We start from the raw sequence: 57671 nt of genomic DNA, 5'->3' as shown, positions 1-57671 counted from the left end.
TATAAGCAATTGATTGGCGATAGCGAGTAATTGGATGTCCATGTCCAATATAAATGCGTTGCAGTGTGCGTTCATTTTGTAATTTGCGTAGGAAAAACACGTTACACCACTCCTTAGAGATTATCCGACAATTTTTTATGAACAAAAAGATATTGTCTGTAAGCACTGTAACGAAATATTCGTCAAGATGCAACGAATTTGTTGGAGGAATTATGTCGGTCTATTCGCAATGTTGGGTATAATAAAAGCACACGCAATGAATAAGGGGGAACGAGTCATGGAAATAAATAAAGTTGCCAAAGGGTTTCGAGCAATTAATGGGAATGATTTACGTGCATTGTATGTCGTTGTGAGTAAATTACATACAGGTCACTTATTAGCTTCAAAGGCAAGTGGTTTTGTGAAGACTGAACAACGCTTATATAAAAAAATCCAAAAGGAAGTAGAAGCATATACAGCTGTAACAGATGCACAAGTACAACTTGGTCTGTTTTTAGAGATATCTAAAAAACTCCAATTGCCAAAAGTCGCATTAACCGATGAAACAATCATTGTACTAGGTGCACAAGCGATGGTTGAAGCGGTATATCAAAAATTTACAGCGCATGATAAATTAGCGGCGCAGCTAGACATTACACATACACCACTAGATGCTATTTTGGAAGTACATGTACAACAAATGATTCGTTTTTACAAAAAGGAATTTGCCCAATTATCACCTAGCCAGCAGCGGGAGCAATATGAAAAGTTTGCAGCAGCTTATGAACAAGAAGGCATGCTGACATTAAATGAAGATACAGTAGCACAAGTACTTTATGCAGCAGCTCCAGGTCAATTTACGAAACAAATTGAGCTGATGGCACTGTTTATTCAGCAATTACCAACTGTGCAGCTAGATACATCACTCGACCCTGTACTCGCTGTATTTATGCATCCACACTTTTTAAAATTTGATGTGTTTGGGATTTCTTATTTGTCTGTAACGAAGCAATTATCGAATACACAAACGTTATTTTTAGGGATCGCTTTAACGACATTAGCTGTATTTGCGGAGCGCTCTACAAAAAAACAAGATATGCATATTTTAATTGCCCATTGGCAGCACATTGTCAATCAGCGCGCTAAAATGCAAACAGATATTGATACATTACATTTGCATATTGACCAACATCGCGTGTTGGATGCGACATTTAAAGATGAAATCATTGCAATAGAACGAGAGATAAAGGCAGCGCAATATGATGTGAAACAATTGAAAGAAGCGTTGTATGCGGAGTTTAATATAACGCGTGCTGATATGGAAGTGACAGACACTGCATATCATGCGCAGTATAATCGTTATAAGGAAGCCGAACGTGAAGTGAATGCTTTACGACAAAAATATGCGAATGCGGAGCCACGTACTAATTTATTGTCGAAGCTGACATCGAAGGTAAAAACAACAGCTGCCAATTTATCAATTAAAGCGAAAGAGCGTGAGAAGCAGCGCTTATTTGAGGGCATGGTGGATATTTTTATTGAACTCGATACACGTTATTTAGCAGCGGAAAAGCACGTAATTCGTCAAGCGCAACAACAAGTAAATGCACTCGTTGAAAAGAAGGTATTAATAGAAGAAGAACGCGCACCGATAATTGCCGCAATCAAAACATTCGAAGAAAACATCGCTGAAAAAGAGCGAGGTGTTCAGCGCATTGACCAGAAATTTTATAGTGTGGAACTCGGGATTCCGTCTAGTCCAACAGCGCCATTACCATTGCCAGAAGTAGATGTGTCGAGCGTAGATTTAGATGATATTTTAGTGGAAACAGATGAGCATGTGAAAGAAGAATAGGTTCAGAAGCGCTACGTGAGCAAAGGTGCTTTATATACAGAATATTCTGTGAGGGTGGTTAAGATTGCTTAAAAAAATTTGAGAATCATGAGCAAAGCTTTTGAAAGTTTTGTTACTTTGTAATATGATGACGGTGTTGGTTAGAAAGATAGAAAGTTTTCTTATTGCGAATAGCATAAGGGTTTCTCTGGTCCGCCATGAGCGGGCCTTTTCTCTTGCGATGGCAAAAAGCGAAATAGATGATATACATACATAGTAGTAGTTATGGGGGATAGGGAGACATAATATAAAAAGAAGCAGCTTCCTTGTAAAGAAGGAGCTGCTTCTTTTGGCATGTCATGTTAATGCAGGACATCGCCATTCGTGTTCATAATATAAATATTTTTTTCATTCATATCTGTATTTTCAATTGTTGAAAGTTCCGTCATTAATAAAGTGACGATACGTTCGATAATCGGCGTCTCTATAGTAGCGGTCGCTGGGACACGAAGCGTTGTGAGAATAGCAGGTATGGTCCCTTCTGTATTTGCATCTATTGTAAATAAAATATCCGCTTCAGGTAGCTGTAAAAGCGATGCAATTTGTGGTAGCAATTGTTGTTCAGCCGTTTCGAGTACAGCGGCAGTGTTTGTATCAAGAGGAGGTGCTTCTGCTACATCTACTTTTACAGTATTTTGTTGTACTTCATTGTTGACATCCTCATCGCTGCAAGCGCTAAGAAGAGCGGTTAAAGCAATTGTTGTTACAAAAAATCTTTTCATTTACATCACCTATCTATCGTGTAGTCCTATTGATTATACGTTATTTTCATCGATGCTCCTACTTATTGGATATACACAAGTGAACTACCCCTCCTTATCGACCTTACAGTCTGATTGAAGAAGGGGCTTCCTGAGAAGTAGATACTTTTACTAGCTATCTATATTTATCAGGCTACGAGGGTCGTTCCAACCCCTAAATAAGGTCCAGCTTAGTTGGCTAGTTTGACAAGATTACGTGCAGCGTTCATATCTCTGTCCCACGTTGCATGACAAGAAGGGCATGTCCATTCACGTAACGATACGTTTTTTACTTCGCTATTTTTGTAGCCACACGTAGAACATAATTGACTACTTGCATAGTTAGATGGTGCGATGATGACATCACGACCTTTCCATGCGGCTTTATATTCAATATATGTGCGGAATTGCGCCCAACTCATTTCGCTAATCGCTTTTGCAAGTTTGCGGTTTTTGAGCATATTTTTTACACGTAAGTCCTCCATTACGATCACTTGGTTTTCGTTCGTAATGTTGTGACTTAATTTGTGCAAGAAATCATTGCGCATATTGGCAATACGCTCATGTAATTTTGCGACCTTCAAGCGTGCTTTTTGATAGTTAGCAGAACCTCGGATTTTGCGAGAAAGGGCTTTTTGTAAAAAACGTAAACGCTTTTCGGCACGTCGAAACCATTTCGGATTGTCGTAACGTTTCCCATTTGATAAAATCGCAAATTCTTTTAAGCCAACGTCAATACCTACACGTGTTTCGAGTTTCGGGAAAAGTTGTTCGTTTTCTTCCACTAAAATTGAAGCATAATATTTATTGGTTGGTGTTTTGGAAATGGTCACAGACTTAATCAATCCACTAAATTGACGGTGCAATTTAATGCGCACAAGCGATTTTAATTTCGGCAATTTCAAGTAACCATTTTCAATGGAAACTGGCCCTTTTTGATTATTCGTTTTGTAACTACAACGATTCATGTGCCTGCTTTTGAACTTTGGAAAACCGATAGATGGCTCTCTGAAAAAGTTGCGATAAGCCGCTTGTAAGTCTTGTTGTGCGTTCGCAAGTGCAAGTGAATCCACTTCACGTAGCCATTCAAATTCACTTTTATATTGTGCAGGTGTTGGTCGAATCAGTTTAACATTCGGATTTTCTTGATGCTCTTTGTAGTTTTGAATGCGGTCAGCTAACATTCTGTTATAGATAAAGCGTACACAGCCAAATGTTTTCGCAAAAAATACTTTCTGTTCGTTGTTTGGATACATTCGATATTTATATGCTTTTAACATGCTTATCTGACCTCCTTTTGTCCTTGTGATTCAATATACTTTTTTACTACTTCTAGTGGCGCCCCGCCAACAGTTAATAGACAATAACTTTGTGACCAAAAATATTGTTTCCATAACTGTTGTCTCATGTTCGGAAACTCATTTTTAATCCTGCGAGAACTCGCGCTTTTATACGCATTAATAAATTTAGAGAGTTCTGTATTCGGCTTAGCAGTAAGCAGCACATGTACATGGTCTATATCATGATTCCATTCTTTTAGCGTAATATGATAGTTTAAGCAAATATCTTCAAAAATTTGTTTTAAGCGGTTCGAAATCGCATCGTCAATCACTTTTTTTCGGTATTTTACAACTAAAATAAGGTGGTAGTTCAATTTGAACACCGAATGATTATTTGTATCTAAATCCATTTATATCAACCCTATATTCGATATACGACTGAATGAAAAAGTGGGCAAATAAAAAGACTTTTGGCTAACGCCAACCGCCATTCATCCCATCCCTACTCATTGGGCTACCCCCGTATCACTCCTTGAAGAAGGGGAATTCTGGCGGAAATCGTTAAAAAAAAGCGTTATAATGAAGGTTCATTATGATAATTGAATAAAAAAAGGGCGCGAATAATGATGAAAGCAGACAAACAGTTTATAACGGTCGCCTGCGTAGTAATGGCAGGTATCGGCATGTTTATTGGCATTGGCTTTTTTGTCTGTATGGCACTGATGTATATATTTAGAGGCCATTATACATCTTTATGGAGTGTGTTGTTTTTTTTATCGGGAGTTTTTTAGTAGGCTTAGTCTGCGATTTTTTATTCCATTTATGTATGGATGTCGCTGCAACCGTACAACCACCAGGCTTTTTAGCGATGCTTATCATTGTTGATTTATTTGTTAGTTGGTTGCCACTTTATGCTGTAGATGAGTGGATGACCTCTGTTACTGTACCGTTAACAGCGGAATTATGTGGCGCGTTGATTCTATGTTTATTGTCATTGCCTGATTTACAGCAACGAGCACAAGTAGCAAATGAATAAATAAAACTGACGATACTAATTACAAATTTAGAAACATATGTAATGTCGCCAATGCGTCTAGTACAAAATGCTTCTCGATATTGAACAAAGAGCGTGCGACAAAAAGAAATATCCTTCAGCAACGACAACGGCTGAAGGATATTTTTGTGCTGTTAAAAGCTCATGTTCCTGTGGTACGTCGGCGCAGAAAAACATTGCTAGTCCAACTGAAGTCAAAGCTTATATTCGCATTGTTCTAAATGTAATTTACCTAAAAGAAGCGCTATTTCGAAAATTTAAGAAACATTGTCGTGTGTTTGGTATAATAAAATAAGTTTTTTTGCCAAGAAGGAGATGAGTTCATGTTAATTATACGTCGAGCACAACAACAAGACGCCGCTTCATTAGTAGAAGCGATGGTCGATGCTGAACGCTCAGGTTTTATGCTAGCGAATCCTGATGAACGCCGTTTAACGGTTCCTCAAGCGACAGCATGGATTGCGCGATTAGAGCAAGCGGAACATCAAGTCATGTTTGTCGCAACCCAACAAAGTACCATTATTGGGTATTTACTTGTACAACAAGAAACAATGGAAAGAACAAAGCACCGAGCATCTATCGTCATCGGTGTGCATAGTGAGCACCGAGGGAAAGGCGTAGGAACGGCGTTATTTGAATCGGCGTTTACGTGGGCGTATGCGAAACAAATTCGACGTTTAGAACTAACGGTTATTGTCCACAACGATGGCGCCAAGCATTTATATAAAAAAATGGGCTTCACCGAAGAAGGTGTCAAACGTGATTCGTTATTGATTGACGGACAGTTTGTAAATGAATATTATATGTCACGTCTGTTGTAAAGGACGTTGGTCACGCATGTAATAGCGCTCACTCATTTTGGCGATTGTGGGAATGAGTGTATCATCTGTTAATTGCCAATGGGATGTAGCAGCGATAAGTTCGTTTTGTCCAATATACCCGCTTTCGATAGCAAGTGTTTGTAACGAATGCTGACGGTCATGTAGTAATACGAAATTTGTTAAAATGCCGATATGGCGAAGTGCTTCCCAGTAGTCAAAGGCAAACGGGATCATATAGGCTGTACATTGGCGTTTATGTAAATGCAAGATAATATGTCCATGTGCAGTATAGCCAAGTGGATAGTGGACACGCCATTCATCAATTAGGTGATGGCGTTTAACGTCTTGCGGTAAAAAGATATCGAGTAAAGGGTCTGGAATAAAAATTTCGTGATGTTGGTCAAGCAATGGTGCTAAAACAGTGTTAAATTGCGCCTGTAAAAATGGCGTTTCTGACTGAAAATCAAGTACAAATTGCATAAATTCACCTCATCATTATTCTTCCTTCATACTTTAACATGAAATTTATATTATCTATGAATTACAAGTTTGAATTTACAAAACATTTACAAAAATTACAATTCAGTGATGTTCAGCATAACTTTCAAAAATATGGTACGATTCTAAGGCGGTTTTCACGTATTTTCGAAAAAAACGCGATTATTTCAGCTTTTTTTCAAGTTAGTAAATGTCATTTTGCAAAATGTATAGTAGAATTAAAAAGATATAGGTTGTTAGGAGGTTCTATGGAATGCATGAAGAAAATAATAGCTTAACAGTAGTTGAGCAGTTGCAACAAATGGAAGAGAAGGTAGCAGAACAATTTCAAGGCGTTGCAATTATTAGCGAAGTAACGATGGACGAAGGTGACTACGACAGCGTTCTGGAACTGGTTAAACACGAGATTGATCATAATGCTCACCAAACAGCAGTAGATGCGGTATGGCAAGCAGCACCAAAAACGATGTTACTATTTACAGTAACGACAGCAGTAAATGAATATGACGCAAACTTCTGGGCAACTGTAAGTGACAAATTGGCGTTAGCCGAAGATACAATGTGGCGTGACGCGTATATGAACGCATTAACGGCTGAAGGTTTTGCGACATTTAAAGTACAAGGTGTCCAACAATATGTAACGGCTATTTTAGGACATACGACAGTACCACGCGCACAAGTGAAAACATTTATTACGCGCATTTTACAGCCAGCGATTGACAATGGCTATAGCGCTGAAGATATTCAAACAATGATGCAACACGATGCGAAAAATATGCCAGTGAAGAGCCACGGCTTAATTCGTGCATTAAAAGACTACGTGAAACAATCAGACATGATTGTGACAGATGTACTTGCGCGTGCATTAGCGGTATGGAAAACACAAAACCGTCCATTCGCTGAAAACTTTGCAGGTGTGTTACCACAGCATATGCTAGAAGGCTTTGACGAAGTTGTTATTAAAGTGCCACGTAAAGTACAAGAAATTATCAAAATGGCAGTAGAACGCCCAACATTACGCTACAGTGTAACGGATGGCGCGGTATATTTACAATTACCGACACAAACATTCCGTCGCCAAGTGGAAGAAGTAATTTGGACGATTGAAAGCACATATGGTGAGCAACATGTGAGTGCGACACGCTTTGCCTTTGAAAACGGTGAAACAGACTTTGCTGTTGAAAAAAATGCAGGTCGTATTGCCGTAGCACCAAAGAGCACATACAATGTTACGATTACAGTAGATGGCGTTGTACAAGGGCAATGGTTCTTAGCAACAGAAGAATTTATGGTATTTGATGCAACGACAGCTGCTCAAATTCAAGCGCAAGAGTTTAGCGCCAAACAATTTATCGCTGTATTTGCAAAAAAACATCAAAAATTCACAGCAATTGACGGTATTGATGTTATGACAACAGCATTATCGGGTGAATTTGCTGGTTATACAGCAGCGGATGTACATGTAAATAAAGCTTTCGCATACAACACAGGCGACAAACGCATCGTTGTATACGCAACAGCGCGTCAATTCCTATTAAAAGGTCAAAAGCAACAAGCAGTTGTTGCGTCAGTACCAGTCTATAATGGTGAATTCTCAATCGTTGTTGGCAAGAAAACAATGGCGACATTATCACAAGCGAAACAATGGACATTAACATTAACGCATTTACAGAGTGAAGAAGCAGTCGTTGTAAATTTACATGAAGCGACATTTGTTGAAAATGAGCTAGGTCATAATGAATTAACGTTCCCAGAAAGCTTTACGACGTTTATGACGGAAAAACCTGGGCACTACACATTAAAAATGGCAAGCACATTCGGCAAAGATGCAGCGGTAACATTTGTATACGTACCAAGTACTGTTGTTTCAATCGAACAACAAGACAATGTTGTAACGTTTGAAACAGAGCTTGGCTATAAATTAGTGCCAACAAATGTACGCACATATGTACAATCAGCGGTGAAAAACACGGTAACATTAACAGAAGCGTTCCAAAAACTAAACGTAACGTTAACAATGCCACGTACAAAAGAAAAGTTACATTTCACATACTATCCACAGCAAGCAGCAGTAACAGTTGTAGAAGGCGTAACGGCATCACCAATTGGTCTTGTGACAAACGCAAATGACTTTAACTTAGAAAAAGCTGCAGTTGTGATTGATATTGACCATGTACATGGCTTAACACAAGTGGATACAGTTGAAGTGGTTGTCTATGAAACATTACAAGACGGTGCTGTAAATGAAGTAGCTGTCACTGTACACGCGACGCATCCAGAAGTGTTACCATTAGTGCAATTTGCAGATGCGACAAATACGCAAAATGTACGTGCATTACACATTCGTATTGATGCTTTACAGTTAAATGCACCACTTGTAACTGTGCACCCTGCTTATACAATTGAAGACGTAACAGCAGCTGCAAATACAGTAACGGTTGCACTTTCTGAAAATGTACACGGTGAATTCGCGCACTTATTTAACGCGGTAACAGCGACACATGTGGCGACACAAGCAGTGGCTGGTCAAACAGTAACATTTGCAGATGTAGCAGAAGGTCATTATATTGTGGCGTTACAAGCAACAACGGAATTCCCGACAGCGTTAACAGCACAAACTGGTTTTGTGGCAGTGGATACAGATGATACGTTTGCACAAGCATTATTACTGAACAACCCGTTAAGCGATGAGGGTGAGTGGGAAGAGGATGCATTACGCAGCTTAATCGCCCAAATTCACAATGCAAAAGACGTGTATGTACCATTATTAGTAGAAGATAGCTTAACATGCAGCGACTTCGGTATGATTAACATTGAAACATTACAAGAGATTATTGCAGAACAATCTGCTGAAGCACGTAAAGTGAGCTTAATCATTGCTGGCTTCCAAGATTGGGATAATGTATCTGTAGAGCGTGCATTAGGTGCAGATTATATTTTAGTATCAAATAAAACAGTATATGCACCAAAAAAATTAGCGACATATGCAAATTATAAAGGTCGTCAATTCGTATGGAGCTATAACTACTCGCCACAGCAAGAGCAAGTATTTAAAGGCTTTAGCTTAACGCATGAAGTATTAAATACATTAGCAGCACAACAAAGCCCACAAGCGGTGAAGCAAGTTGCTGCATTCGTACAACGTTTCATGCAGCCATTAGAACAAATGGTGACAACATATGGAAACTTACCAATGGTTGAAGCATTTGTTGAAACAGTACTATCTCGTAAAGGTGAGCCATTCACATTTACAACTGGTTTAGTAGCGTTCTGGAACAGTGTATTATTCTTCCACGAGCATGACTTATCAGCGGAAGATGTTGAATTTGTACGTGAAGCAACACCAACGCTTTATGCATTAGCAACAGAGTTATTTATGCATGACATCGTATTCTGGCATGCGAAGCTAGATGCATTCGATGAAGCACAAAAAGAGCATGAAGTACGCCGTAAGCAATTTGAAAATCCATCATTTGGTTGGAAAAAATAAGCGAAATAGTGCACCCTGTGAGGAATTTCCTCACAGGGTGTTTTTTGGTCGAAATGAACAATAAGCGCATCCGCACATGATCGCTGAGGATGCGCTTATTGTTGTTTATGGAATATCAATGAATATATCCATAGTAATCGGTCTATCGATGGTTTCTAAAGATTCTACCGGTAACCAAAAATCAGCAATTACTTCTAGTGTATAGCGCCCTTTTTTAAGTTCTAAATTGGATAGTTGTGTAAAATCAACGCGAAGTGCTTTATTTTGTTCGAGCGTTGTTGTTACTAATTGTTCGGTCATCGCGTCTACATATTCACGTTTGCCGTGTTCATCGTAAAGATTGAACAAAAAAATGCTTCCACCATGCTCGATGTTTTGTGTCTCGTCCTCACCTGTATACGTAATGGTCGCGTAGGCAGTCGGGCTCTCCTCCACGATAACATCAATGTCAAAATCGTCTACTTGCCGCGTCATATGCGTCGTTTCCTTGTTCGATGCTGCATCTCCGCAACCAGCAAGGACAATAAGCATAACAGCTACTACATAAAGATAGTTTTTCATCATACCGATACCTCCTTTCTAGATAAACGTTGTCAACGTGTATATTGTTACAAAAAACCCCTATAGGATATGAACTGTTAAATGAACAGGAAATAAATGATGTTTTTATACAATGAGTAGGACTAAAGTTTTTTTAAATAAATTACTAAAAAGATGAAAAAACGTTTATGTAGAGTGAGTTAATCGATACTTTTGTTAAGTGTATAGTTCAAACATTTTACCTTATTAGGAAGCGGGTAACAATATACATGTAATATAATAGACAGCAAGTAAAAGGAGGGTCTTACATGAGAAGAATTTATATATGTATATGCTTCATTAGTATCTTCTTCTTCGGTGTGACACCTACTAATGCGACGACAATTAATGATACGCCAACAAATACAACATTACACCACTGGAACTTTTACAACGATGCGTTTGTAGTTGAGGATCGCGACACCATCGCGCATGAACAGGTAACGATACCACATCGTTGGGGAAATTTTTTTTGGTGACAAAAATGGCTATGGTACGTATGTAACGAGATTGCAATTTGATGAAGCGTTAATTGGTGAACTGTATACGCTCTATATACCATATGCTGCGACGGCGTATACGCTTTATTTCAACGGTGTTGAGCAAGTACGTATGGGCGAGATTAGCAAGACAGAAAAAGGCTTTTCACCACAGCAACAAGTGAAATTACATCAATTTACCGTGCTAGCAACAGAAATCGTCGTGGCGTTACAAGTGGCGAATTTCTCCAATATGGTTGGAGGGGCAGAACGCGCAATTCTTGTTGGTCCGAGTGATAGCATGATTAAATATTATCAAAGCGAAAAAAAACGAGAACATTTTATTTTAGGCTGCTTTTTATTTATGGTCATTAATATGTTCAGCCTTTATTATTTTAGACGGCAAGAAACATCCTATTTATGGGTTGGTCTTATCGGATTATTTTTAATTTTATGGTATGTGTTCTCAAAGGACCATTTAATTATGGATATTTTCCCGAATTTAAGCTGGGAATGGATGACGAAATTAGAATTATTAATCGTCTTTTTAGCCTTTGCTTTTTACAATAAATACATTTCAGTTGCGTATAAAAATTATTATAACCAGCAAATTCCATTCTATTCATTTGTATCATTGGGCATTTTGCTTGTGTTATGCATCTTCTTACCTGTATCGAGCATTGTTATTTTATTTAATATTGCAAGTGTGTTGATTATTTTTTTCGCCTTACATGTGGCGTATATGAGCTATCGTTTACTGCGAGACAAGCAGCCGTATGCACGAGCAATTGTGCTAACGAATTTGGCATTCTTTATACCATTTATTCAAGATATGTTTTATATTCAAGGGTTTATTAATACAAATTATTATTCAATTTATGGTTTTATGTTCTTTTCATTTGGCTCTTTAGTGATGTTGAATTTTGAGCATACGAAAAAATACCGAGAGTCGGAAACCTATAATTTAGCATTAACAGCAATTAATCAAGGGCTTGAAGAAACGGTAGAGGAGCGGACGCGAGAGTTACGCGAAAAAAACCATCAGCTCGAATTGTTAACGGTGCGAGACGGCTTGACGAATATTGCAAATCGTCGTTATTTTGACTAACAGTTAGCCACACATTTACGCAAAGTGAAGATTCATCACGAATTATGTTCATTAATTTTATTCGATATTGATTTTTTTAAGCAGTATAACGATTATTATGGACATGCAGATGGGGATGAAGTGTTGAAAAAAATTGCTCATATTGCGACCATTTGTGTTGGGGAGGACGGCATGGTCGCACGGTATGGCGGTGAAGAGTTTGCAGTCATTGTGCCAAATAAAACACTCAAAGAAGCCTATGTTTTAGCGCATTTTTTACGCGAGTCCATTGAAAATGAGCGGATGCCGCATCGAAAAAGCGAAGTGTACGGTGTTGTCACTGTAAGTGTTGGTGTAGCACAGGCGATTGAAATCTGTGATGCAAAAGGGATTATTGTGGCAGCAGATGCAGCTTTATATAGTGCGAAGCATAATGGACGAAACAAAGTATGTACAGCAACAGAGCTAAATGTTTCGGAGAACTTAGGCTGAACATATAAGACGATATAAAAAGAGCATACAAAAACCTTCAGTATAGATAGCTGAAGGTTTTTTCGTACGTATGAAATATCTGTAACAAGGACTTTATGCATGTCATGTCGAACTGAATAAGCAAGACGATTTTAGAAAGTAGGGATGTTGATGATTCCGCTTGTATATGACCAAATTAATCTCTACGAACGAGATAAAAACTTTTTTCGCCAATTATTGCAGCAGCTTGAAGTGAAAACACTTGCCGATGTTGGCTGTGGTACAGGGCGTCTAACATTGGCATTTGCCGAAGACGGCTATCACATTACCGCAATTGACCCACATGAAGGCGCAATTGCATATGCCAAAAAGAAAGTAGCGGCACAGCCAATTACATGGATTGTTGGTGATAGCCGTCAGCTCCGAACGAATACATATGATGCAGTTGTGATGACAGCGAATGTCGCCCAAGTATTTGTAACCGAAGAAAGTTGGCATGACGTCGTTGCGGATGTTTTTCGCGCGTTAAAGCCAGGTGGACATTTTATTTTTGATACGCGTAACCCACTTGCGAAAGTGTGGGAGCAATGGATGCAAGATACAACGCCAGATTCCGCAGTTGATGAAGTTAGTGGGGAGCCACTTGATATTTGGACACATTATGAAGGGACGAACGGGGATGTGTTGACCTATATTGAAACTGTGAAAAGGCAGCGTACGGGTGAAGTGATTGCGCAAGAAAAAAGCCGATTAAAATTTCGAACAAAACAAGTGATTGAACAGGCGTTACAGCAAGCTGGGTTTGTAAACATAACCGTGTATGGTGATTGGACATTCACTGTAGCAACACCACAAACACAATCATTCATTTTCCATAGTGTAAAAGGCGATTGAGAAACATCGTTTTGTTCTAAGCCGTATCTGCTATATGGCGTAGCGCCAAAAGTAAAAAAATATCCTTCAGCCGTTGTCGTTGCTGAAGGATATTTTTTTGTCTCAATCTCTTATTGCCATTTAAAGAATGAGTTGGTACAACTAACTTTTAGCCACGTCAGTATGATTTAATGCCCCATACCGCCACCCATAAAGCCAGGTGGACGAATGACCGATGTCGTCATTAATAAAAAGTAAATGCATAACACTACGATGCACCCAATGATAAATGATACAGCAGGCGGTAATTTTTTTAAGAAAAATGAACCAACTAATGCAATGATAGATAGCAATGAGCCGAATAAAAATAGCACGGATTGGATGTTCACCACAAAGCCAATCGAGCTTCCTGCTTCTACAACGACATCAGGATGGAACCATTTAAAAATAGGTGATAATGCTTCAGTTGTTACATTATGACCTGGTGGTGGCTGTTGTGTAAAAGCCCCTGTTACAATTAATAATACCCCAAGTAATAAGCCTTCTAGACGCATCCATGGGAGCGGATTAAAATCGGTATTGCGCGATAGTTTAAAGCGCGCAATCAAACTGCTGGCACCAGCAAACAGTAAAATCGGAACTACTAATAAATGTTTGAGCAGCATACCTTGTCCATAATCAACCATCCAGGCATTAATATAGCCGTCTACAAGAATATCCATCAGTAAAAAGCCACTAATTGCTAATGTTGCGACACAGCCGATTGCTGTATACGTAAACCAGTTTAAAAATGCAATCCAGTTTTGAGTATTGGTTGCGAAATAGCCAACGACAAGTAAAATCCCAACCCACACGCTCATCGCGATTAAGTGAATCATATCACTTGTTACACCTAAAACTTTATCCATCGCAGCTGCATGACTTGACCAAGCGAGTGCTAGCATTAGCAGTATCGTCAGCATCATGCCAACAAATGATAATAGCTTTGTTTGCTGTGTACGTGTGATGACAAATAGTAAAATAAGCGAAATGAAAAGGGTTGCGTCCCAAGCTGTTCCAATCGTATACGTTAAAAGTACAATTTGAAGCGCTTCGAAGAAACCGAGACGCGGCGCAATGTAAAGCGTAATTTCAAGTACCGGGAAAAACGCCAAAATCGGTACAGATAAGACGCTTATCAGTAATACTTTTTGAGGTACATAAATGGCTGGGCGGTGCTGTTCAGGCACAAGACGCAATATAAAGTTGCCCATTAATATGGCAAAGCTAATATAGAGCAGTGCCTGACTTAGCATTACGAGTACAGCCATCGTTAGTTTTTACGCAAGAAGAAGAACACACCGCCAACTAACGCGATAATACCAACAACAACGGCAATTAACATTGTCGCTGATGGACCTGTCACTTCTTCTTCCTCATTTGCTGTTTCGCTTGGCGCTTCTGTTGCTTCATTTTCATCGGTTGTTACATCTTCTATTTCTTCTGTTACTGGTTCTTCAGCTACGGGCTCTTCAATCGGCGCATTTACCGTAAATGTATAGGCACCTTCTAGTGGATGACCATCTTCACTAATGATGCTCCAATCAACAGTATACGATTCATTTGGTAATGGCTCTGCGAATGTACCAATTAATTGACCTTCACCAATTGTCGTTGTGACATCGACTGCTGTACCTGTTGCAGACGTTACATCAATATAACTTCCTTGCTCAATATTACCGTCAAAGTTTAATGTAATTTCTTGTAATGCTTCGGTAACGGTTTCACCATCTGCAGGGCTCGTTTCGCCAATATATGAATGGGCGAACGCTGTAGCCGACATACTTGTTGCAATAGCAGTTGCTGCTACCGCTGAGAAAAATCGTTTCATAAAAAGCCTCCTAACACGAATAAAAAATCTTTTCCGTCCTTATTGTATATGAAAGCGTCAGTAAAACAGAAGGAAATGCCTACATTTTCAATTCATTTTCAGCAGTTTTGTCAAAATTTCGACGTATGCGTGAAGTTCTTATGGGAAATAAGCGTAGCGTATGTGAAAATAGGGAACGAAAAAAGAGATAAAGTAACAGAATAGTTTTTAAAAAGAGAATTTTTGAAAGAAATGGACATTTCATCGTACATTGAAACAATGAATAAATGTCATGTAAAATAGAAAAGAATGCATAGTATGAAATCAAAAGGAGGGAAACAATGGAGATATTTTCAGCAATTATTGGTGATATTAATCACTTTCTCTACACATACTTATTAATTTATGTGCTTGTGGGAATTGGATTATTTTTCACGATTAAAACAAAATTTATTCAGTTCCGCTTATTCCCGGACATGCTTAAGACGATTACGGAAAAAGCAGAGGTAGACGCGGACGGACGAAAAGGAATTTCACCGTTCCAAGCATTTACAATTTCAGCAGCTTCTCGTATTGGTACAGGGAATATTGCTGGGGTTGCAACAGCAATTGCATTAGGAGGACCTGGTGCAGTATTTTGGATGTGGATGATTGCCTTGATTGGTGCAGGTTCATCATTAATTGAAAGTACGTTAGCGCAAGTGTATAAAACACGCGATGCAAAAACAGGTGCTTTCCGTGGTGGTCCAGCGTATTATATGGAACGTGGACTTAAAAAGCGTTGGTTAGGCGTTGTGTTTGCGATTGTTATTACGATTACATATGGCTTTGTTTTCAACGCTGTACAAGCAAATACAATTACGATTGCGTTTGAGGAAAGTTTCGGCTTTGACCGAACTGTTGTCGGTATTATACTTGCTGTGATGACAGCGACTATTATTTTCGGTGGACTAAAGCGTATTGTGACAATTACGCAAACTGTTGTACCAGTAATGGCAATTGCCTACATCATTGTGGCGATTATCGTGATGATTGTGAATTTTAAAGAATTGCCAGGTGTGTTTTTACTTATTTTCAAATCAGCATTCGGGTTTGAAGAAGCATTTGCCGGAATGATTGGTGCAGCTGTGTTACAAGGGATTAAGCGAGGGCTATTCTCGAATGAAGCTGGTATTGGTTCAGCGCCAAACGCTGCAGCAACAGCAGCTGTTTCTCACCCTGTAAAACAAGGGTTAAGCCAATCTTTAGGTGTATTTATTGATACATTATTAGTATGTACAGCGACAGCGGCAATTGTGTTATTAAGCGACGCATATCGTGCGTCTGATGCAGCATCTGTCAACTTAACCCAACTATCATTAGTCGATAGTTTAGGCGAATGGGCAAGCATCTTTTTAGCGATCGCGGTATTCTTATTTGCATACACAACGATTATTGGTAACTACTACTACGGCGAAACAAATATGGAGTTTTTAAAAGAAAACAAAGTAATCTTAAATGTTTTCCGTCTATTTGTTGTCGGGTTCGTGTTATTTGGCTCGGTGGCGAAAGTACAAATTGTGTGGGACTTAGCAGACGTATCGATGGCTGTTATGGCATTTATTAACTTAATCGCAATTTTACTGTTATGGAAAGTTGCAAAACCAGTCATTGATGATTATATGGTGCAACGTAAAGCAGGGAAAAATCCTGTGTTCTATAAAAAGAATGTTGAAGGATTAGAAGATTTAGAGTGCTGGGGCGATGATTTCCATCACACAGACGATAACGTAAAAAAATAAAACTTTCGTAATCGAAAGAAATATTGAACATAAAGAGTGGTAGGAGAAAAGCTAAAATTTCTCCTATCACTTTCTTTTTATGTCAATCTTATTTTGTAACGTAATAAGGATTTTTAAGGGAAAAGTATAAATATAATGTGGGAATTGCGATTTTAAAAGAAATAGAGGACTATATATATATAGGGTGGCGAAATTAATCATACAAAAGTATGTGTGAAAAAATAATGGGAAGGGTAAAAGAATATATTACAATACAACGTGCTTTTGTCATACATGCAATGGCATTGGAAAAGAAGTATACTAAAAAATGTTATTTATTAATGAGCGGAACACATTGTATTGCTAGCAAAATTTTTATGAGGATGTTGTATATGAATAATCAATTGTTAAAGCAATTTAAAGAAATATTGGCGCTCGATGTAACGAGCCGATTATTTAATTTATTAAAAGCGAATATCGCTCGAACAAAGTCGAGCATTTCAGTATTACTGATTGAAACATTGACCGCCAATGAAACATTGCCACACTTCTTATCGCAAGAAATTCGTCAAAATGATACGTTGTTTATGGTGGAGCATGAAGGGTTTATTGGTGTGCTTTTAACACAAAGTGGTGAGCAGGAAGCAACCGCATTTTTACGCCGCATTTTTGAGCGCTATAAGGAATATGATGAAGGTGCAATGATACATGCACACATTACCGATATTCGTACATCTGATGTATCATTAGACGCGGTGATTGACGCGGCTGTTGCTAAATTAAAGAAGCAACGAGAACCGTGGTTTATTTATTCGAATAATGCGTATCAACAACCGACACAGGAAACGGTGAAAGTGAGTGTCATTGAAGAGAATCCGATTTTTCGCCAAGTATTATATGCGGAGCTAGAACGTTTACAACTGAAACATTTCTCGTTAGAAATTGCGGTGTTTGCGGATGGCTATGAATTTTTACAGTCTGATTTTTATGTGTCGTCACATTTACATTTAGTCATTGTAAATGATATTTTACCGCGAAAAAATGGTATGGCGGTCGTGCATCATTTACGACATATGCCCAATCAGCGAAAGTTTATCATTTATATGATGACGAGCCGCATGTCAGAGATGGATATGATTTCAGCGTATAAGAGCGGTGTCGATGAGTATTTAGTGAAGCCGTTTAATCTCCGTCTATTTGAGGCACAAATTGAACGTACCTTTGAGAGGTTATGGCTATGAGTGTGTCCATTACGGTGTTAGTAAATATTATTGGGCTACTTGTTTTCTTGTTAGTGCTGTTAATGGGTTATGTTCTGTATAAGCGCTCGCAGCAAAATCGAGTGCTTGCAGAAAAAGAAGCCTATATGGCGCAATATGAACAGCAATGGTACAACTATTTAGTGTTGAACGAACCATTTGACAAAGCACTTGTCCCAAAGGAAAAGGGTGAATTTGTAGCGGTAGAAGAAATTTTACTCGCGTATGTTGACCACGTATCGAATACGTATATTCATGAGAAAATCACATATTTCGCCAAAAAGTACTTATATAATTATTACGGCAAGATGATGACGGTACGCAAATGGAGTTATCGCATGAACGCTATCGTGCGCATTGTAGATTTTCAGATTGATACGTTGTTGCCGAAATGCGTGGATTATTATGAGAAAAATCCGACGCAAGAAGAGCGCTACATTTTACTTCAGGCAATAGCACTGTTTGACCCTCACTACTTTACCGAGCGATTATTCACTAATAATGAAGTGACCTTTTCTGAATTTGAATACCGCCGTATTTTTACAATGATTGAGCCAACTCTCTTACTTGAAATTGCCGAGCGTTATGAGGAACTGCCACAAAAAATTAAACAATATGCCTTAATTGATACATTAGGCGTAGTAAAAGATTTTGCGTATATGCCTATATTAGAACGTGCGTTGACCTCGCATGATATTGAATTACGCATTCGCGCGTTAAAAGGATTGAATAATTTTAACTGGGTGAGTGATGTATCAATATATATTCCTTTTTCCCGCTCTGCAATTTGGGAAGAGCGCTTAATGTTAGCGAAAATTTTACGGTATGTACCGTTGTCGCATAGTAAAAGTTTATTGCGTGTACTGATTCAAGACCGCAATTGGTGGGTGCGCAAACAAGCTGCCGAAACAATTGCGTTGCAAAAAGGTGGAGGGGCATTTTTAGAAGACTTAGCACTTCATTCTGAGGATGCCTTCACAAAAGATATTGCACAAGAAATGCTAGCGAAGGTGATGACATGATACGAACAATTATTGAATATTTGATGCTGTTTTTTGGCTCGTTTATTTTAGTGTATATGCTAATCGTCATCAGTTCGTATGTCATGATGTTAATTTATGCATTAAAGCGGCTACGCAAAGAGCAAGGGCTTGATAAAAGCGATTACGAGAAAGTGCATTTAAATGCGATGTACTCGAAGCCGATTTCGATTATTGTGCCAGCTTATAATGAAGAAATAGGCGTTGTCGATAGCGTCCATTCATTGTTGAATTTAAACTACCCTGAAGTGGAGATTATTATTGTTAATGACGGTTCAAAAGACCAAACGTTACAGCGGGCTATTGAAGCCTTTCAAATGGTACCAATTCAGCGCATTGTGCGTAAAGAAATTCCATCTAAAGAGATTATTCAACTGTATCAATCGACCATTTATCAAAACTGTATTTTAGTAGATAAAGAAAATGGTGGTAAAGCAGATGCACTAAATGCAGGGATTAATGTCTCGAAATACCCGTATTTTTGCTCGATTGATGGCGATTCGATTTTAGATGCTAACTCGCTTGTACGCATTATGAAACCGATTATGCAATCAAACGGCGAAGTCATTGCAGTAGGTGGCAATGTGCGCATTGCCAATGGTGTTGATATGGAACTTGGTACCGTAAAGCAACAAATGATGTCGAAAAACGCAATTGTTGTCATGCAAATTATTGAATATTTACGTGCCTTTTTAATGGGGCGCATTGCATTTAGTCGCTTTAATTTAGTATTAATTATTTCAGGCGCATTTAGTGTGTTTTCGAAAAAATATGTCATTGACGTTGGTGGTTATGCCGTCAGTACAATTGGTGAAGATATGGAGCTTGTTGTAAAACTGCATCGCCATTTAAAAGAAACGGATGATGATAAGCGCATAGAATTTGTGGCTGATCCGGTTTGTTGGACGGAAGCACCCGAATCGCTCAATGTGCTTCGCAAACAACGTCGACGTTGGCATCAAGGGCTTCTTGAAAGTTTATGGAAGCATCGCCGGATGACACTTAATCCAAAATACGGCGGTGTCGGGCTTGTATCGTTCCCTTATTTTTGGCTGATTGAATGTTTAGGACCTGTTATTGAATTAGGCGGTTATATTTATGTCATTTGTGCCTATTTTTTAGGCGGTGTTTATTACGAAGTGGCATTGCTATTATTATTATTGTTCGTGATTTACGGCTCGCTGTTTTCAGCCATTGCTGTGCTCTTTGAAGCATGGACATTGGATCGTTATCCGAGTGCGCGCGAATTATCGCGTGTCGTGGTGCTCGCACTAACAGAAATTTTCTGGTATCGTCCATTAACATTAATTTGGCGTTTAGAAGGATTTGTTCATTTCTTCTTAGGACGTAAAGAATGGGGCAATATGGAGAGAAAAGGTATTTCGAAAGAATCTAGCACGAAGGAGCAAAAAGTGTGAAAAAAGTGTATCTCGGTATTTTAATCGTGCTATTACTGATTGGCACACCATTTGTACTTTGGCATTTGCGCAGTGACACACCACTGCAAATTGCCATTATTGATAAAAGTGTACCGAAGCCAACGTATCGGGAGCATTTAGGGCTGACATGGCTACTGAACTATGAAAAGTATACGTTAGACGGTGATATGTATGATGAGGCACGCCATTATTTCGGCGCTGTGCCGAATGAAGCTGGTGACGCTATTACGGTACGTGATTTGCCGACAGATTATAGCGATTATGATGTCATTTATGTAGCGGATACGTACGGTGTTTTTGAAGATGATTTACAAAAGGATGACACTGAGCGTTTAGGTGAACGTTCAGAAAAAGTGTACGGTGGTTTAGCGCTAGAAGAATGGCAAAGTATGATTAGCCGTTTAAGTATGGAAGAAAAAAGCCTATTGTTAGCGGAGTACAATTCATTTGCCTCGCCGACATTTGGTGACGTGCGTAGTGAAATGATGGAGTTTATGGGCGTCAATTGGGACGGCTGGGTTGGCCGTTATTTTGATGAGTTAGACTTTGACAAAAACAAAGAAATTCCACAATGGATTGTGAGTGAATATGGTGATACGTGGACATATGAAGGTGGTGGCTTCGTCATCGTCAATGATTTTACTGAGGAGCTATTTGTTTTAGAATTAGATGAGCATGTCGATGAAGCGGGCATTGCGCTACAGTTTACCGAGGCAGGAAAAGAGCAATTCGGCTTAACGGATAGTGCGAACTATAATTATTGGTTCGATATTGTAAGTGCGTATCCGAGTGCCACAACGTATGCAACGTACGATTGGTCATTAACGGAAAAAGGGGAACAATTGCTTGAACAGCATGGTGTCCCACAACAATTTGCCGCAATTATTGGGAAAGACCGCCAATATGCAACGTCGTATTATTTTGCAGGAGACTATAATGATATTCAAACGGTTCCTGCCTTTTATCAGTTTATTGGTACGCCAACATTGTATAAATTTATGCAATACTTTGCAGATGATGCCTTTTACTGGACGACATATGTGCCACTTGTTTCAAAGATTTTAGAGGACTTTGAAGCAAAAGAAGTGGAAGAAGTTGCTGTGCCGCAAGACTTACATCATAATGCGCGCATTGCTGGCAACGCATTTGAAGTACAGCATGCAGATGGTTCATGGCAAGCCATTCCGATTAAAGGTGTGAACCTAGGGATGGGGAAACCTGGCTACTTCCCTGGAGAAGCAGCGATTACCGAAGAAGAATACTATCGTTGGTTCGAGCAAATTGCGGAGATGAACAGTAATACCGTTCGTGTATATACATTGCAGCCAACTGGATTTTATAATGCGTTAAAATCATTTAATGAACAAGCAGAAGAGCCGTTACTCATTATGCACGGTGTATGGATTAACGAGGAACAACTTGTTGAGTCTCTCGACGCCTTCTCAACAGAGCCACTAGAAGGATTCCAAGAAGAAATGCGTACGATTGTGGATGTAATTCATGGCAATGCGTATGTACCAACACGTGTCGGTCATGCATCAGGGATGTATGATGCGGATGTTTCTGAATATATTTTGGGCTGGATTATTGGTATTGAATGGTTCCAAGATATGGTTGTCGGTACGAATGAGAAGCATGCCAATATCGGTGAATATACAGGAACATATACTGAAACAAAAGGCGCTGCACCATTCGAGCATTGGCTTGCAGCACAAATGGATTATATTTTAACCTATGAAGCGGAACATTATCATTGGATTCGTCCGATTAGCTTTACAAACTGGGTAACAACCGATATTTTAGACCATCCGTATGAGCCGAACCCTCAAACGGAAGATTTAGTCGGTGTAGACCCGAATAAAATCTTTTTAAAGGGGGATGCACAAATAACGGGACAATTTGCTTCTTATCATGTGTATCCGTACTATCCAGACTTTTTAAACTATGATGAAAACTTATTAAATTATGTAGACCATCGTGGTAATAAAAATAGCTATGCGGGCTATTTACATGAGTTACGCAGTGTACACCCAACGATGCCGGTATTAATTGCCGAGTTTGGTATCCCATCGTCTCGTGGGAAAACGCACCGTAATGTGTATGGTTGGGACCAAGGTGGCGTGTCGGAAGAAGACCAAGGGAAGTATTTAGTGAGCTTATTTGAAGACATTATGGCAGAGGACTATTTAGGTGGCCTTGTATTTACATGGCAAGATGAATGGTTTAAACGTACATGGAACACGATGGATTATGACCATCCTGAGCGTCGACCGTATTGGTCTAACCAACAAACGAGTGAGCAGCATTTCGGCTTACTTGCGTTTGAAACAATGAAAATTAAAGTGGACGACGATACGAGCGATTGGGAAAACATTGAACCACTTTACGAATCCGAGCAATCGCAAATGCGCATTACCCATGATGAAGCATATATGTACGTCAAGCTTCAAAGCGATATCTTGAAAAATGGGCAGGCACGCATTGTCTTTGACACCGTACCAGGGCAAGGCAATACGACAGCAACGTCCATTCCAAATACGGTATTTACAAACCCGTTAGAATTTGTTGTCGAAATGACAAATACAGGGCAGTCTCGTATTACGATGGATACGTATTATGACTTTTATAACTATTTATATGCAGTGGAAGTGAAGCCACCGATGATTCCGAACAAAATGCCGAATCCAACGAAAGATAGTGGCGATTTTACAACGATTGACTTTGTATTAAATAAGCAATTAACAGTACCAGCCACTGGAGAGCTCTTACCGTTTAGTCAATACGAAACGGGTGCGTTAACAAAAGGAAATGGCAACCCCGAACATGAAGACTATAATTCAATGGTCGACTATTCATGGCATGACGATACGATCGAACTGCGTATTCCATGGCAAATGTTTCAAGCACGTGACCCTGGGCAACGTGAATTTATGGGCGACTTTTATACAAACGGGCGAGAAGCGGCTGTACAAGTGGATGAGATTTATACCGGTGTCGTGTTATTAGATGAACAAGGTGATGTTGCTGAAGCTATGCCGGCTGCGTCAAATGGTACAATTCCAGCACTTGCCCCATATACGTGGGAAAAGTGGGATATCCCACCAAGTAAAGAACGTCTAAAACAGTCGTACTATATTGTGAAAGAAGCATTTGAGCAAGTGAAGTGAAGAAAAAAAGATTAAGATTGGGACAAAAAGAAATATCCTTCAGCAACGATAACTGCTGAAGGATATTTTTTCTGCTTTAGGCGCTACTCTACATAGCGGACGCGTTTCGCAGGCACGGCTTAAGGCAAACACGATATTTGTCACATCTGCCTTGCCAAAGAAATTTTCTGTTGCTCGGTCCTGTGCTTTTCGAAATGAAGAGAATGACTGAATGCCACATTTCTTGCACAGTTAAACTCCGCTACATATGCTTTTTCGTATTTTTTATCAATAAATAGGTCTTACTATCTGTTATTAACATGGAAAATTAAAAAAATAATATTTAAACAAAAATATTTATTAATAGATATAATTACTTTCATAAATAACAAATTAAAGCAATCTAATAGGATAATTTTAATAATTATTTAACAAATTGTATTTGCAAAGTTTAACAAATTGAGATTTAATGAGGAAATTATATACCATTTTTTAGTTTAAGTTGATGTTTTTGGAAGGAGTTAATGTCGTGTTTACAATTTCTTTACAACAAGCACATACAGAACAGCCAATGGAGATTGGCTCGAAAGCATTGCATTTATCACATCTGTATGAACAGGGAGTTCAAATTCCAACAGGTTTTGTGATTAAGGCACAAACATTAGTAGAATTCATGACAACCTACCAATTTGATTGGCAAGATGCGGGCTTTTTAGAAGCATTTTTAGCTGCGCCACTGCCAATAAATATGGCAGAAGAAATAATAGCTGCGTATCATCAGCTAAAGTATGAAACAGGAGATGAGGCACTATCAGTTGCGGTGCGTTCATCGTCATCGGCAGAAGATTTAGAGGATGCTTCCATTGCAGGTTGTTGTTCACCTGCAATGGAAATAAGCGAGGAAGTAGTATGAGAAATGTCGATATTTCTCGTGCCACTTTATCTTGTTTTGTATCATTCATATCCGATGACATTATTTGAAATTATCTCGAATTCGTGATATATTCATGCTAATCGTTGACAAGGAGGTTTTTTAGGATGGAAATTGGATTAACGACATTTGCTGAAACGACGCCGCATATTGGTACGGGGTATTTGCCAACGCATGCGGAGCGTTTACGAGAAATTGTTGAAGAAATTAAACTTGCCGATGCAGTGGGGCTCGATGTGTACGGTGTTGGTGAGCATCACCGAAAAGATTATGCGGCTTCAGCACCAGCTGTTGTCCTTGCAGCTGCTGCGATGCAAACGAAACACATTCGTTTAACGAGTGCAGTAACGGTACTGTCATCAGATGACCCAGTACGCGTTTACGAGGAGTTTGCGACGCTTGACGGATTAAGTAATGGTCGTGCAGAAATCATGGCAGGGCGTGGTTCATTTATCGAGTCATTCCCGTTGTTTGGTTACGATTTACAAGATTATGATGCGCTCTTTAACGAAAAATTAGACCTATTACTCAATATTCGTGACCATGAAATTGTCCATTCTCAAGGGAAATTCCGTCCATCTATTGAGGGGCGTGGCATTTACCCACGTCCGGTACAGGAAAAAATTCCAGTATGGATTGCAAGTGGCGGTACACCGCAATCGGCTATTCGTGCTGGACAATTAGGCTTACCATTAACGTTAGCCATTATCGGGGGAAGCCCGTTGTATTTTGCGCGCATGGTTGAACTTTATTATGAAGCAGCGGCGCAGGCAGGGCATGATTTAAATACATTGCAGGTGGCGTCACACTCACACGGTTTTATTGCCGATACAACGGAAGAAGCGATTGAAAAGTTTTTCCCACCCCTACAACGCTCGATGAATGGGATTGGCAAGGAGCGCGGTTGGGGCGAATATACGCATGAAACGTTTGATTTTGCAAGAAGTATTGACGGCGCTTTATATGTTGGCGATGTTGAAACCGTCGCAGAAAAGATTATTTTACTGCGCAAAGAAGTAGGCATTACACGTTTCATGTTGCATACACCGGTTGGCTCAATGCCACATGAAGATGTTATGAAATCGATTGAATTGTTGGGTACAAAAGTTGCCCCAATTGTTCGAAAAGAAATAGACCGCTGGGAAGCATTATTATAAGGCAAAAAAACGTAACGGGCGCAAGCATCCGCTACGTTTTTTTTCGACCTAATAATACAAGAAAAATAATTGGTAAGAGTGCAAGTAAAACGGTTGCTGCTGTCGCTAACGCCATTATCATTTCCATCACCTCAACTTATGTCTATTGTACCGAACTTCCAACAATTATGAGAACAAAACCTTTCAGACGTAAAGCTGTCACAATTTAATGAGCGCGTCCATTTGAACGCTCTAACAGAGTGAGCTATAATTGAGAACGAACTATTATGGGATCATAATGAAATATAACGAAGAAGGTAGGCAAGAAGCATGGGGCAAGTAAAAGCAAACCCAAAAAAATTATCCTCTAAAGGTAGCCGTGTTTTCGCGATTGGTATGGTCGTTTCAATTATTTTAATGGCGGCGGCTATTTTCATTGCAAAATGGCAAATGGATGATACAAAAGAGGTTGTAACAGCAGATTTAGAACAGCAGTACGGCGAACCATTTACAATTACATGGTCAAATTTAAATAAACGTCCATTATCAGGTGATTTCCAAGGAACAGTACAAGCTGATGAAACAGGTTATATTTACGAATTTATCGCAAAAGATTATAAAATGGACATCGATTATGAACAAGTAAATAAAGAGATGGCTGTCAATGATGATGTTGAAGCCGCTATTGAAGGTGGCCTTTCTGTTACAACATTTGATGGTGATACAGCAAACATTCGTGTGTTACTAGAAACAGTGAACGCGCCAGTAGATGACGCGGCAATGCAACAATTAGGTGAAGCATTAAAAGCTGAACATGGTCTTGCAACAGTAAATATTGATGTATACGAAATTGTGGACCGCGCATTTGAAGCAGCTGCACAACAATTAACAGTATTCCAACGTAGCTTAATTCCAGCAGATGCGTTTGAAACGTATGAGCCGGTTATTGAGAAATTTACATTTTAACTAAGCAACCTTTCCCGCTTATTGTGGGGAAGGTTTTTTATGATGTAGATAGGCATTCTGCGCATAATATCTGATTTATGTATACTGAAAATGAAAAGGGGAGATTATATGACACGAGGGTTGATTCATCATATCGAACTTTATGTGTCGAATGTAGAGCGTTCGACACGATTTTGGGGCTGGCTTTTAGAGTCACTAGGCTATGAACAGTATCAACAGTGGACGCAAGGGTGTAGTTGGAAGCTAGAGAATACGTATATTGTGTTTGTACAAGTAGAGGAGCGATTTTTACAGATTCCGTATCATCGAAGTCGTGTCGGGATGAACCATTTGGCATTTCATGCAGAATCGCGCGCACATGTCGATGAATTAACAAAGGCTTTACAAGAAAAGGGCGTATCGATTTTATATAAAGAGCGCCATCCATTTGCTGGTGGACCGCATCATTATGCTGTTTATTTTGAAGGCCCAGATCGTATAAAAGTAGAATTAGTCGCTCCAGGTGAGGAAGTATCGTGTTTTCAATAAAATTCAGTTGACCACATACCTTCAGGGGTATAATATTGAAGTGAATATTGTTAATTAAAAGAGGAGGCTTTTTAAGATGAAAAAAGTCGTTGTTATTGGTGGCGTAGCAGGTGGCGCATCTGCTGCTGCACGTATTCGTCGTTTAGATGAGCAAGCACAAATTGTAATGTTTGAGAGAGGGCCGCATGTATCATTCTCAAACTGTTCATTACCATTTTATTTAAGTGGCGTCGTAGCAGACAGTAAAAAGTTATTAATGATGACACCGGAATCGTTCGAAGTGAAGCATAATATTGATGCGCGTGTAAATAGTGAAGTCATTGCGATTAATCGTGAGGAAAAAACGGTAACTGTTCAGCATACACAAACAGGTGAGGTGACAACAGAATCATACGATAAGCTTGTGTTGTCACCAGGTGCAAGTCCGATTGTGCCGAATTTGCCGGGGACGGATTTACCGCATGTATTTACGGTGCGAAATGTTGTCGATATTGAGCGTTTGCATACAGCCATTGTAGAGCGTGACGCACAAAATATTGCGGTTATTGGCGGTGGCTTTATCGGTATCGAAGTAGCAGAAAATTTACGTTTAGCTGGTCGTAATGTTGCACTTGTTGAGTTTGCGCCACAAATTTTGACACCGTTTGATGAAGATATGGTACAAATTTTGCATAAGGAAATGGTTGATAAAGGTGTTGATCTAATTGTTGGAGATGGTTTAGCAAACATTACACCGACAACAATCGGGCTAAACTCAGGTACGGAAATTAACGCGGATATTGTCGTATTAGCGATTGGCGTGCGTCCGGAAACGATGCTTGCTGAAAAAGCAGGCTTAACAATTGGAGAAACAGGTGCGATTCACGTCAACCAAAACTATCAAACAAATGACCCGAATATTTATGCGGTCGGCGATGCGATTGAAGTGTATCACCGCTTAATGCATAAAAAAGTACGTCTGGCGTTAGCTGGGCCTGCGCAACGACAAGCGCGCGCAGTAGCGGACCATATGTATGGTATCCCTGTAACGAATAAAGGGGTTATTGGTTCATCAAGTATTCAAGTGTTTGATTACGCAGCGGCAGCGACGGGCTTAAATGAACGTACAGCGCAGCAACTTGGCTTACAAGTGGAAGCGGTGTATGTCATTGCACCGGATAAAGTCGGCTTAATGCCATCAAGTAATCCACTACACTTTAAATTAATATATGAAGTGCCGACTGGACGTGTATTAGGGGCACAAGCGATTGGAAAAGGTAATGCCGATAAACGTATTGATGTTATCGCAACACTCATTACGATGAACGGTACGATTGAGGATTTAAAAGAGCTTGAATTATCGTATTCACCAATGTTCTCAACAGCAAAAGACGTTGTGAATATCGCAGCACTTGTTGCGACAAACTTAATGGCAGGACGCTTTAAGCAAGTACGCGTGCATGAAGTACGTAGTTTAGTCGAGCAAGGCGCATATATACTTGATGTACGTGAACGTGCTGAATTTGCTCAAGGTGCGTTAAAAGGGGCGGTGAATATTCCGTTAGGCGAGTTGCGTGAGCGGATGGCAGAAGTGCCAAAAGATGTACCGGTTTATGTATCATGTCGTTCAGCGCAACGTAGTTACAATGCGGTGATGGCGTTAAATCATAACGGCTATACGAATGTGGCGAATGTATCAGGTTCATTTTTAGGGATTTGCTTATACGAATATTATCAAGATCAAGCACAACAGCGTGAGCCGATTATGACGCAATACAATTTTAAATAATCGATGGCAATAACGGTTATTTAAAATGTACAAGCTGAAGAAATAGAATGAATTGGTAAGGAACACTTGCAACAACTTGTAAAGAAATTATTGTAATGATGAAATAAAAAGACGTGTCTGGAAATTACTTTCGGGCACGTCTTTTTGCGAGAAAAATAATTGACATATACCTATAGGGGTAGTAGTATGGGGTTAGCATGTTAAAGAGGAGTTAAACAAGTTGAAAGCGTGCAATACGAGGCGAAAGTCACTGTGAATGCATCAATGCAACATAATTTGATGAATGAGGCGGTGGACTTACTGTTAAAAAGTCGCTAAGCTTTTATTTTTAGAGAAAATAATACCCTGATAGGTAAAAAAGAAAGGCATGAAGTCTCTTCATGATGTAGGTGACAGATGGAAACGTGGATTTTGATTGGTTTATTAATTGCATTTTTAATTTGGCGTATGATACCGACAAAAGGTATTAAAACGATTTCAACAGAGGAATTAAAAACAATCATCAATGATAAAGACAAAGTATTTATTGATGTACGTACAGCAGGAGAATACCGAGCACGTGGTTTACAGCAATTTAAAAATATGCCTCTTGGTTCGGATTTTTCGAAGTTACCGAACGATAAAGAAATTGTTGTTATTTGCCAAAGTGGTATGCGCTCCAAGCAAGCATGTGGCAAGTTAAAAAAACTAGGCTATACAAATATTACAAACGTTCGTGGTGGCATGAGCGCATATGAAGGAAGTTAAAACTGATGAAAACAATTACAACTGAACAATTACAACAAAAATTACAAGCAGGAGAAACATTGCATTTAATTGATGTACGTGAAGTCGATGAGGTAGCAGCAGGTCATATTCCAGGCATTACACATATTCCGCTTGGTTTATTAGAGTTCCGTATGCATGAATTAGATAAACAGACACCGTATATTATGATTTGTCGTTCAGGTGGTCGCAGTGGCCAAGCTACGCAATTTTTAGCGGCACATGGTTTCGATGTAACAAATATGGATGGCGGTATGTTGGCATGGGAAGGTAACGTTGAATAAGTAATAAATAGGTAGCTATTTAGCATAAGAAAAAGAGCATTTGTGAGATTATTCTCCAATGCTCTTTTTTACGTCTAAAAATAAAAAATAAGGATGTCGTTTAAGTCGTTTCAATATAATGTTCTGTTTCCGGCATTGCTGCATCATAATAGACAACGAGATTACGCCCGCTATTTTTGGCAATATAGAGCGCTTCATCAGCCCGTTTTAATAAACTTTTAGAGGAATCGCCTGCGGTTGATGTTGTGACACCAAAGCTCGATGTAATATGCTCCACATGTTGAAATGAGTGAAGGTCAATTTGCTGGCGTAGCGTTTTTGCAAGAGCTACAGCGTCTTGTAAAGGTCGTTGCCGTGCTACAATTAAAAATTCCTCGCCACCCCAGCGTCCAAAGTCATCACTTGGTGTTAATGCATTCGAGACAAGCACCGCAATCTCCTTTAATACTTGGTCGCCAACATCGTGACCGTACACATCATTAATTTTTTTGAAATGGTCAGTATCAAAATAAATAATCGAAAACGGTTGTTGATGCTCAAGTGCGTCATCAAGCCAATAATCGATGGAGCGTCGATTGCCGATATTTGTTAAGTAATCATAGTATGCATTTTTCACAAGCATGGCGGATCCGAGATACGCACTAACAATTGTACGGAAGAAAAACACAACGATAATATAAATAAGTGTACTAACGTAGTATTGAATAAAAATATCATGTGCACGCACAGTTCCAGCTAACGGCCATGTGAGTATCATGATCGCCCCGAGCATGGTAAGTGACATATAAAGTGCTTTATTACGTTCAAGTACGATAAACACTAGAATATAATAAATGGGTGACCAAAACATATAAACATTCAAATGGTCGACAGCGAGTTCTTGTGCCATCGTTTGTACACGAATTAACTGATACACACTTGTGAACAAAACACAAAAAATTTCTAAATAATAAACATATATTTTTTTATAAAAACCAATCCATAGTAACATTAATAATACGCAGATAGGTGGCACTGTGATTTCCATAAAGCGATTGATATTAGGTGATACAAGCCAATACAAAATATTGGTCATCATAAATAAAGGGATAATCAATAAATAAATAGAGCGTTTTAATTGATTATATTTATTTAACGCATATGTTTCCATCGCTTATTTTTCACCCCATTCGATTCAGAAATATGTAACAAAAGTAAGAATTTACATACTTTTGTTACATTATATCATTAATTTCGAATGTAGGAAAAACGAAATATTATATTTGTATTTATTTACATAAATTCGCTAGTTCAATTGTCCATTCTTTTACATAAACAGCTGTTCCGGTAATCTGAATAAGCATATTTTCGGGTGTTCGTTTCATATGTACGTAAACCCGACCATCCTTGCCGATTTCTTGTCCTTGTTCAACAGTAAGCGATAATGCCGATACATCTGGATTAATATAATTTGCGTAATAAGCACCCATCACACCAGACGCTGTTCCAGTAACGGCATCTTCAATCGTTCCTGAATAAGGGGATGAGAAATGGCGTGCATGCATATGAGCAGTATCGTCATAGGTTTCTAGACAAAATGGGTGAACGGATGCTTTTGGCATATCGGTAAGGATCGATGGAAATTGTGCATTTACAGGCGACATCCGTTGAAATGCTTCTAGCCCTTTAATTGGTACAAGTAATGTCCACACGCCCGTACTCCCGTAGACAATAGGAAGTGTATCGGCTATGTCCGTGTCATGTAAGCCAAGTGATTGTGCGAGTAGGGCAGTGTTGCCGTTAAATGATTCAAATTGAGGTGCGGCATGCTGCATCGTTATATAAATGCCATTAGTACGTTCTTCAATCGTTATTGGTAAAATGCCCGCATTTGTTTCAATTGTCAGTGTGGTCACATCATGTAAATAGCCACGTGTTTTCAATGCATAAATGGTTGCCATTGTCGCATGTCCACATAAATTCATTTCATGTCCAGGGGTAAAGAAGCGAATACGTAAATCTGCAACTGTTGAATGAACAGGGAAGGCGGTTTCATTAAAACCAACAGCCGTCGCAATTAGTTGCATGTCCGTATCTGTTAGTGTATCCCCATTTAACACAACGCCCGCAGGATTTCCTTTATGTGGTGTATTGGTAAAAGCATCATAATGATAAATGTGTATAGTTGTCATGAGATCCTCCTTTAATGTGCGTACGAAAAAACGTAGGATAAGACCTACGTTATCAGTAAGTATATATACGCAATCTGTAAAAAGATGTAGTTGATTTGAAAATATTTTGTAAATACATCATAATATCCGACATTTATATTTATAAAAATAAACAAGGTCACTAAAGAAAACGGCTTTCTCTGTATGTAAGCATCAAAATCATAGTACAATATCAATACGTAATAAACATTATCAGTGGCAAAGGGGATAGAAAAATGAAAGCAAACAAATTGGTGTTTGAGCATGTTGTAGATGTAAGCCCACGAAGCGGTATGATTAAATTAAACAACAAGAGAATGGTTCTTGCAGCAACAGAATCACTTGGTTTTTTACGTAAAGATTTGGTGCAAACATTAGGGGGGAACGCGCTAAATCAATTTTGATTCGTTACGGTATTTCGAATGGCTATAATGCAGCAAAAGCAATTATGCATGAATTTCCGTGGCGTACAAAAGAAGAATTAATTTTGGCAGGAACAGCATTACATACACTTGCAGGCCCTGTTATGGTAGAAGCAGAAAAAATGGAGTTGGATGAACAATCGTTGTATATGCGCGGTAGTTGGTATTATTCATATGAGTATGAGGAACACGTCAAACACTTAGGCTTTAGCGAAGAAACGGTTTGCTGGGAACTTATCGGCTATGTAAAAGGATATTTACGTGCTGTATATGGGAAAGATATTGTGGTCTACGAAGAATCATGTCGAGGTCGGAAAGATGCCAATTGTACATTCGTCGCGTGTTCACCACATTTAGCACCGCCGGAACAATTAAATGAACAACTTATGAATCGCTTATTAAAAGAAAAAAGCTTAAGAACACTATTAATGTTAATGTCGGAAGAATTAAATATTAGTATTGTAGCCGAACGGAGTATGATTCGACATCCGTTTGAACAAGTTATGTTGGATGATGCACATAATGCGGTTTATAAGCAATATAGCGAAGCAAAACGTATTGACGGCCATCTAGAAATTTTAAAGGTGCAAAGTAATCAAACCGTTTATGCGAAATTGATTTTAATTAGTGACACACCGATTCATCCAGTGACAAAGCAAATTGTGGAACGTAGCCTCCTAATCTTTGTATGGTATTTTAATGTGACATTACGCAATGCAACGCGAAATTGGCAACAGCAGGCAGAAGCATTTGAACTTTTATTACAACAGCAAAAATTAGAACATATTGATCCACAGCTATTTAGTATTAATTTTACTGAACCATTTCGAGTAGTTGTATTAAAGAGCGACGTAGCAGATGTATATGAACAGTACTTATCTTTAGAAAAGCATGTCAATGATCTATTTATTATGAAAAATGAGCTTATACTGTTAGTACAAGAAACGATTCATCGTGCTAGAGAAGTCGCAGAGCTTTGTGTGTACGATTTCGAGAAAGCGTTTCCAAAAAAATCAAGGTTATTTTGGCGTAGGAAGAACGGTACGCTCATTAGCGGATTTACGTACGAGTTATGAAGAGGCAGTGAAGCTTAGCAATTTCCTTGCACATTGTTCAAAAAAGCGTGTGCAAGTCGTTGATTGATTATGAGGAAATGCAGCATGTCCTCCTCTTTTTACAAAGGGCAGATCCTTCGCAACTGGTGTCTTATTATGAAACAGTTATCGGTGCATTAATAGATTATGACCAACGACAAGATGCCCAACTCCTTTATACATTACAAATCTATTTTGAGCATAATGGGAATTTGAATAAAACCGCAAAACAGTTAAATTTATCGTTACCAGGTTTACGCTATCGTATTGAAAAAATTGAGTCACTTATAAGTGTGGACATTAAAACAGGCGATGGGCGCTTCCAATGCCAATTAGCACTGCAATTTTATTATGCGGTACAGGCGATTCATTTTTAAAATAATTTGAGATAAAAAGAAAAATCCTCTAGCAACGACCACTGCTAAAGGATTTTTTTGTGCTTTTGGTGCTACGCCACATAGCGGACGCGTTTACCATTTCTGACGTTTTCGCAGCGCTTGAATATGGGCAACATGATGATTACCATGCCAAGCATACAGCCCAATATTTTTAGCGAGTGATACTGGACCATTTTCTGGATGGATAAATGACTTGTGCAAATCTTCCTCCGTTAAATTTCGCAGCACCGTTGTCCAGCGTAAGTGCAAGGTCGCTAATAATGACAAAGACACATCAATCGGAAGTTCTGCATCGGGTAGTACAGCCCACTTCGCCTCATCATATAGTTTAATTGTGGGTGCTTCCTCGGTTAATGCCAGTTTAAAGCGAATATAGGCGTTCATATGACTATCGGCAAGATGATGAACAACTTGGCGTACTGTCCAGCCACCTGGACGATAGGGTGTATTGAGTTGGACGTCTGTTAAATCGTTAACTGCTTCACGTAACACACGTGGCAAAGCTTCGATTTCATCAATCCATGTATGAATAACGTTTTGTGTTAATGCTCCTTCATAAGAAAACATCCCTAATGGATATTGTAAGTTCATGATGTTTCACTCCTTTTAAATTCAACACGTACTGATAGCTTATCATATGTGAGAAAGAGAGTCGTTAAAAATAGATGTATAAAAAATAATTGCTGTAAAAAACTATTTTTAACTATGTAATGCGGTTATTCTCTACTTTATAGTTTGTATAGTGAACGGAGAAAAGACTATACAAAAAATTAATTAACAGAAAATTCAGTTCTTTTTATAGTGAGTTTAACCAATACAACAGCAACTTGCTTGTGGGATGGGAACAATTGCGAAGGGGGCAAAGAAATATGGTAATGCAAAAAGAACAACAAGCACCGACAACAAAGCCATTAACAGGACAAGAGTATTTAGACAGCTTGCAAGATGACCGCGAAATTTGGTTGGACGGTGAAAAAGTCAAGGATGTTGCGAATCATCCGGCGTTTCGAAATTCCGCACGTTCAATTGCACGATTATACGATGCGCTACATGACCCGAAATATAAAGATGTTTTAACAACGGAAACCGATACAGGTAGCGGCGGTTACACATTCAAATATTTCAAAGCGTCAAAATCGGCACAAGATTTAATCGAATCTCGTGATGCGATTGCTGAATGGACAAAGCTTACATATGGCCAAATGGGACGTACACCGGATTATAAAGCATCGTTTTTAGCGACGCTAGGGGGCAATCCAGAGTACTATGCGCCATATTCTGAAAATGCAAAGTTCTGGTATAAGGAAGCACAAGAAAAGAACTGGTTTTTCAATCATGCGATTGTGAATCCACCAGTAGACCGTAATAAAGACGTACATGAAGTCGGGGATGTTTTCATTCGCGTTGAGAAAGAAACGGATAAAGGCTTAATTGTAAGCGGATCCAAAATGGTCGCAACAGGCTCAGCATTAACAAATTACAAATTACAGAAGCAGACGTCTCGAAACAACATATTCAACTAAGTCGAGAAATGGACTTGCAAACGGTTGGCTTTTTAATGATGGCACATATGGCACCAACAACTAAACTCGTGGAAGAAGCGAAAAAAATGGAGAGCTACGGTGCAGAAATTATTTACGTCACGGACTCAGCGGGCGCATTACTCCCGCATGAGGTAAATTACAACAATTTTATTCGAAGCGGAAAAACACCGCCAAGAAATTAAGAAGTTTGTAGATGACTATCCAGAGTTAACGATTGAGGTCGCCTATGATATTCAAGAGGCATTAATCGAGCGAAAAATAACAGAAGAACAAACAAAGCTTTCCGGGTGGAAGCTAGGTTTAACGAGTAAAGCAAAACAACAAATGATGGGCGTATATGAGCCTTCTTATGGCGTGTTGTTTGAAAATATGTTACTGGCGCCGGATGAGCCGATTTTAATGGCACCGTTTATTCATGCAAAAATCGAGCCTGAAATTGCCTTCGTGTTAAAAAAAGATTTAGACGGACCGGTTGTCACGGTAGCGGACGTATTAGACGCAACGGATTACGTGACAGCAGCAATGGAGATTATTGATAGCCGTTATTTAAATTTCAACTTCACATTACCAGATGTAATTGCGGATAACTCGTCTTCATCACGTTATATCGTGTCACCACAACGCCACGCTGTATCAGATATAAATTTGGAGCTTATGGGCTGCGTCTTTAAAAAGGATGACGATGTGTTAGCGACAACGACAGCCGCTTCAGTAATGGGGAATCCTGCACGCGCAGCCCATAACTTGAAATTTTTCGCAGACTTTATGGAACAACAAGGCGGCGAAACGTACCCAATGGATGATAACTATATTAACTATACACGTTATGAGCCAGTTGGCGTTGCTTCATTAATTACACCATGGAATTTACCGTTTATGCTGACAACATGGAAGCTTGGTCCATGTCTTGCAACCGGTAATACAGCGATTATTAAACCTGCTGAAACAACGCCTTTAACAGTATCGTTACTCGGTGAAATTGCGAAGGAAGCGGGCATTCCTGACGGTGTTGTGAACGTCATTCATGGATTCGGTGGCGGTTCTGCCGGTGAATATATGACGACACATCCTGAAGTCGATTTAATTTCGTTTACGGGGGAAACATCTACAGGGAAAGCAATTTTGAAGAATGGCGCAGATACGCTGAAAAAAGTATCGTTTGAATTAGGTGGGAAAGCCGCGAATATTATTTTTGACGATGCTGATTTAGAAAAAGCAGTACCAGAATCGATTCGCGCAGCCTTTATGAACTCCGGTCAAGTTTGCTTAGCAGGTTCACGTATTTTAGTACAGCGTGGCATTATGGATGAGTTTTTAGCGAAGTTTAAAGAAGCGGCGCAACAATTAGTTGTTGGCGACCCACAAGATGAACAAACGAATATGGGGCCACTTGTATCACAAGAGCATTATGAGAAAGTAACAAGCTATTTTGAAATTGCTCAAATTGAAAACTCGCAGCTTATTCATGGTGGGAAACGCCCTGAATTACCGGAACGTTTAGAAACAGGTTATTATTTAGAACCGACCATTTACGTACAAGAAAATCCACTAGCTCGCATTTCACAAGAAGAAATTTTCGGACCAGTAGTAACAATTATTCCATTTGATACAGATGAGCAAGCACTTGAAATTGCCAATAGTACAGACTATGGCTTAAACAGCATCATTTGGACTGAAAATTTAAAACGTGCACATAATATTTCACACAATGTTCGTGCGGGTACGATTTGGGTAAACTGCTGGTTCGTTCGTAATTTACGCGCACCATTTGGCGGCTTTAAAAAGTCAGGTGTTGGACGTGAGGGTGGTCACCATAGCTTAGAATTCTTTACAGAAGCGAAAAATATTTGTATTGCATTGAAATAAAGTTGTAAAAATCCCGTAAGAGTGTCATTTTTCTCTTACGGGATTTTCTTTTTTTTAGGTATTGATTTTTATACAGTTAATTGTATGTTTAACATCACTCTATAAAGGGAATTAATAAGGCTATTTTAAAAGCTTATATTACAAATGAAATGCTATATACCACGCGTAGCCAGTGCCTACAATATCGAAGAAATCGTGATTTTTGTTATATGTTTGTAATACAAAATGGATAGAATGAATCTCGTAAACAACATTAAAAAATAAAACATACGAGGTCAACTTTATATGCATACATTCACAAAGAAAATTACAGCCATTGCACTTGGTGGTACATTAGCATTTACAGGTGTCACAGCAGCATCAGCTGCAACATATACAGTAAAATCAGGGGATTCATTATCAAAAATCGGAAAGCAGTACGGCGTGTCATATCAATCAATTATGAATCAAAACGGCTTACGCTCAACAACGATTTACCCTGGTCAAAAATTACAAATCGGTGGTGCTTCAGCAAGTGCATCAACATCATCTTCAACAAAGGCAGCAGCTTCTACTACATATACAGTAAAGCGTGGCGATACATTATCAAAAATCGCAAGCCGTTACGGCACAACATACCGTAATATTATGAACATTAACGGTTTACGTTCAACGACAATTTATGTTGGGCAAAAACTAAAAGTAACAGGAAAAGCATCAGCATCAAGCTCAACGAAAGCAAGCTCAGCTTCATCATCATCTGTAGGTTCTTCAAATGTCGTAACGAACGCACGTAAACATTTAGGTACACGTTATAAATTTGGTGGCTCTTCACCATCTACAGGTTTTGACTGCTCTGGCTTCATCGCTTATGTATTTAAACAATCAGGTAAAAATATTGGGCGTACAACAGCGGCTGGTTACTACAATATGTCAACAAAAGTATCTTCACCACGTGTAGGTGACTTAGTATTCTTTAGCGGCACATACAAGCGCGGCATTTCACATGTAGGCATTTACATCGGCAACGGTCAAATGATTTCAGCAGCAAGCTCTGGCGTAAAAGTAGATAGCGTACGTAGCGGTTACTGGGGTAAATACTTCACAGGTTACGGTCGTCTGTAATTTATAGTATATAAAAAGACATCTGCGTATTTTCGCAGATGTCTTTTGTCGTTATTTTTTCTCTGGTAAGCTTAAGAAGTTACGATCGTTATGAGAAGGATAGAGTTCATTGACTGGAATGATTTCGTTTGTTAAACCATTGAACTTAAACACTTCCCAATATGCGCCGATTCCATCATGCGGTACATAGAATGTTTCAACCGGTGTTTCTGAAGCACCTGAGTAAATATCAACACGCGCACCTGAACGAGCAAGTGTCGTTGATGTTGTTGAATAGTACGTTGTATAGTTATGGATACCAAACGTGTATAAACCTGGACGAACTTCTGATAATGTAATCGTTTCAGGTCCGTAATAGTACGTATCATCACGGTCTAATGATAATCCTGCAAACTCACTGTAATTAGAGTCACCAACATGCGTATAGTATAGGTGGAATGATTCGTTATTTAAACCTGGTCCCCATGCATGTAAGTCAAGATCAGATGGTTCGTTTTCCCACGTTAATACAACACGCATCTCACTTAAGTCTAACGCTTTACTAATCGTAAAGTTTTGATTCGTTTTATCTTGTTCTGCGACAACAACAATTGTGAAATACGCTTTTAAATAGCCTTCTTTTAATAGCTCAATCGTATATGTGCCCGCATTTAATTCGGCTGTATATGTGCCATCCGTATTTGTGAGTTCTGAATGAACAACATCCCCATCTTTATTATCTTGACCTTCTCGGAAGAATAATGTAGTGTCAGCCATATTTTCACCTGAAACGGCATCAATAATTTTCCCGCTAACTGTGCCAAGGTTGACGAAATCTAGATTTGTTAATTTTACTTCATTAATAATCTGTGCAATTGTTGGGTCATTTGATACTTGTATCGTTGAATATACAACCGTTTCTAAATAACCGTCTTTTTCAAACGTTAATTTATAGTTACCTGGCTTTAATTGTGTCGCATATTCACCTACGTTATTCGTTGTTAATTCGGCGATAGGTTCTTGTGGAGTGCCCCAGTCTGTGCCAATTAAGTCATTAATATTGTCTAAAATTGTGCGTGGTGCAATCGTTACATTAACATCTGCTAATGGCTCTTGTGTGGAACTGTCCACTACACGACCTTTCACAGCACGTGGTGTTTGTAATTGTTCTTGGTTTGAGACGTAAATCGTTACTGTTTCTTCAAATGTTTCATCTAAACCTTCATTATAATAAGTTAAGTCAATATCAACAGATTCACCATGAAGTGTACCTTCAGCAACGGTTACTTTACCATTTGGGAAGACTTTCACGACATCTGGATTTTGCGAAGTTAACGTTAAGTTATCATCTGGCGTACTAGATGCACCTTCTAAAATCGGTTTAATTTGGCTTCCAGCCGTTACGCCATCTACTTTTAAATATTTGCTCTCACCAGCATCAACATATAAGTTGTCCACTAATAATTGTTCAATGCCACAGTTACTGCTGTCTTTTAATGTACGTGTAATTTCATCTGAACCATTCCCAAAGAATGTAATGTCTACAAAGTCGCGAATATTAGCAGATAAACCTAAACCGACTTTAGATGTTGAATAGAAACAAACCAAGTCCGTACTGATTTCTCCTGACAGTTCTTTTTCATAAAATAAGTTAGCGTTTAAGCCACCAAGCTCGAATTGGACAACTTCTGCAGTAATATCTAAGCCAAAGCCAAGACGCCCTGTTACATTCCCGCTAAATGCTGTAAATTTCGGTTCTAATGTGAATCGACTTTCGTTAAAGCCGACTGTCTCGTTATCTTCATTCTTTTTTAAGCCGAATACTAAGCTCGTTTCTTGCTCGAGTTCTACAGATGTTGAAACCGAACCTTCTAAGTTATAGAAGAATTGTGGCATAATTTCAACGCCGGCAACGCCACCTGCTTTTACTTGGAAGCCAATCGGTAATAAATCAATAACATCCCCGATTTCCGCTTCCATACCATAGCCAATTTCAACATTTGTGACAACACCAGCTGTCATTTCTAAACGGTTTAAACGTAACCATTTTGTATCCACATATAATTTTGGATAATTTAACGTAAATGTTCCGTTAACATCCGCGTCTAAACGAGGAATTTTATAGTTTTCAAATGTAATGACAAGCTGATGAGCAGAGCTGTTATCAACAATAATGTCACCTTGATTCTCATCTTCATCATCGTTATTATTTGTGTTTGGTCGATTTGCTTCGCTTACTGTAATCGTTGCTTCTGAACCATCTTCATTACGTAATAGGAAGCGTAAATCACCGTTTGGTAATGTATTTTCAGATAGAACTGCATGTGAAAGTTCTGGCGAAATCACGACATCATCCTGTGTTAATGAAATTTCTTGAGAAATATCAATATCTGCAAATACTTCGTCAAGCTCTGGATCTGTTGTTGTAAACGTAATGACATTGCCACGTTGCGTCACACTAACGATTTTTTTCGCCCAACCTGAAGGGTATTCAGCTGTAGCTGGTAAAATGATAATTGCTCCTGCTTGAAGTTGTTGTACTTGAGCAGAAGGATTTGTAAATGAAAGTTCATTTCCTTCATATGTACCAGACGTTAATGTTTGAAGTACATTGTCGTTTAAAACAACTGTACGGTTTGTATACGATGTTTCGTTTGCACTATCTTCACGTGCAACGAATACATTTGTTGTATCAAGTTCGTCCGATGTTGTAAATGTCATTTTGACAGGTTTTGATAAATATTCACCATCTGGTGTATACACATTTTCACTAACATATAATGTGTATGTTGTGTTCGCATCATAATGATTGAGCGGCGGCGCAACTAATAATTGCTTTGAACCTGTAATATACGATGTTTCTACACCCGATACACGGTTACCTTGTTCATCTTCTACATACACTGTATGTGAACGAACAGCATTTTCATGAATTACTTTTGAAAATGTCACTGTAAATGTTTTGTTCATAGGTACATTCTGCTGTGATTGGATAATTTGCCAATCGTCGTTTGCAGAAGCACTGTTGTGTAAGCCAAAGACGATAATAAATATCATACAAAGACTGACAACATGCATAAATAGTTTTTTATTCATGCGAATTCACCTCCTTTATTTAACATATCTTCCTTTTAAGAAGATTTCAAGCGTTCTTCCGATATACGTGGTAAAAATGTGATAAAATAAGAACAGTTTTTACATAACTTTCGATGCAAGAGGAGAAGTACATGAAACGAATATTTAGTATAATCGGTCTATTATTGTTCAATCCATATAATGCTTCTGCGCAACAGCTAACCACTTCGACACTGATACAAGCAGGCGACCAGAATGTAACAGCGGGAACGACCATCGCTGGCGATGAATCCTATTATCGATTCGAACCAATTGAATTAGATGAGCCGCGTACCGTTTCTGATGTAGCTACTACATCATTTACGAATTGGCAGGATATGATGGGCATTCCATTTAGTTGGACGTTTGCTCGTTACCAGCAATATGTCCCGACCATTGCCATCATTGATTCAGGGGGTCAATACGCAGCATGTAGACTTTGTGCCGGAGTTATTTCAGGAAGGCTTTAATTTTCATGATCAATCAACGGATGTACGTGACAGCTTAGGTCATGGTACAGCTGTAGCTGGACTGATTGGTGCAACGATTCAAAATGATATGGGTATTGACGGGATGATTGGGTCATTCGCTGTCCATATTTTACCGCTTCGCATTACAAACTCAATGGGCGGTGCAAGTATAAAAGGTTCTGTTGATGCGATTAACTATGCTGTTGAAAAAAATGTAGATATTATTAATTTAAGCTTTGGCGGTACACAATTTTCAATGTTAGAAAATGAAGCGATACAACGTGCAATTGATGCAGGGATTCATGTCGTTGCAGCAGCAGGTAATGAAGCGGAGCGTGGCAATCCGATAAATTACCCAGCGAGCTACGCAAATGTTTTATCGGTTGGCGCGATTGATGCGGATTTTCAGCGTGCGTCATTTTCAAATACAAATGCATATGTGGACGTTGTGGCACCCGGACAAAACCTTGAAGTGCTTACAGGTACAGCACAAACGAAAAGTTTAAACGGTACATCCTTTTCAACGCCACTTGTCGCGGCTACATTAGCAATGATGAAAAGTATTATGCCAACACAAACACGTGAAGCGCGCGAAAAAACATTACGTGAAGGCTTAGTCGATTTAGGAGAAGTTGGCCGCGATGATGAATATGGAGATGGTGCGGTTTATATGCCACGAACACTTGCACATGTGTTTCAAGAAAATGTTTTGAATCAACTACAAGGCAACGAATTGATTCGAAATATCTCGACTTTTCCTGTAAAAGAAGTGACAAACACACACGCGATTCAAGTACTATTTAATGAAGACCTACATGAATCGGTTGCGCAACACGTACACCTTTTTTATAATGGACAACAGACGAATATATTTAACGTAGCGCAACAAGAAAAGGCACTGATTATTACACCACAAACGCAGTGGCAGGACGGCATGTATACGATTGTCATTGATGAACGTTTACAAAATGCAGCGCAGCTAACGTTAACAGAGTCATTTAGTACGACATTTATTATTCAAACACAGTGAAAGTAAAGGGATAAAGTTTATGCAAATTGCACGTTATGACCAGCAGTATGCGGCACAAATCGCAGAATTATTAAATCGTTATATGCCATTTCAACCAGAAGATGCGAAGACAGTAGATGAGGCAGGCGGTATTCGCTACATAGCGCTTATTGATGGTAAAGTGGTTGGCTATATCGCAGGATATGTGATTGAACAAGCGGCTGAAGAGTTTCCATATTTTGATGATGAACTAACAGCGTTAAAAAAGCATATTACACAATATGACACGCTATATGTGAGTCATTTCGTTGTCAACCCGAACTATCGTCAACGAGGCATCGGTTCACAACTAGTTGAAGCATTTATGAACGAAGCAAAAACAGTGGCAGAAACGATTGTAGTCGTTGGGTGGGTACAATCTGATACAAATAAATGGGCGGCGGAGCGACAGTTTTTAGCGCAAGGCTTTACATCATATCGTTATATAAAGCGTTATTTTGAACCGTATAATGTGTATTGCCCAAACTGTAACGGTACTTGTTATTGTGATGCACATATTGTGATTCAGCATGTGCGCACGCCGGCAACTGTTTAAATAGTGTAAAATGAGCTGACGCAACAATGCACAGCTCATTTTTTATACAACTTTACGCGCGGACTTGTAGCGAAAAAACATAACTAGCGCTGCCCCGTGACCATTGTCCAGAAACGACATACATATAGCTTCCAGGCATATTAGGCGTTATAAAAGACGTATTAGTCGTTACATTTCCACCATCTATTTGCGAAATAGTGAGCGTGTCAGAGAGTGGCTTTTCACTAAACTGCAGTGTAATGATTTCACCTGCTTGGACGGACAGTGACGTTACCTGCATATGAGAAGGTTCCACCATATCAACGCAGGATGCTGAAAAAAAGGATGCCCAACAATAGGAGCTTTGTGTTGCTTCGATATGACCGCGCTGCGCTTCAATGGTCAATGTAGGTGGCATTGTCTTTTCGTATAGCGCTATACAGAAAACGAGGGTAAGTGCTAACACGATTATAACGATAATTTTTTTCATACGTATCTCCTTTTAAAGATGATACGTAACGGCGATGGGATTTGTTACAAGGTTTTCATGTAAAGAATAGTGCTGTCGATTGACGCATGTTCAGAGAACTGTTATTTTTAGCTGAGAGTATAAGGGAAGTGGATACATAGCTTTAGGGGGATTGAACGTTGAAGAAATTGTTCATAAGTTTCATAACGGTGCTGTTAATCGGAAGCGGCTGCTATATATGGCTTGGTTCGTTAATTGAACAACAAAGTGAAACGAATGCGGATGGTACCGCACCATACGCGATTATTTTAGGTGCGAGTGTAAAACCGGATGGGAAGCCATCAAAGCTTTTACAAAGTCGTCTTGATATGGCGATTCCTTACTTACAACAACATCCAGATGTCCAAGTGATTGTGACAGGTGGGATTGAAGAAGAAATAAATCGAACAGCAGCCGATGTGATGGCTGAATATTTAATTGTGCGAGGGATTGACCCACAGCGCATTATATTAGAAGAATACGCACGTAATACACATGAAAATATGGTTTTTTCAAAAGAGTTATTAAATGGTGAAACACATGTAACGCTCATCTCAAACGAATTTCATTTATACCGCGCTACATGGCTTGCGCATAATTTAGCACTTGAGGTCGACACGATTGCTGTACCGACACCGGAACAATATGTAGCGAAGAACGAGGTACGTGAACGCCTTGCCATTATTAAAGATTTTTTAGTAAGTCGTGATACATCCGTTGAGCCATAATAAATAAACTCGCAGCGAGCACGACGTTCACTGTGGGTTTATTTAATTTCAACGAAAAGTTACTTCGTGCCTTGTAACGTTCATATGGATTGTTATAATAAGCATACATTACGAATAAGGGAGGATTTGAGATGTTTACGCCGCTACAAAAAGGCGATACGATTGGTATTTTCACACCATCGTCAGCCGCTTCTGTTTGGGCAGTTGAACGCTATGAACGAGCGAAGCAATTTTTAGAACAACGAGGATTTATCCTTAAAGAAGGGCATTTAACAGGGAAACAACAAGCATATCGTTCAGGTACACCGAAACAACGCGCCGAGGAACTGAATGAATTATTACGTGACTCTTCTGTGAAAATGGTGATGTCGATGATTGGTGGTACAAATTCTAATAGTATCCTCCCGTATATTGACTACGAGGCATTTCGCCAACAACCTAAAATCGTCGTAGGCTATTCAGATGTGACAGCAATACTATTAGCGCTATATGCGAAAACAGGGGTTCCCACATTTTATGGTCCGGCACTTGTCCCATCGTTCGGCGAATTTCCACCACTTGTTGACGATACATACCGTTATTTTGAACGCTATTTTTGTCACACACCTACGATTCCATACACGATTGCACGCAGTGACGTTTGGTCGGATGAAGCGGTAAATTGGCTACACTATGAACGCCCGAAAATAACGTACGTAAACACATGGCAAGCTGTCCACGATACAGTAGTCGAAGGTCGATTGATCGGTGGCAACAACAATGCGATGTACGGCTGTATCGGCACACCATATTTTCCGAATATTCAACAAGGTGATATTTTATTACTAGAAGATTCGATGAAAAGTGCTTCCACAGTTGAGAAAAATATGGCAATGCTCAAGCTACATGGCGTTTTTGATAAAGTTGGCGCGATTCTTTTAGGTAAGTATGAACGCTACGATGATGAAGGTAGTGGTAAGCAACCTCTTGATTTATTACTTGAACAACTGGATGACCGTCCGATACCGATTTTAGCAAATATTGATTGTGCACATACGCACCCGATGTTCCCGTTACCTATTGGGCGAAAAGTAAGAGTAGACACACATGCACAAACGATTACATGTGTTGAGCCATGGTTGTAATGAAAAGAATGAAATTTGAGCTTTTGTAGAGATGATAAAATTGATCATCATAAAGCAGAAAAATATCCTTCAGCAGTTGTCGTTGCTGAAGGATATTTCTTTTTGTCCCAGTTTCTTTCGGATTCTGTTCTGTACTTTGATATGATATTAAGCTTACTCTTTTTCTATCGCATATCTCCAAGTGTGCCTTCATAAAAAGCTTTTTCTAACTTTCCTAAATCTTGTGACCAAGCTGCAACCGATGCCGTATATTCTGGGTCGCGAAGGCGTAAACGAATATACGACTGTAAACTAGACACGACACGAGCAAGCCCCACTTCTGAAATTGCTTGTTGCAGAGCATCCCATCGTTGCTGCTCAGTTGTGGATTTCACTTTATAACCGAATGGTACAAGAGAGGCCTGTGTATTTAAGGTTGGTGTTAAATCTGGGTGTTCAATCGTATCAACAATTTCAGGGATGCGGAAATCAATCGTGTCATCCAATAACTGTGGTGCATTGTAAAAATCACTAAAGACCCGAGAACCAAATTGCTGACGGTTTAGCCCGATTTTTTCTAAATATACATCGACCATTTGCACTTCTTGATAAGCAAGCTGGAATGTTTTTTCAGTAGGCAACGCTTCGAATTGAGCAAACAATTGATACATTTTTTTTGCACGATCTGAAGCGGTCGTTTTAAAATACGTTACAATTTTATCATTTGTGAAATAACGCTCCGCAAGCCCGTTATAATAAATGGCTAATAAAATAGGCACATCAAACGGTTTATACGCCTCATATTTCACCATTTTTTTCACAACAGCATCTAGTAAAGAACGGCTGTATACGCTAGCGCCTTCGTCATGATATAAGCGTAATAACGTAAAGACCCCTTGGCCATCCGCTTCGATAAAATCATCATGTAGCTTCGCTGTTCGTACACGTGATGGCATTGGTAGATGTGCCAATTCATATTGCGTAAAAATACGTTTCCATACAGAGCGTACTAAATCTTTTTCATATGCGTTCGTTTTTGCCAATGTAATAAACGTATCGACAACTTCTGCTTCATCATACTTACCGGTCGTTGCTTGTGTCATAAAGGCTTCCCATTGTGGTAATTGCACATCAGCGACATTTTTTTGTACTTTCTTCACTGCTTTTAATTTTAGTTGCGGGAATAACCGCACAATCTGTGGATAGGGCTTTAATTGTTTTGCCAGTTCCGCTTCCTGTGAACGTTCACGGACATGTGCATATAGTGTTGGCATATTTGTAAAGACTTCTTTTTTAGCATAAATCGCAAGCGTTAAGCAAACAAAAACTTGGAATGCTGGAACACCTTTCATCGCTTGCTTCGCTAACACCGCACAAAGCATTGCAAAATACGCAGGATACTTCGTTTTATAAAGCACAACGACATCCAATAAGATCGGATAACTCGCCTCATCACACTGCGTTAATTGCGTATGTAAATGTTTGAACTCATCTGTTACAGCAGGGAGTTTTTTCGCTTGTTTCACCATCGCAAGCCATAATGCGAGCATCGTATCCATTGAAAAATGAAGATGTTTCATATTCCAACGATACAATGCGATATAGTACATCATACGTGTTGCATCGTCTTGGTTATCCGAGGCGATGAGCGCGCGTGCTTTTTTTGCATCCTGTTCGCTGCGTAAAATAATTGGTTGTTGACTTTGTGTTTTCACCGCACTTTGTTGTTGTTGTTTTAAACGTCGGTTTTCTTCCGTTAATCGACGGTTTTGTAATGTTAGTTCAGCAATTTGTGCATCCTTTTTCGCAAGCTGTTCCTCTAAATAAGACGCAACTGCAATTTGAATATCTTTCATTAATGAATCATGCATCGTTTCACACCTCTCGTGTACTTAGTATATAAGAAGAACAGTGTGCTGACAAAAATTCGCAATGTTTCGTCATGTTTTATGAAGTGAAAAGTAGTGAAACATAATAGTAAGACGAAAAAGGGAGGTATTTTTTATGAAAAACGAAGACTATATTGTGTTAGAACCAGCGGCACAAGCATTCGCAAACGAAAATGAAGCCCCACCTTATTTATATGAGTTACCTGTAGAAGAAGGACGGAAAACAGTCGATGACGCACAAAGCGGCGATGTTGAAAAATATGATGTTTCTAAAGAAGTTGTAAAAGGTATCCAAACGCCTTCTGGTACAGTGGATGTTACATTGTATAAGCCGATAAATGCCGGCAAGTCATTACCGGTCATGATTTATGCACACGGTGGAGGATGGGTGTTTGGTAATGAGCATACTCACGACCGTTTAATGCGTGAATTGACATACTATGCACAACAGGCCATTGTATTTGTTCATTATAGTTTATCACCAGAAGCAAAATATCCAACTGCGCTTGAAGAAATGTATGCTGTTACGAAGTGGGCGGTCGAACATGCGGAACAGTACGGTTTTAATGCAGAGCATGTAACAGTTGCTGGCGATAGTGCAGGTGGGAATTTGGCGACAGCGACAGCCATTTTGGCAAAGCAGCGGGGAACTCCGACGATTCATAAACAAGTGCTCTATTATCCAGTAACAGACGCACGCTTTGATACACCCTCGTATGAGCAATTTGCACGTGGTTTCTTCTTGCACCGAGACGGCATGAAATGGTTTTGGGACCAGTATACAACAAGCGAAGTGGAACGTGCGCTGATTACTGTCTCGCCATTACGAGCAACAGTAGAAGAATTGGCTGATTTACCAAAAGCACTCATTCTAACAGCTGAAACGGATGTATTGCGCGATGAAGGAGAACGCTACGCAGCTAAATTACGACAAGCGGGTGTTGATGTTACAAGCGTGCGTGTGCCAGGTATCATTCACGACTTTATGATGTTAAACGCATTAAAAGATACAAATGCATATAAAGTAGGCATGACGCTAACGGCGATTTGGCTACAAAAAGCGTAAGAAAAAGAAGTATGCGAGGGTAACCTGCATGCTTCTTTTCTTTGAAACTGCAAAATGATTCACTTTGATATTCATATATGCCGATTCGTTGGAATTTATCTCAAATCAACAAATCATGATTTTTAAAATCGTAATGTACAAAAAATATGGTTTTTCGACGATAAATAAGTTTTATCGTGAAATTAGTGATTTAAATTACTTTACGTTATGATAAAAGGAGAACCTTCGTTCAAAACAAATGGAAAAGGTGATAAAAATGGAAGCGTTAATTCGAGGACAAAAAATAAAAGTAGCTGATTATACAGATGCAGTCGATTATCGTGTTGAAATTGTTATTCAGTCTCCGTTAGAAATAGACATTACATGTTTCGGTTTAAACGAAAGTAAGCAATTATCTGATGACCGATATATGATTTTTTATAATCAAACACAATCGCCAGCGAGTGAAATCGTATTATTAGAATCTAAAAGTGGCAAAGGTGTTTTTACAGTTAATATCACGCAGTTGCCACGTAGTGTTCAGTATATTGTGTTTACAGCGACCATTGACGGTGAAGGAACGATGAAAGATATTCACAGTGGTACCCTAACGTTATATGCCGGTGAAGAGCCAGTCGCGAATTACATATTTGCTGGCACGGATTTTCAACAAGAAAAAGCTGTTTTAATCGCCGAACTATATAATAAAAACGGTTGGCGATTAGCGGCGATTGGTGCAGGTTTTAACGGTGGCTTAGCCGCTCTTTTAAAAAGCTTTGGTGGTAAAGTTGCAGAAGAACAGCCAGCAACAGTGCCAATTGTAGACGCACCGACCGAGACAAAACGAGTTCAATTAGAAAAGAAGATGGCACAAGTAGCACCGCAGCTACTCGATTTATCGAAAAAAGCGAAGGTGACATTAGAAAAAGTTGGCTTATCTGAACATACTGCGAAAGTTGCGCTCTGTTTAGACATTTCGGGTTCGATGGCGTCGCTTTATTCATCCGGGAAAATTCAAGCATTTGCGGAGCGGATTTTGGCGTTAAGCACACGCTTTGATGATGATGGTTCCATCGACATCTTTTTATTTGGACAACATGCCCATAAAGCTGGCGAACTATCGATTACGAATTTTACTGGGTTTGTTGAAGGGCTAATGCGGCAATATCCATTAGAAGGTGGTACGTATTATGCGAAAGTGATGGCACTCATTCGCGCGCATTATTTTGGTACAGTTAGAACAACGAATGAAATTTTTCCGCAAAATACGCCGGTGTACGTGATGTTTGTAACAGATGGTGATACCTTTGATCGACCGGAAACGACGAAGCACGTTCAGCAATCTTCTTATGAGCCTTTATTTTGGCAGTTTATGGCCATTGGTGCATCTAAAAAAGATGCTACGGGTGGCTTCTTCAAAAAACTATTTACATCTGATTTTTCATTTTTAGAAGGTCTTGATGATTTGCCAGGGCGTTTTATCGATAATGCCGATTTCTTTAGCGTCCCTGATCCGACGAGTGTAACCGACGAGCAACTATATGATTTACTGATGACGGAATATCCAACTTGGGTACAATTAGCAAAGCAAAAAGGATTGCTACGATAATCGATAAAATCTACTAACAGCTTTTTGTTAGTGGATTTTTTATTTTTCAGTCGCATTTTTAATACTTTTCAATATTTTCTTCTCCCTCTTTTTCTTTTCGAAATAAACGCTCACAAAATTGATCAACTACCAATGAAAAGAGAAAAAATTGCATGAGAATTAGAAATAACGTTTTTATAATGTATAAAGCAATAATTAATGGTATTTAAGTAGAAAAAATACGCATTTTATATTTTTTAATGTTATTTAAGATTCTGCGCGAAGAATTGTCGAAGGACGTTACATAAAAATCGCACTTTTTTGTACCTTTTTATAAAAAGGTTCCCAAATTCATATTTGGGAATGTTTTTTTACATAAAATATGGTTATAATAAGGCTAGAAGAGGTGACGATATGCAAAACTATCCAAAGTTTTTACGTGATTTTTTAATTTATTTGACAACGATCAAAGGGAAATCGAAAAGAACCCGTGAAGAATATGAATATGACTTAGTGTTGTTTTTCCGCTTCCATTTATGTATGCAACAGAATCTTCCATTAGAAACGCTGGAAAATGTGTCAATTCGTGATATAGCTGTTGACGATGTACGCGATATAACACTTGAAGATTTATATGTATTTCTGGAGTACTGTGAAGAAATCCGCCATAATTCGGCGTCCTCTCGTGCTCGAAAAGTAGCAACACTTCGCGCGTTTTTTAAATATATGCGTGGAAAGCGAAAACTCATTGATGATAATCCGGCTGAAGAATTAGAGTCACCGAAACAAGTAAAACGTCGTCCAATTTATTTAAAGGTAGATGAAGCACAATCATTATTACAGGCGACAAAAAGTGGTTCGCATTATGAACGAAACCATTGCATCATTACATTTTTCTTACACCTAGGCTTACGCGTTTCAGAATTATGTAATTTAAATATGTCAAGCTTACAAGGAGACCAGCTGCGTATTATCGGAAAAGGGAATAAAGAACGTATTGTTTTCTGCAACGATATTTGCTTAGAGGCGCTACATGCATATAAAGCAGTAAGAACACCGTATAAAGGCGACGAAGTAGATGAGCCGCTGTTTACATCACAAAAAGGAACGCGTCTAACGCGCCAACGCATTGCCAAAATGCTAAAAGCTGTAAGTGAAAATGCCGAACTGACAAAAGGCGGCATTACACCGCATAAATTGCGCCATACATCCGCAACATTAATGTATCAAGCAGGTGCAGATATTCGTAGTCTCCAACATATTTTAGGGCATTCAAGTGTAGCAACAACACAAATTTACACGCATATTGAAGATGATTCCATTCGTGATGTGTTAGCTAAAAACCCATTAAATAAAAAATAAATATATTATGTAAACTAAATAAATGGAGGAAAAGAAATATGAAAACATTATTTATATTAATTTCACTCATGCACTTTGCGGTTTTAACGAATATTACTTTGCTTGATGGGACTTGGAATGGTATTACAATGATGGTTTGTACAGGACTGTTTGTCATTGCTTGCTGGGTATACGGCATGAATAAACAGGAGCAAAAAGAGAAAAATCCGTCATAGTTCTACTGTCTTTACACGATAAGATGCGTTAACGTAGCTGTAAGGAGATGGTTTCATGCATATACAAAAGGTAGTACTACATACAGCACACTTAGAAGAATTATATACATTTTATACACAACAGCTACAATTACCACTGATTGAAAAAAGCGCGACGTATTTCTCGATATGTGCAGGTGAAACGACGTTAATATTTACGCAATCGACAACGGGGCAACCTTTTTATCACTACGCTTTCGATATTCCAAGTACTCAATTTGACGAAGCAAAAACATGGATACAACAACGTGTGCCACTGTTAACGGAAAAAGGGGAGGATGAGGTTTATTTCGCAACGATTGACGCAAAATCTCTATACTTTGAAGACCCAGCAGGCAACATTGTCGAGTTTATTGCGCGTCTGCATGCGAATGAAGGGCACACGGCACCTTTTTCTGAAGCCAGCATATTACGTATGTCTGAAATGAGTTTAGTTGTAGCAGATAAAGTAGCAGCTGCCAAGCAGTTAGAAGATGTACAAGTCGTGCCACGTAACGGAGATCGTGTCGATCCAGACGGTGGATTATACTTTTTAACGCAACAAAATATGCCGATCTATTTATTGCTCGTAAGCCCGTTCAGACGGTGGTTTTTCTCAACGAAAGAAGCTTTAATCTTTCCTCAAAGCATTTATTTAAAGGATGGTACAAAGATTGATATTGATGAACAACATAAGCTTCATGTAACAAAACCGCTCTTACTGTAAACAGTAGGAGCGGTTTTTTACGTTAATACAGTTGTTCAAGTGGATTCACAGATACAGATAAATGGGTTAAATGAGCAGCACTGAAGCTAAGCGGGTTCGTACTTTGTCCTGCAGATGCCATAAAACCATAGTAGACGCCGTTTATCGCTTGTTTTGTATGCCCGATATACCAAATGGCACCATCATAATTGTATGTTTTTATACTTAATGAACGTTCACCGAGCGCTTGTACGAGCACGCGTCCTTTTAATTTTGGATTTTCCATTTGTTCATCATATAACACAACACGATTGATACCGTTTTTACCATTGCTCATACCATCTTCATAACAGAGACTAAAACCTTCTTCCATAAACATTGAACATGGATATGGCAACTCATAACCAGCATAAAAATGATAGTTACGTACAGATTGACGTGCTGCAGCAATTGGCATATTTCGACGAATAGCTTCATCCATAAATTCGTGTTCTGCATAGGCCTTTCCAATCGTTGTTTGTGTGCCAATAAATGGCTGGAGAGCTGTAGATGCTTGTAAATCGTTTGTTGCTTGGTTATATGCCCGGAATAAAAATAACGCCATTTCACCACGTGTCACGCGCTTATCCGGTGAAAATGTACGATACGGCATAATATTCGCGACATATACCGCATTGATGTATGCGTAACGAGGGCTTGTTTTTGGCACATCGCTAAAACTTTGTTGCGCCGTTGGCTTTTTTAAATTGTAGCTATACGCTAACATTTTTGCGACATGCGCACGGGTTACGGTGTTATTCATACGGAATGTACCATCTGCATAGCCATTAACAATGTTATACTCATGTAAACCTTGAATCGATGAGTAGTACTCATGCGAAACGGAGACATCTGTAAAGCTTGATTGTGTAATACCTTGTTGATAACGAGCAGATGATACGGTAAGCGTTAATTGCCCAATCATTTTGGCCGCTTGTCCACGTGTTACATAAGCGTATGGCTTAAATGTACCGTCGGGAAAGCCCCGTACAATCTGTTTATCCGCTAAAAAATCAATGGCGCGACCAATTTCTGTGTTTGCATTGACATCCGGAAAGCTAGCAGCATGGACAGCAGAAGGCGCAAGAAGAAAAATAGCAGTGGCAAACAGTGTGAAGAGCCATTTTTTCATAACAACTTTACTCCTTTTACACTTAGTATAACGTATTTTTTGTTTATTGTTCAGAATATTCTAATAAATGAATCGTTGTAATTATTGTATTAACAAAAGGGGTATAAATAGTTGTCTATTCGTTGGAAAAATCATATGCGAATGCACCTAAATAAATTATAAAATTATTATGTAAACTCATTTCATTTCGAAGGCATAAATAAAGCGTGGCACGAACATATTCGTGCCACGCTTTCGTTAACAGATTAACGAAGAGCTGTGTCGTAGTAACGATACTTTACAACTTTCGTTGAGACTACTAATTTATGAACTAAAGCTTGATTTTCCTGAGAACCGATTGCTTCAAAATAATAATGTGAGCCACCAGCTTGCGCGAAGCCGCGGTAATAGGTTTGACCATTATGACGTTCTTGCTTTACTGTAAATTTCGCATTTATTGCATTTTTAATCGTATTGACAGTCAAGTCAGGGTCAATTATTTCGACTGTATCAACACCTGCTTGGCCATCTTTAAAGCCTTCACCGTAACAAAGCTTAAATAATAAACTTTTAAAGTGAGAGCATTGGTTTACAGATGGTTCTGCATAGTGTGCCGTTTCAAAATCATAGCGAGCAGACGAGATTGGCTGTAGACGTAAAATTGTTTCGTCCATCACAGGATGATCTTTTAATGCTTTTCCTAGTGCACTTGATGCCGGAATAAACGGCTGATTTTTCTTCTTCGCTTCTTTTAGCATCGTTTCGCTATAATTATGTGCGCGGAATAAAAAGAGTGCCATTTCACCACGTGTCACGTATTGATTTGGTGAAAATGTTTGTGTTTTCGTTTCGCGCATAATACGTGTTTGGTACACTGAATTAATATATTCATAACGCTCTAAATGTTTATCCACATCTAAAAACGTACGACGCTCTTTATGATGATACAACACAAAGCCATATGCAATCATTTTCGCCGTATGTGCGCGCGTCACATATTGGCCTGGTCGGAATGTACCATCGCTAAAACCGCCAATTACTTCATAAGAAGAGAGCCCTTCAATTGCTTCGAAATATTGATGACTATCAGGAATATCTTTAAATGATGGACGTAACGACGCGTTATAACGGTGAGGTGCTTGGACATATGTTAATTCTGCAATCATTTTGGCAGCTTGCCCACGCGTCACACGTTCAAATGGACGAAATGTACCATCTGGAAAACCTCTAATAATCCCTTCATCTGATAAATAATCAATTGCACGTCCGAGTTCGCTATTTTTATTAACATCTGGGAATTGTTTTGCCTCGCTCACATGTGGTGCGACAACTAGTAGTAATAAGGTACATAAAAACGCCCATACAATTTTCATTTCTTCCATCCTCTCAGTTGAAATACGTAAATAAATCAATAAATTATGAACATTGCCTATGTCTGACAGCGCGTTACCAGAATAAGTTTTCTTATTTTATGATGATTATAATACAAATCAGTATTAAAATGTGCGATTTTCCTGAAAATAATCATTTTTATGTAGTTCATACGGTATAAAATATATCCATTTTCACGTAAAAAAAGCGTATACAATGTAGTTTTGTACTGTATACGCTAAAAATAATAGAATTTTTATTTTATTGTTTGTGAAAGCAATATATTTTCGGGGAATTTATTATTTGTATAACAATAATCGTACTTTGGCTTCCATTAATATGATGCAATCGCACCGTCTGTACGGCTTTCTGTGCCTCCATATAGAACGCCGTTTTCTGGATTTCGTATAATAATTTGTCCACGACCAAAACTACCGCTATCCGCTTGGAGATGAATATCATGTCCAAGTCGTGCTAATGAGTGGACGAGTGACAGTGGGAAATGCGCCTCAACATGAATCGTCTTGTCTTTGACCCATTGCCAGCGTGGTACGTCCAATGCTGCTTGCGGATTTAGCTGATGGTCAATCAGGTGGTTGACGACTTGGAAGTGTCCTTGTGGCTGCATATACGCTCCCATTACACCGAATGGTCCAACCGCTTCATGATCTTTCGTTAAAAATGCTGGAATAATCGTATGGTACGTCCGTTTTTTAGGTGCTAGTGCATTAGGATGTGTGGCGTCCATTGAGAAATCATGTCCACGATTTTGCAGGGCAATGCCTGTATTCGGAATGACAATACCTGAACCGAAGCCCATGTAATTACTTTGAATAAAGGATACCATATTGCCATCTTTATCGGCCGTAGCTAAATAAACAGTGCCGCCTTTAACGAACGGTGTTGCAATTGGCTGTTGCGCAGTTGGAGCTAGCTGTTCAAACTGTGCCTTCGCACGATTTTTACATAGAAGTTGCTCTGTTGTGACAGGCATGTCAGCGCGTTCTGTAATTACTGCTTTCCCATCCGCAAAGGCTTGTTTCATTGCTTCAATTTGTACATGAAGGTCATGTGCGTCCATCCATTTTGGCGTTGTATGTTCATATATGTTTAACGCCATTTGCGCGACAATTCCTTGTCCGTTTGGAGGGATTTCCCATACATCATAGCCACGATAATTCACCGAGATAGGTTTCACCCATTCGACGCGATACTGCGCTAAATCATCCTTCGTTAAAAATCCACCGTAGCTACGTAAAAAGGCATCAATTTCATCTGCTAATTCCCCTTGATAAAAAGCACGTCCATTTGTTTCACCGATAAGGCGCAGCGTACGAGCATGCCCAGGAGAGCGCCATATATCACCAATTTTTGGGGCGCGTCCGTCTACTGAAAACGTCTCAAACCACGCTTGAAATTCAAGAGCAGTGCGCGTTTCTTTATATTTCTTATAAGCACGTTGCCAATAATCACCGAGTGTTGGTGAAATCGGGAATCCTTGTTCTGCATATTCAATTGCAGGCATTAATACATCTAGAAGCGGTAACGCCCCGAATTTTTCCGATAAGGCAGCCCATGTAGCGGGTGCGCCTGGAACGGTAATTGGGATAACACCTTCTGCAGGAATATGGTCAAACCCTAATGCTTGCACCGCTTCAATTGACATCTTTTGTGGGGAAGGTCCTGAGCCGTTAATACCATATAGCTCTTCGTTCATCCAGACAATTGCAAATGCATCACCGCCAATGCCATTTGATGTTGGCTCCACAACGGTTAGGGCAGCGGCTGTTGCAATTGCGGCATCAATGGCATTACCTCCTTGCTGCAAAATACGTAAACCGACTTGTGCTGCGAGTGGCTGAGACGTTGCAACCATACCTTGTCGTGCAATTGTGACATTTCGTTTACTCGGAAATGGGTAATGTAAAAAATCCAAATGATTCACTCCTTTTATCTAGTATTTTCATTATACGAAATATAATATAATGATAAAAAACATTTTGCACAGCAAAAACTGCGTGGGGGAGCGCCCACGCAGTTTTCAAAAAGTTATGCACGACGACGGTCATCATCATCATCATCATCATCATCATCATCATCATCATCATC

Annotated in this window: 52 protein-coding genes and 3 pseudogenes (1 of these 55 running past the window's edge); 37 read left to right on the top strand and 18 right to left on the bottom strand. The window is 39.2% G+C overall.

From position 1 onward, the window contains the following. Window positions 1–100, bottom strand: the 5' portion of a protein-coding gene (locus A6M13_RS13440) for a PH domain-containing protein (RefSeq protein WP_066547376.1). 326 nt of this gene lie to the left of the window's left edge; 100 of the gene's 426 nt are visible here — the first part of the coding sequence; it begins with the start codon at window positions 98–100; the stop codon falls past the left edge of the window. 177 nt (window positions 101–277) lie between these two features. On the opposite strand from A6M13_RS13440, the gene A6M13_RS13435 reads away from it, so the two are divergent. After that, on the top strand, window positions 278–1834 hold the full coding sequence (locus A6M13_RS13435) for a hypothetical protein (RefSeq protein WP_066547374.1): 1557 nt from the start codon (window positions 278–280) through the stop codon (window positions 1832–1834). A gap of 341 nt (window positions 1835–2175) precedes the next feature. Here A6M13_RS13435 and A6M13_RS13430 read toward each other — a convergent pair whose 3' ends face one another. The 3 genes from A6M13_RS13430 to tnpA form a co-directional block, all read right to left on the bottom strand. Next, window positions 2176–2595, bottom strand: coding sequence for a hypothetical protein (locus A6M13_RS13430; RefSeq protein WP_066547371.1), 420 nt, complete (start codon window positions 2593–2595; stop codon window positions 2176–2178). Between the two features lie 209 nt (window positions 2596–2804). Beyond that, window positions 2805–3893 carry an IS200/IS605 family element RNA-guided endonuclease TnpB gene (tnpB, locus tag A6M13_RS13425; RefSeq protein ID WP_066547368.1) on the bottom strand — a complete coding sequence of 363 codons (1089 nt, stop codon included), beginning with the start codon at window positions 3891–3893 and terminating at the stop codon, window positions 2805–2807. 2 nt (window positions 3894–3895) lie between these two features. Further along, window positions 3896–4303 (bottom strand): IS200/IS605 family transposase, encoded by a 408-nt coding sequence (gene tnpA / locus A6M13_RS13420; RefSeq protein ID WP_066547366.1) that lies wholly within the window; start codon window positions 4301–4303, stop codon window positions 3896–3898. A gap of 344 nt (window positions 4304–4647) precedes the next feature. Here tnpA and A6M13_RS13415 point away from each other — a divergent pair, with 344 nt between their 5' ends. After that, complete coding sequence (locus tag A6M13_RS13415; protein ID WP_066547364.1) at window positions 4648–4929, top strand: YrvL family regulatory protein; 282 nt, start codon at window positions 4648–4650, stop codon at window positions 4927–4929. 341 nt (window positions 4930–5270) lie between these two features. Beyond that, window positions 5271–5768 (top strand): GNAT family N-acetyltransferase, encoded by a 498-nt coding sequence (locus A6M13_RS13410; protein WP_066547362.1) that lies wholly within the window; start codon window positions 5271–5273, stop codon window positions 5766–5768. On the opposite strand, the gene A6M13_RS13405 is transcribed toward A6M13_RS13410, so the two are convergent. Further along, on the bottom strand, window positions 5754–6248 hold the full coding sequence (locus A6M13_RS13405; protein WP_066547360.1) for a hypothetical protein: 495 nt from the start codon (window positions 6246–6248) through the stop codon (window positions 5754–5756). The genes A6M13_RS13410 and A6M13_RS13405 overlap by 15 nt on opposite strands. A gap of 271 nt (window positions 6249–6519) precedes the next feature. Here A6M13_RS13405 and A6M13_RS13400 point away from each other — a divergent pair, with 271 nt between their 5' ends. Then, window positions 6520–9756, top strand: coding sequence for a hypothetical protein (locus tag A6M13_RS13400; RefSeq protein ID WP_066547358.1), 3237 nt, complete (start codon window positions 6520–6522; stop codon window positions 9754–9756). A gap of 105 nt (window positions 9757–9861) precedes the next feature. Here A6M13_RS13400 and A6M13_RS13395 read toward each other — a convergent pair whose 3' ends face one another. Next, a complete protein-coding gene (locus A6M13_RS13395; RefSeq protein ID WP_066547356.1) occupies window positions 9862–10320 on the bottom strand; it encodes a hypothetical protein in 459 nt (152 codons plus the stop codon). 284 nt (window positions 10321–10604) lie between these two features. On the opposite strand from A6M13_RS13395, the gene A6M13_RS13390 reads away from it, so the two are divergent. From A6M13_RS13390 to A6M13_RS13375, 4 genes and pseudogenes are all read left to right on the top strand, one after another. Beyond that, the gene (locus tag A6M13_RS13390) at window positions 10605–10814 is read left to right on the top strand and encodes a hypothetical protein (protein WP_066547354.1); all 210 of its coding nucleotides are present in this window, start codon (window positions 10605–10607) and stop codon (window positions 10812–10814) included. Window positions 10815–10845: 31 nt separating this feature from the next. Next, a complete protein-coding gene (locus A6M13_RS13385) occupies window positions 10846–11922 on the top strand; it encodes a 7TM-DISM domain-containing protein (RefSeq protein WP_066547351.1) in 1077 nt (358 codons plus the stop codon). A 12-nt stretch (window positions 11923–11934) separates the two neighbouring features. After that, window positions 11935–12393: pseudogene (locus A6M13_RS13380) on the top strand (GGDEF domain-containing protein); the annotation flags it as partial. A gap of 150 nt (window positions 12394–12543) precedes the next feature. Beyond that, complete coding sequence (locus tag A6M13_RS13375) at window positions 12544–13266, top strand: class I SAM-dependent methyltransferase (RefSeq protein ID WP_066547344.1); 723 nt, start codon at window positions 12544–12546, stop codon at window positions 13264–13266. Window positions 13267–13433: 167 nt separating this feature from the next. Here the strand turns inward: A6M13_RS13375 and A6M13_RS13370 are convergent, their stop codons facing one another. Together A6M13_RS13370 and A6M13_RS13365 are read right to left on the bottom strand one after the other, a co-directional pair. Further along, the gene (locus A6M13_RS13370; protein WP_066547341.1) at window positions 13434–14555 is read right to left on the bottom strand and encodes a copper resistance D family protein; all 1122 of its coding nucleotides are present in this window, start codon (window positions 14553–14555) and stop codon (window positions 13434–13436) included. A gap of 2 nt (window positions 14556–14557) precedes the next feature. Then, window positions 14558–15115, bottom strand: coding sequence for a copper resistance CopC family protein (locus A6M13_RS13365; RefSeq protein WP_083998368.1), 558 nt, complete (start codon window positions 15113–15115; stop codon window positions 14558–14560). A gap of 320 nt (window positions 15116–15435) precedes the next feature. Here A6M13_RS13365 and A6M13_RS13360 point away from each other — a divergent pair, with 320 nt between their 5' ends. The 12 genes from A6M13_RS13360 to A6M13_RS13305 all read left to right on the top strand — a co-directional run bounded on the left by A6M13_RS13360 (window position 15436) and on the right by A6M13_RS13305 (window position 30116). Next, complete coding sequence (locus A6M13_RS13360; protein WP_066547335.1) at window positions 15436–16875, top strand: alanine/glycine:cation symporter family protein; 1440 nt, start codon at window positions 15436–15438, stop codon at window positions 16873–16875. 371 nt (window positions 16876–17246) lie between these two features. After that, window positions 17247–18095 (top strand): response regulator transcription factor, encoded by an 849-nt coding sequence (locus tag A6M13_RS13355; RefSeq protein WP_066547333.1) that lies wholly within the window; start codon window positions 17247–17249, stop codon window positions 18093–18095. Continuing rightward, window positions 18092–19135, top strand: a complete 1044-nt coding sequence (locus A6M13_RS13350) for a HEAT repeat domain-containing protein (protein WP_066547331.1) — start codon at window positions 18092–18094, stop codon at window positions 19133–19135. The genes A6M13_RS13355 and A6M13_RS13350 overlap by 4 nt, the downstream gene beginning before the upstream one ends. Continuing rightward, window positions 19132–20571: a glycosyltransferase family 2 protein gene (locus tag A6M13_RS13345; protein WP_066547329.1), complete on the top strand. Its 1440-nt coding sequence runs from the start codon at window positions 19132–19134 to the stop codon at window positions 20569–20571. Before A6M13_RS13350 ends, A6M13_RS13345 begins: the two co-directional genes overlap by 4 nt. Beyond that, window positions 20568–23759, top strand: a complete 3192-nt coding sequence (locus A6M13_RS13340; RefSeq protein ID WP_066547327.1) for a hypothetical protein — start codon at window positions 20568–20570, stop codon at window positions 23757–23759. Before A6M13_RS13345 ends, A6M13_RS13340 begins: the two co-directional genes overlap by 4 nt. 508 nt (window positions 23760–24267) lie before the next feature. Further along, complete coding sequence (locus A6M13_RS13335) at window positions 24268–24651, top strand: PEP/pyruvate-binding domain-containing protein (RefSeq protein ID WP_066547324.1); 384 nt, start codon at window positions 24268–24270, stop codon at window positions 24649–24651. 125 nt (window positions 24652–24776) lie between these two features. Then, on the top strand, window positions 24777–25826 hold the full coding sequence (locus tag A6M13_RS13330) for an LLM class flavin-dependent oxidoreductase (RefSeq protein ID WP_066547313.1): 1050 nt from the start codon (window positions 24777–24779) through the stop codon (window positions 25824–25826). 309 nt (window positions 25827–26135) lie between these two features. Beyond that, window positions 26136–26771: a hypothetical protein gene (locus A6M13_RS13325; RefSeq protein WP_066547311.1), complete on the top strand. Its 636-nt coding sequence runs from the start codon at window positions 26136–26138 to the stop codon at window positions 26769–26771. A 108-nt stretch (window positions 26772–26879) separates the two neighbouring features. Then, entirely contained in the window at window positions 26880–27299 is a 420-nt protein-coding gene (locus A6M13_RS13320) for a VOC family protein (protein ID WP_066547309.1), read from the top strand. A 76-nt stretch (window positions 27300–27375) separates the two neighbouring features. Continuing rightward, complete coding sequence (locus A6M13_RS13315; protein ID WP_066547304.1) at window positions 27376–29067, top strand: FAD-dependent oxidoreductase; 1692 nt, start codon at window positions 27376–27378, stop codon at window positions 29065–29067. 396 nt (window positions 29068–29463) lie between these two features. Further along, entirely contained in the window at window positions 29464–29814 is a 351-nt protein-coding gene (locus tag A6M13_RS13310) for a rhodanese-like domain-containing protein (RefSeq protein WP_066547303.1), read from the top strand. A 5-nt stretch (window positions 29815–29819) separates the two neighbouring features. Next, entirely contained in the window at window positions 29820–30116 is a 297-nt protein-coding gene (locus tag A6M13_RS13305) for a rhodanese-like domain-containing protein (RefSeq protein ID WP_066547301.1), read from the top strand. Between the two features lie 100 nt (window positions 30117–30216). On the opposite strand, the gene A6M13_RS13300 is transcribed toward A6M13_RS13305, so the two are convergent. Next, entirely contained in the window at window positions 30217–31266 is a 1050-nt protein-coding gene (locus A6M13_RS13300; protein WP_066547298.1) for a GGDEF domain-containing protein, read from the bottom strand. A gap of 118 nt (window positions 31267–31384) precedes the next feature. Next, window positions 31385–32287, bottom strand: a complete 903-nt coding sequence (locus tag A6M13_RS13295; protein ID WP_066547296.1) for a PhzF family phenazine biosynthesis protein — start codon at window positions 32285–32287, stop codon at window positions 31385–31387. Between the two features lie 254 nt (window positions 32288–32541). Between A6M13_RS13295 and A6M13_RS16750 the strand changes: the two are divergent. The 3 genes and pseudogenes from A6M13_RS16750 to A6M13_RS13285 form a co-directional block, all read left to right on the top strand. Beyond that, a pseudogene (locus tag A6M13_RS16750) lies at window positions 32542–32801 on the top strand (XylR N-terminal domain-containing protein); the annotation flags it as partial. Between the two features lie 880 nt (window positions 32802–33681). Beyond that, on the top strand, window positions 33682–33870 hold the full coding sequence (locus tag A6M13_RS16745; protein WP_425393926.1) for a hypothetical protein: 189 nt from the start codon (window positions 33682–33684) through the stop codon (window positions 33868–33870). Further along, complete coding sequence (locus tag A6M13_RS13285) at window positions 33863–34198, top strand: helix-turn-helix domain-containing protein (protein WP_141680961.1); 336 nt, start codon at window positions 33863–33865, stop codon at window positions 34196–34198. The genes A6M13_RS16745 and A6M13_RS13285 overlap by 8 nt, the downstream gene beginning before the upstream one ends. Before the next feature lie 93 nt (window positions 34199–34291). On the opposite strand, the gene A6M13_RS13280 is transcribed toward A6M13_RS13285, so the two are convergent. Further along, window positions 34292–34813, bottom strand: a complete 522-nt coding sequence (locus A6M13_RS13280) for a YfiT family bacillithiol transferase (RefSeq protein WP_211270322.1) — start codon at window positions 34811–34813, stop codon at window positions 34292–34294. Window positions 34814–35088: 275 nt separating this feature from the next. On the opposite strand from A6M13_RS13280, the gene A6M13_RS13275 reads away from it, so the two are divergent. From A6M13_RS13275 to A6M13_RS13260, 4 genes and pseudogenes are all read left to right on the top strand, one after another. Continuing rightward, on the top strand, window positions 35089–35742 hold the full coding sequence (locus A6M13_RS13275) for a 4-hydroxyphenylacetate 3-hydroxylase N-terminal domain-containing protein (RefSeq protein WP_141680960.1): 654 nt from the start codon (window positions 35089–35091) through the stop codon (window positions 35740–35742). Beyond that, window positions 35703–35897: pseudogene (locus tag A6M13_RS16740) on the top strand (4-hydroxy-2-oxovalerate aldolase); the annotation flags it as partial. The gene A6M13_RS13275 and the pseudogene A6M13_RS16740, both read left to right, overlap by 40 nt. A gap of 190 nt (window positions 35898–36087) precedes the next feature. Then, window positions 36088–37629, top strand: coding sequence for an aldehyde dehydrogenase family protein (locus tag A6M13_RS13265; protein WP_245669328.1), 1542 nt, complete (start codon window positions 36088–36090; stop codon window positions 37627–37629). A 285-nt stretch (window positions 37630–37914) separates the two neighbouring features. Next, window positions 37915–38733 carry a LysM peptidoglycan-binding domain-containing protein gene (locus tag A6M13_RS13260; protein WP_066547281.1) on the top strand — a complete coding sequence of 273 codons (819 nt, stop codon included), beginning with the start codon at window positions 37915–37917 and terminating at the stop codon, window positions 38731–38733. A 51-nt stretch (window positions 38734–38784) separates the two neighbouring features. Here the strand turns inward: A6M13_RS13260 and A6M13_RS13255 are convergent, their stop codons facing one another. Continuing rightward, entirely contained in the window at window positions 38785–41808 is a 3024-nt protein-coding gene (locus A6M13_RS13255) for an Ig-like domain-containing protein (RefSeq protein WP_066547279.1), read from the bottom strand. Window positions 41809–41972: 164 nt separating this feature from the next. On the opposite strand from A6M13_RS13255, the gene A6M13_RS16370 reads away from it, so the two are divergent. From A6M13_RS16370 to A6M13_RS13240, 3 genes are read left to right on the top strand one after another with little or no spacing between them, the layout of a single operon-like run. Further along, window positions 41973–42296: a hypothetical protein gene (locus tag A6M13_RS16370; protein ID WP_169817452.1), complete on the top strand. Its 324-nt coding sequence runs from the start codon at window positions 41973–41975 to the stop codon at window positions 42294–42296. Next, a complete protein-coding gene (locus A6M13_RS13245) occupies window positions 42268–43326 on the top strand; it encodes a S8 family peptidase (protein WP_066547275.1) in 1059 nt (352 codons plus the stop codon). Before A6M13_RS16370 ends, A6M13_RS13245 begins: the two co-directional genes overlap by 29 nt. A 19-nt stretch (window positions 43327–43345) precedes the next feature. Continuing rightward, window positions 43346–43900: a GNAT family N-acetyltransferase gene (locus A6M13_RS13240; protein WP_066547271.1), complete on the top strand. Its 555-nt coding sequence runs from the start codon at window positions 43346–43348 to the stop codon at window positions 43898–43900. Window positions 43901–43952: 52 nt separating this feature from the next. Here A6M13_RS13240 and A6M13_RS13235 read toward each other — a convergent pair whose 3' ends face one another. Continuing rightward, window positions 43953–44369, bottom strand: coding sequence for a hypothetical protein (locus A6M13_RS13235; RefSeq protein WP_066547269.1), 417 nt, complete (start codon window positions 44367–44369; stop codon window positions 43953–43955). 158 nt (window positions 44370–44527) lie between these two features. Here A6M13_RS13235 and A6M13_RS13230 point away from each other — a divergent pair, with 158 nt between their 5' ends. Continuing rightward, on the top strand, window positions 44528–45115 hold the full coding sequence (locus A6M13_RS13230) for a YdcF family protein (protein WP_066547266.1): 588 nt from the start codon (window positions 44528–44530) through the stop codon (window positions 45113–45115). A 131-nt stretch (window positions 45116–45246) separates the two neighbouring features. Continuing rightward, complete coding sequence (locus A6M13_RS13225; RefSeq protein WP_066547264.1) at window positions 45247–46239, top strand: S66 family peptidase; 993 nt, start codon at window positions 45247–45249, stop codon at window positions 46237–46239. 164 nt (window positions 46240–46403) lie between these two features. Here the strand turns inward: A6M13_RS13225 and A6M13_RS13220 are convergent, their stop codons facing one another. Beyond that, window positions 46404–48089: a hypothetical protein gene (locus A6M13_RS13220; protein WP_066547261.1), complete on the bottom strand. Its 1686-nt coding sequence runs from the start codon at window positions 48087–48089 to the stop codon at window positions 46404–46406. A gap of 133 nt (window positions 48090–48222) precedes the next feature. Here A6M13_RS13220 and A6M13_RS13215 point away from each other — a divergent pair, with 133 nt between their 5' ends. The 5 genes from A6M13_RS13215 (at window position 48223) to A6M13_RS13200 (ending at window position 53062) form a co-directional block, all read left to right on the top strand. Then, a complete protein-coding gene (locus tag A6M13_RS13215; RefSeq protein ID WP_066547256.1) occupies window positions 48223–49173 on the top strand; it encodes an alpha/beta hydrolase in 951 nt (316 codons plus the stop codon). Between the two features lie 256 nt (window positions 49174–49429). Next, window positions 49430–50761: a VWA domain-containing protein gene (locus A6M13_RS13210; protein WP_066547254.1), complete on the top strand. Its 1332-nt coding sequence runs from the start codon at window positions 49430–49432 to the stop codon at window positions 50759–50761. A 393-nt stretch (window positions 50762–51154) separates the two neighbouring features. Beyond that, the gene (locus A6M13_RS13205; RefSeq protein ID WP_066547253.1) at window positions 51155–52102 is read left to right on the top strand and encodes a tyrosine recombinase XerC; all 948 of its coding nucleotides are present in this window, start codon (window positions 51155–51157) and stop codon (window positions 52100–52102) included. 38 nt (window positions 52103–52140) lie between these two features. After that, a complete protein-coding gene (locus A6M13_RS16365; RefSeq protein ID WP_169817451.1) occupies window positions 52141–52317 on the top strand; it encodes a hypothetical protein in 177 nt (58 codons plus the stop codon). Window positions 52318–52372: 55 nt separating this feature from the next. Beyond that, window positions 52373–53062, top strand: coding sequence for a VOC family protein (locus A6M13_RS13200; RefSeq protein ID WP_066547251.1), 690 nt, complete (start codon window positions 52373–52375; stop codon window positions 53060–53062). A 22-nt stretch (window positions 53063–53084) separates the two neighbouring features. Here A6M13_RS13200 and A6M13_RS13195 read toward each other — a convergent pair whose 3' ends face one another. The 4 genes from A6M13_RS13195 to A6M13_RS16450 all read right to left on the bottom strand — a co-directional run. After that, window positions 53085–54212: an S-layer homology domain-containing protein gene (locus A6M13_RS13195; RefSeq protein WP_066547248.1), complete on the bottom strand. Its 1128-nt coding sequence runs from the start codon at window positions 54210–54212 to the stop codon at window positions 53085–53087. A 245-nt stretch (window positions 54213–54457) separates the two neighbouring features. Next, window positions 54458–55564, bottom strand: a complete 1107-nt coding sequence (locus tag A6M13_RS13190) for an S-layer homology domain-containing protein (RefSeq protein ID WP_066547245.1) — start codon at window positions 55562–55564, stop codon at window positions 54458–54460. Between the two features lie 332 nt (window positions 55565–55896). Next, window positions 55897–57498 carry a gamma-glutamyltransferase family protein gene (locus A6M13_RS13185; RefSeq protein WP_066547242.1) on the bottom strand — a complete coding sequence of 534 codons (1602 nt, stop codon included), beginning with the start codon at window positions 57496–57498 and terminating at the stop codon, window positions 55897–55899. Next, on the bottom strand, window positions 57467–57671 hold a 205-nt coding region (locus A6M13_RS16450; protein ID WP_211270319.1), incomplete at its 5' end, for a hypothetical protein. The genes A6M13_RS13185 and A6M13_RS16450, both read right to left, overlap by 32 nt.

This window comes from Caryophanon tenue (genome assembly GCF_001700315.1).
Taxonomy (GTDB): domain Bacteria; phylum Bacillota; class Bacilli; order Bacillales_A; family Planococcaceae; genus Caryophanon; species Caryophanon tenue.
This window is presented reverse-complemented; position numbering and strand designations above follow the sequence as displayed.

What these genes read in the sequence shown, in the direction of transcription:
- A6M13_RS13435 (WP_066547374.1), top strand. Translation starts at nt 278, where the DNA reads ATGGAAATAAATAAAGTTGCCAAAGGGTTTCGAGCAATTAATGGGAAT.
- A6M13_RS13430 (WP_066547371.1), bottom strand. Translation starts at nt 2,595, where the DNA reads ATGAAAAGATTTTTTGTAACAACAATTGCTTTAACCGCTCTTCTTAGC.
- tnpB (WP_066547368.1), bottom strand. Translation starts at nt 3,893, where the DNA reads ATGTTAAAAGCATATAAATATCGAATGTATCCAAACAACGAACAGAAA.
- tnpA (WP_066547366.1), bottom strand. Translation starts at nt 4,303, where the DNA reads ATGGATTTAGATACAAATAATCATTCGGTGTTCAAATTGAACTACCAC.
- A6M13_RS13415 (WP_066547364.1), top strand. Translation starts at nt 4,648, where the DNA reads ATGGAGTGTGTTGTTTTTTTTATCGGGAGTTTTTTAGTAGGCTTAGTC.
- A6M13_RS13410 (WP_066547362.1), top strand. Translation starts at nt 5,271, where the DNA reads ATGTTAATTATACGTCGAGCACAACAACAAGACGCCGCTTCATTAGTA.
- A6M13_RS13405 (WP_066547360.1), bottom strand. Translation starts at nt 6,248, where the DNA reads ATGCAATTTGTACTTGATTTTCAGTCAGAAACGCCATTTTTACAGGCG.
- A6M13_RS13400 (WP_066547358.1), top strand. Translation starts at nt 6,520, where the DNA reads ATGCATGAAGAAAATAATAGCTTAACAGTAGTTGAGCAGTTGCAACAA.
- A6M13_RS13395 (WP_066547356.1), bottom strand. Translation starts at nt 10,320, where the DNA reads ATGATGAAAAACTATCTTTATGTAGTAGCTGTTATGCTTATTGTCCTT.
- A6M13_RS13390 (WP_066547354.1), top strand. Translation starts at nt 10,605, where the DNA reads ATGAGAAGAATTTATATATGTATATGCTTCATTAGTATCTTCTTCTTC.
- A6M13_RS13375 (WP_066547344.1), top strand. Translation starts at nt 12,544, where the DNA reads ATGATTCCGCTTGTATATGACCAAATTAATCTCTACGAACGAGATAAA.
- A6M13_RS13370 (WP_066547341.1), bottom strand. Translation starts at nt 14,555, where the DNA reads ATGGCTGTACTCGTAATGCTAAGTCAGGCACTGCTCTATATTAGCTTT.
- A6M13_RS13365 (WP_083998368.1), bottom strand. Translation starts at nt 15,115, where the DNA reads ATGAAACGATTTTTCTCAGCGGTAGCAGCAACTGCTATTGCAACAAGT.
- A6M13_RS13360 (WP_066547335.1), top strand. Translation starts at nt 15,436, where the DNA reads ATGGAGATATTTTCAGCAATTATTGGTGATATTAATCACTTTCTCTAC.
- A6M13_RS13355 (WP_066547333.1), top strand. Translation starts at nt 17,247, where the DNA reads ATGAATAATCAATTGTTAAAGCAATTTAAAGAAATATTGGCGCTCGAT.
- A6M13_RS13350 (WP_066547331.1), top strand. Translation starts at nt 18,092, where the DNA reads ATGAGTGTGTCCATTACGGTGTTAGTAAATATTATTGGGCTACTTGTT.
- A6M13_RS13345 (WP_066547329.1), top strand. Translation starts at nt 19,132, where the DNA reads ATGATACGAACAATTATTGAATATTTGATGCTGTTTTTTGGCTCGTTT.
- A6M13_RS13330 (WP_066547313.1), top strand. Translation starts at nt 24,777, where the DNA reads ATGGAAATTGGATTAACGACATTTGCTGAAACGACGCCGCATATTGGT.
- A6M13_RS13325 (WP_066547311.1), top strand. Translation starts at nt 26,136, where the DNA reads ATGGGGCAAGTAAAAGCAAACCCAAAAAAATTATCCTCTAAAGGTAGC.
- A6M13_RS13320 (WP_066547309.1), top strand. Translation starts at nt 26,880, where the DNA reads ATGACACGAGGGTTGATTCATCATATCGAACTTTATGTGTCGAATGTA.
- A6M13_RS13315 (WP_066547304.1), top strand. Translation starts at nt 27,376, where the DNA reads ATGAAAAAAGTCGTTGTTATTGGTGGCGTAGCAGGTGGCGCATCTGCT.
- A6M13_RS13310 (WP_066547303.1), top strand. Translation starts at nt 29,464, where the DNA reads ATGGAAACGTGGATTTTGATTGGTTTATTAATTGCATTTTTAATTTGG.
- A6M13_RS13305 (WP_066547301.1), top strand. Translation starts at nt 29,820, where the DNA reads ATGAAAACAATTACAACTGAACAATTACAACAAAAATTACAAGCAGGA.
- A6M13_RS13300 (WP_066547298.1), bottom strand. Translation starts at nt 31,266, where the DNA reads ATGGAAACATATGCGTTAAATAAATATAATCAATTAAAACGCTCTATT.
- A6M13_RS13295 (WP_066547296.1), bottom strand. Translation starts at nt 32,287, where the DNA reads ATGACAACTATACACATTTATCATTATGATGCTTTTACCAATACACCA.
- A6M13_RS13275 (WP_141680960.1), top strand. Translation starts at nt 35,089, where the DNA reads ATGGTAATGCAAAAAGAACAACAAGCACCGACAACAAAGCCATTAACA.
- A6M13_RS13265 (WP_245669328.1), top strand. Translation starts at nt 36,088, where the DNA reads ATGATGGGCGTATATGAGCCTTCTTATGGCGTGTTGTTTGAAAATATG.
- A6M13_RS13260 (WP_066547281.1), top strand. Translation starts at nt 37,915, where the DNA reads ATGCATACATTCACAAAGAAAATTACAGCCATTGCACTTGGTGGTACA.
- A6M13_RS13255 (WP_066547279.1), bottom strand. Translation starts at nt 41,808, where the DNA reads ATGAATAAAAAACTATTTATGCATGTTGTCAGTCTTTGTATGATATTT.
- A6M13_RS13240 (WP_066547271.1), top strand. Translation starts at nt 43,346, where the DNA reads ATGCAAATTGCACGTTATGACCAGCAGTATGCGGCACAAATCGCAGAA.
- A6M13_RS13235 (WP_066547269.1), bottom strand. Translation starts at nt 44,369, where the DNA reads ATGAAAAAAATTATCGTTATAATCGTGTTAGCACTTACCCTCGTTTTC.
- A6M13_RS13225 (WP_066547264.1), top strand. Translation starts at nt 45,247, where the DNA reads ATGTTTACGCCGCTACAAAAAGGCGATACGATTGGTATTTTCACACCA.
- A6M13_RS13220 (WP_066547261.1), bottom strand. Translation starts at nt 48,089, where the DNA reads ATGCATGATTCATTAATGAAAGATATTCAAATTGCAGTTGCGTCTTAT.
- A6M13_RS13215 (WP_066547256.1), top strand. Translation starts at nt 48,223, where the DNA reads ATGAAAAACGAAGACTATATTGTGTTAGAACCAGCGGCACAAGCATTC.
- A6M13_RS13210 (WP_066547254.1), top strand. Translation starts at nt 49,430, where the DNA reads ATGGAAGCGTTAATTCGAGGACAAAAAATAAAAGTAGCTGATTATACA.
- A6M13_RS13205 (WP_066547253.1), top strand. Translation starts at nt 51,155, where the DNA reads ATGCAAAACTATCCAAAGTTTTTACGTGATTTTTTAATTTATTTGACA.
- A6M13_RS16365 (WP_169817451.1), top strand. Translation starts at nt 52,141, where the DNA reads ATGAAAACATTATTTATATTAATTTCACTCATGCACTTTGCGGTTTTA.
- A6M13_RS13200 (WP_066547251.1), top strand. Translation starts at nt 52,373, where the DNA reads ATGCATATACAAAAGGTAGTACTACATACAGCACACTTAGAAGAATTA.
- A6M13_RS13195 (WP_066547248.1), bottom strand. Translation starts at nt 54,212, where the DNA reads ATGAAAAAATGGCTCTTCACACTGTTTGCCACTGCTATTTTTCTTCTT.
- A6M13_RS13190 (WP_066547245.1), bottom strand. Translation starts at nt 55,564, where the DNA reads ATGAAAATTGTATGGGCGTTTTTATGTACCTTATTACTACTAGTTGTC.